At 54.0% G+C, this 45,417-nt stretch carries 36 protein-coding genes; 17 read left to right on the top strand and 19 right to left on the bottom strand.

Features of this window, described 5'->3' with window-relative positions; all coding sequences use genetic code 11:
- The coding region (locus KKO72_RS18430; protein ID WP_214942476.1) for an IS110 family transposase at positions 1-838 on the top strand (838 nt) is incomplete at its 5' end.
- Between the two features lie 558 nt (positions 839-1,396).
- On the opposite strand, the gene KKO72_RS18425 is transcribed toward KKO72_RS18430, so the two are convergent.
- From KKO72_RS18425 to KKO72_RS18415, 3 genes are all read right to left on the bottom strand, one after another.
- Positions 1,397-2,890 (bottom strand): VWA domain-containing protein, encoded by a 1,494-nt coding sequence (locus tag KKO72_RS18425; protein WP_214942472.1) that lies wholly within the window; start codon positions 2,888-2,890, stop codon positions 1,397-1,399.
- Positions 2,890-4,488, bottom strand: coding sequence for an AAA family ATPase (locus KKO72_RS18420; RefSeq protein WP_214942469.1), 1,599 nt, complete (start codon positions 4,486-4,488; stop codon positions 2,890-2,892). The genes KKO72_RS18425 and KKO72_RS18420 overlap by 1 nt, the downstream gene beginning before the upstream one ends.
- A 327-nt stretch (positions 4,489-4,815) precedes the next feature.
- Complete coding sequence (locus KKO72_RS18415; protein WP_214942466.1) at positions 4,816-5,202, bottom strand: HEPN domain-containing protein; 387 nt, start codon at positions 5,200-5,202, stop codon at positions 4,816-4,818.
- Between KKO72_RS18415 and istA the strand changes: the two genes are divergently transcribed.
- Both istA and istB read left to right on the top strand, forming a co-directional pair.
- Positions 5,195-6,718 (top strand): IS21 family transposase, encoded by a 1,524-nt coding sequence (gene istA / locus KKO72_RS18410; RefSeq protein ID WP_214942464.1) that lies wholly within the window; start codon positions 5,195-5,197, stop codon positions 6,716-6,718. The two genes, KKO72_RS18415 and istA, sit on opposite strands and share 8 nt — an antisense overlap.
- Positions 6,711-7,526, top strand: coding sequence for an IS21-like element helper ATPase IstB (istB, locus tag KKO72_RS18405; RefSeq protein WP_214942460.1), 816 nt, complete (start codon positions 6,711-6,713; stop codon positions 7,524-7,526). The genes istA and istB overlap by 8 nt, the downstream gene beginning before the upstream one ends.
- Before the next feature lie 534 nt (positions 7,527-8,060).
- Here istB and KKO72_RS18400 read toward each other — a convergent pair.
- The 6 genes from KKO72_RS18400 to KKO72_RS18375 form a co-directional block, all read right to left on the bottom strand.
- Positions 8,061-9,161: an ATP-binding protein gene (locus KKO72_RS18400; protein ID WP_251140772.1), complete on the bottom strand. Its 1,101-nt coding sequence runs from the start codon at positions 9,159-9,161 to the stop codon at positions 8,061-8,063.
- Complete coding sequence (nosP, locus tag KKO72_RS18395; protein ID WP_305849459.1) at positions 9,145-10,302, bottom strand: nitric oxide-sensing protein NosP; 1,158 nt, start codon at positions 10,300-10,302, stop codon at positions 9,145-9,147. Before nosP ends, KKO72_RS18400 begins: the two co-directional genes overlap by 17 nt.
- Before the next feature lie 99 nt (positions 10,303-10,401).
- Entirely contained in the window at positions 10,402-11,748 is a 1,347-nt protein-coding gene (locus KKO72_RS18390) for an HD domain-containing phosphohydrolase (RefSeq protein ID WP_214942457.1), read from the bottom strand.
- Positions 11,749-12,139: 391 nt separating this feature from the next.
- A complete protein-coding gene (locus KKO72_RS18385) occupies positions 12,140-12,340 on the bottom strand; it encodes a diguanylate cyclase domain-containing protein (RefSeq protein ID WP_214942454.1) in 201 nt (66 codons plus the stop codon).
- 122 nt (positions 12,341-12,462) lie between these two features.
- Positions 12,463-15,015 (bottom strand): EAL domain-containing protein, encoded by a 2,553-nt coding sequence (locus KKO72_RS18380; RefSeq protein WP_214942451.1) that lies wholly within the window; start codon positions 15,013-15,015, stop codon positions 12,463-12,465.
- A 671-nt stretch (positions 15,016-15,686) separates the two neighbouring features.
- Entirely contained in the window at positions 15,687-16,544 is an 858-nt protein-coding gene (locus tag KKO72_RS18375; RefSeq protein ID WP_214942448.1) for a GGDEF domain-containing protein, read from the bottom strand.
- Positions 16,545-16,670: 126 nt separating this feature from the next.
- Between KKO72_RS18375 and KKO72_RS18370 the strand changes: the two genes are divergently transcribed.
- Positions 16,671-17,408: a Crp/Fnr family transcriptional regulator gene (locus tag KKO72_RS18370; protein WP_214942445.1), complete on the top strand. Its 738-nt coding sequence runs from the start codon at positions 16,671-16,673 to the stop codon at positions 17,406-17,408.
- A 13-nt stretch (positions 17,409-17,421) separates the two neighbouring features.
- Here KKO72_RS18370 and KKO72_RS18365 read toward each other — a convergent pair whose 3' ends face one another.
- Positions 17,422-18,444, bottom strand: coding sequence for a PHB depolymerase family esterase (locus KKO72_RS18365; RefSeq protein WP_256445118.1), 1,023 nt, complete (start codon positions 18,442-18,444; stop codon positions 17,422-17,424).
- A 497-nt stretch (positions 18,445-18,941) separates the two neighbouring features.
- On the opposite strand from KKO72_RS18365, the gene KKO72_RS18360 reads away from it, so the two are divergent.
- From KKO72_RS18360 to KKO72_RS18330, 8 genes are all read left to right on the top strand, one after another.
- Entirely contained in the window at positions 18,942-19,469 is a 528-nt protein-coding gene (locus tag KKO72_RS18360) for a pyridoxamine 5'-phosphate oxidase family protein (protein ID WP_214942443.1), read from the top strand.
- Between the two features lie 48 nt (positions 19,470-19,517).
- Complete coding sequence (locus tag KKO72_RS18355) at positions 19,518-19,823, top strand: DUF2177 family protein (protein WP_251140770.1); 306 nt, start codon at positions 19,518-19,520, stop codon at positions 19,821-19,823.
- Entirely contained in the window at positions 19,745-19,918 is a 174-nt protein-coding gene (locus KKO72_RS21120) for a DUF2177 family protein (protein WP_251140769.1), read from the top strand. The genes KKO72_RS18355 and KKO72_RS21120 overlap by 79 nt, the downstream gene beginning before the upstream one ends.
- Before the next feature lie 1,967 nt (positions 19,919-21,885).
- The gene (locus tag KKO72_RS18350; protein WP_214942440.1) at positions 21,886-22,305 is read left to right on the top strand and encodes a hypothetical protein; all 420 of its coding nucleotides are present in this window, start codon (positions 21,886-21,888) and stop codon (positions 22,303-22,305) included.
- Between the two features lie 95 nt (positions 22,306-22,400).
- Positions 22,401-22,838, top strand: a complete 438-nt coding sequence (locus tag KKO72_RS18345) for a hypothetical protein (protein ID WP_214942437.1) — start codon at positions 22,401-22,403, stop codon at positions 22,836-22,838.
- 511 nt (positions 22,839-23,349) lie between these two features.
- Positions 23,350-23,745 carry a hypothetical protein gene (locus tag KKO72_RS18340; protein WP_214942434.1) on the top strand — a complete coding sequence of 132 codons (396 nt, stop codon included), beginning with the start codon at positions 23,350-23,352 and terminating at the stop codon, positions 23,743-23,745.
- Positions 23,746-23,986: 241 nt separating this feature from the next.
- Complete coding sequence (locus KKO72_RS18335) at positions 23,987-24,610, top strand: hypothetical protein (protein WP_214942431.1); 624 nt, start codon at positions 23,987-23,989, stop codon at positions 24,608-24,610.
- Positions 24,611-24,917: 307 nt separating this feature from the next.
- Positions 24,918-25,541, top strand: a complete 624-nt coding sequence (locus KKO72_RS18330) for a tyrosine-type recombinase/integrase (protein ID WP_214942428.1) — start codon at positions 24,918-24,920, stop codon at positions 25,539-25,541.
- 823 nt (positions 25,542-26,364) lie between these two features.
- On the opposite strand, the gene KKO72_RS18325 is transcribed toward KKO72_RS18330, so the two are convergent.
- From KKO72_RS18325 to KKO72_RS18315, 3 genes are all read right to left on the bottom strand, one after another.
- Positions 26,365-26,916: a hypothetical protein gene (locus KKO72_RS18325; RefSeq protein WP_214942425.1), complete on the bottom strand. Its 552-nt coding sequence runs from the start codon at positions 26,914-26,916 to the stop codon at positions 26,365-26,367.
- A gap of 537 nt (positions 26,917-27,453) precedes the next feature.
- Positions 27,454-28,293: a hypothetical protein gene (locus KKO72_RS18320; protein ID WP_214942422.1), complete on the bottom strand. Its 840-nt coding sequence runs from the start codon at positions 28,291-28,293 to the stop codon at positions 27,454-27,456.
- 35 nt (positions 28,294-28,328) lie between these two features.
- Positions 28,329-28,919, bottom strand: a complete 591-nt coding sequence (locus KKO72_RS18315; protein ID WP_214942419.1) for a hypothetical protein — start codon at positions 28,917-28,919, stop codon at positions 28,329-28,331.
- Positions 28,920-29,180: 261 nt separating this feature from the next.
- On the opposite strand from KKO72_RS18315, the gene KKO72_RS18310 reads away from it, so the two are divergent.
- From KKO72_RS18310 to KKO72_RS18295, 4 genes are all read left to right on the top strand, one after another.
- Positions 29,181-30,341 (top strand): IS30 family transposase, encoded by a 1,161-nt coding sequence (locus KKO72_RS18310; protein ID WP_214942416.1) that lies wholly within the window; start codon positions 29,181-29,183, stop codon positions 30,339-30,341.
- A gap of 248 nt (positions 30,342-30,589) precedes the next feature.
- The gene (locus KKO72_RS18305; RefSeq protein WP_214942413.1) at positions 30,590-31,003 is read left to right on the top strand and encodes a surface-adhesin E family protein; all 414 of its coding nucleotides are present in this window, start codon (positions 30,590-30,592) and stop codon (positions 31,001-31,003) included.
- Positions 31,004-32,205: 1,202 nt separating this feature from the next.
- The gene (locus tag KKO72_RS18300; RefSeq protein ID WP_214942410.1) at positions 32,206-33,369 is read left to right on the top strand and encodes an ankyrin repeat domain-containing protein; all 1,164 of its coding nucleotides are present in this window, start codon (positions 32,206-32,208) and stop codon (positions 33,367-33,369) included.
- Positions 33,370-33,786: 417 nt separating this feature from the next.
- Positions 33,787-36,741 (top strand): autotransporter domain-containing protein, encoded by a 2,955-nt coding sequence (locus KKO72_RS18295; RefSeq protein ID WP_251140768.1) that lies wholly within the window; start codon positions 33,787-33,789, stop codon positions 36,739-36,741.
- 142 nt (positions 36,742-36,883) lie between these two features.
- Here KKO72_RS18295 and cysC read toward each other — a convergent pair whose 3' ends face one another.
- The 6 genes from cysC to KKO72_RS18265 all read right to left on the bottom strand — a co-directional run bounded on the left by cysC (position 36,884) and on the right by KKO72_RS18265 (position 44,288).
- Positions 36,884-37,489 carry an adenylyl-sulfate kinase gene (gene cysC / locus KKO72_RS18290; protein ID WP_214942407.1) on the bottom strand — a complete coding sequence of 202 codons (606 nt, stop codon included), beginning with the start codon at positions 37,487-37,489 and terminating at the stop codon, positions 36,884-36,886.
- Positions 37,479-38,360, bottom strand: coding sequence for an FkbM family methyltransferase (locus KKO72_RS18285; protein WP_214942404.1), 882 nt, complete (start codon positions 38,358-38,360; stop codon positions 37,479-37,481). Before KKO72_RS18285 ends, cysC begins: the two co-directional genes overlap by 11 nt.
- A gap of 10 nt (positions 38,361-38,370) precedes the next feature.
- Positions 38,371-39,201 (bottom strand): alpha/beta hydrolase, encoded by an 831-nt coding sequence (locus KKO72_RS18280; RefSeq protein WP_214942401.1) that lies wholly within the window; start codon positions 39,199-39,201, stop codon positions 38,371-38,373.
- Positions 39,198-40,376: a glycosyl transferase family 8 gene (locus KKO72_RS18275; protein WP_214942398.1), complete on the bottom strand. Its 1,179-nt coding sequence runs from the start codon at positions 40,374-40,376 to the stop codon at positions 39,198-39,200. The genes KKO72_RS18280 and KKO72_RS18275 overlap by 4 nt, the downstream gene beginning before the upstream one ends.
- A complete protein-coding gene (locus KKO72_RS18270) occupies positions 40,373-42,481 on the bottom strand; it encodes a tetratricopeptide repeat-containing sulfotransferase family protein (protein ID WP_214942395.1) in 2,109 nt (702 codons plus the stop codon). The genes KKO72_RS18275 and KKO72_RS18270 overlap by 4 nt, the downstream gene beginning before the upstream one ends.
- Before the next feature lie 259 nt (positions 42,482-42,740).
- Entirely contained in the window at positions 42,741-44,288 is a 1,548-nt protein-coding gene (locus KKO72_RS18265) for an IS1182 family transposase (protein WP_214942392.1), read from the bottom strand.
- On the opposite strand from KKO72_RS18265, the gene KKO72_RS18260 reads away from it, so the two are divergent.
- Entirely contained in the window at positions 44,287-44,730 is a 444-nt protein-coding gene (locus KKO72_RS18260) for a hypothetical protein (RefSeq protein WP_214942390.1), read from the top strand. The genes KKO72_RS18265 and KKO72_RS18260 overlap by 2 nt on opposite strands.
- Positions 44,731-45,417 lie beyond the last annotated feature (687 nt).

The following is a 45,417-nucleotide window of genomic DNA, read 5'->3' as shown; positions in this document are numbered from 1 at the left end:
CATGGGTCACACCGTTAAGTTGATGGCCCCACAGTTCGTCAAGCCTTACGTGAAGACCAACAAGAACGATGTGGCCGACGCTGAGGCGATCTGCGAAGCGGTCACGCGCCCGAATATGCGGTTTGTTCCACTCAAGAATGTTGAGCAACAAAGTGTGCTCGCGCTTCATCGTGTGCGCCAGGGCTTTGTAAAGGCACGCACTGCCCAAGCTAACCAGATCCGCGGTTTACTAAGCGAATTCGGGCTAATCGTCGCGCAGGGGATGTCTCATGTTACCCAGCGCGTGCCCGAACTTATAGAAGATGCATCCAATGAACTGCCAGGGCAATTTCGCTTGCTCATCGAGCGTCTGCTGGAGCATCTCAAAGAGCTAGACCGCCAAGCGACTGCGATCGAAGCTCAGATTCAAGCCTGGCATCGGCAGAGCGATCTGAGCACCAGACTGGAGAAGATCCCGGGAATCGGGCCCATTACCGCCAGTGCCATGATTGCCACTATCGGTAATGCGAAGAACTTCGATAACGGCCGGCAAGTCGCTGCGTGGCTGGGGTTGGTACCACGGCAACACTCCAGCGGAGGAAAATCCAATCTGCTTGGCATGAGCAAGCGAGGCGATTGCTATTTGCGAACCTTGTTAATTCACGGGGCCAGATCCGTCATTCTTGCCTCCAACCGCAAGGCTGATAAAAATGGATGGCTGCATGAGTTATTGCAGCGGCGCAATCACAACGTGGCCGCTGTCGCTCTAGCCAACAAGAATGCGAGAACTATTTGGGCTTTGTTGGCCCACGATAGGGAGTTCCGGCCTGGTTACACACGCGATCTGGCCTTGTCGTAGTCAAGGCTGGCCAACAGGACCGAACACCAGCAACAGGGAGAACAGAACCACCGATTGCTCAGGCGATCATGAAGTGATGGCAAGACAGGTTAGACCGTGGTCGGCAAAACCCGCGAATTCCGCAGCACATTGAAGTGCGGCAAAGCGATTGAGGCGTCGGCCAGCGAACTCCATCAGGGACCGTGACCAAAAGTCACATCAAGAGTCCGAATGTACGGGTGCAATCTTTACCTTCTGATCATTATGAATTGAGAGCTTGGCATACCGGGGGCGTCCATGTACGGACTTCTGTCATATCAGATTCATGGCCTAGTAGCGGACATTCGAATAAGACTCAATAGGCGGGGGCGTTGAATAGCCGGAGTTCAACGGGAGCAGCCAATTGACTCAGCAACATGGGTAACGACTCTACGCCACCCAGCCGTCGTTCAGTGAAGGTGATTAAGTAGTATTGCGAATTCGGAAGCATGTCTTGGATAGGTTGGTCGATTCACAGCTCCTGCAGTATCCCGAACCGCCGATTCTCCGGCTCGCCTGCCTTGTCAATCGGAAGCATATTCACTGAAAGGAACTTCTTGCCACTCTTTTTTGAAAACCCACCAACTCTGTAACCTGGCTGCTGAGCGGGTCATAAATCCATTCATGATCGAACAACGAGCGCACATCCTGCGCATGGAAGCCCTCATCGATCACCAACGAGTGGAACCGATTTCCATTTAAGCGCTGTGCTTCAATGACATTCTGGATTTTGTCGGGCAGATGGCCCATGACAAAATCAGAAATCACGAGCAGATCGGCCTTTGCATACTGATCGCGCTGCATGGTGTCCAAGGCATGTTTCAGGGCAGGTGTGACGTCCGTGCCGCCATGGAATGACATTTGCAAAAAGCGCATCAACGACTTCATGTCGTTTTCCAAGCCGAGGTCCAGCGACTCGATGTTGGTCGAAAAATTGATCAGGTAGCAGTCTCGCTTTTGCTCACGTGCTTTGGTCGCCATGTACAGTGCCACCGCCTTGGCTATGGTCTCCGGCATTCCATGCATAGACCCACTGGTATCTAGGCAGATAACCATGGGACCCATCTTGTCCGTTTCGCTGGTGCGTTGCTCTGTCACGTATTCGTGCTGTTCACCGACCAATTGCAAGCCGCGCATGTCAAAGCACATTAAGCGGGACTCGAGGTACTTCATGTCAAAAAGAACGGACGTGTCCGAGTCGGCTAGCAGCGCCAGTTCGCTCGGCAAAGCGTGCTCCAGATCCCGACCCAGCCGTACCCCGATGATCTCTTCCCGTGAGTTTGGATCAGGCTGCCATACATCTTGTATGTGCACCGTGTTCACTTGCTCGATCCGCTCGGATAGTTCAATCTGACGGAGTTTTCCCAGCACATCACACAAGGCCTTCACGCCAGCATCGTTGGCAAGGTACTGCACCCAACGTTTGAACTGATCAATGTCTTGAGGTGAAAGCTGCCCTTGGGACAGGTCAATCAGGATGCCTGGCTCGAGTCCCAACGATTCGAGCTGGCGAGACAGCGTGTTTATTAACTCGAGGAGGGCTTCCAACTCATTTCGCAGGGTATCGCGTCGCCTAGCGATTTCTTGAAGCTCCCATTCACTAATGGCTCTATCTAGGACTTCTCTCCACCGGATACTAAGTAACCCGGCTGCAGTTTGAAGATGCTCGCGCGACTTGCCCTTGAGCTCCCTTTTGTCTTGACTCTCTGACGCTTCATCGCTTACCTGCTTGTGCCAGAAGGCCTGATCGAAAGGCTTGCCCGTCGCCTGGCATAACTCACCGAAGCATTGGGTGGCGGAACGCCATTCCTCTTCCTGAATCACTACCATGTCAACCTTGGCGACAAAGTCTTCCCAGTCCTGCTCATGCGATGCAAACGGGTTGTCAGCGGCCAATTCGAGCTGTGTACGTCTAGTCCACTCTTCAGCGCGGAATTTCACATGCTCTTCAGCGACCTGGGGCCACAAGGGAAACTTGGCTTGCAAGTCATCCATTAAGGTAATTGCCGCAGCTTTGGCTGCGTTCGCAGGCATCACTGACACAAGCTCAGAAGTCGCTCGCAGTCCAGCACCCGGAGATTGAGGCGCTCGACGTGCCCCAGGACGCCCTGGTATGCCAACTCTGTCTTGACTTCGGGAACGAAGGTGGATGCCATTGAGAGGCGGTAGGCTTCGACCCGGGCTTGAGCTTGATCCCGGACCGTTTCCAGCTCATTCTTGAGTTCGAGCACTTGCTGGGTCAGCGCCTTAACCAGTCGCTTGTTGACTCCTGTAATTTTGTCCCCTTTATGGAACAGAACACTTGGCGTGGCTTTAACGACACGGCGGCTGGCATACCCTTGATCCAATGTGATTTCGCACACACCTTGACCGTCGAATTTGCACGAAACATCTTGCAAGACGGCACCTTGAGGAGCAAGTGGATTGAATGCCTCTGAAGACTTCAGTTTTTCACACGGAATCAAGATTGATCTGATCTGACCACTCCGCAGTGAGTTGAAAGCTGGCACTTCAGCTTGAAAGTAAGGCTTTCCAGCATGCTCAACCGTGTCGTACAGGTCCTCTGAATGATATAGCTCTTGATGAATTTCCTTGTCGCAGGCATCTTTGGTACGATCAAGCGCTGCCAGGTCAGCATCGCCTTCAAACCCCGATTGCTGAACGGCAGTGGCCACGATCTTCGCAACAGCTTCACGGTTTTCGTTCGTCGTCCACAGGCAATGCTGCAACAGCAGCGCGTCGCTGTGATTCGTTTCCTTGCGGTCATTAAAGAATGCTGCCGCCTTCATCAGCATGGCAGCCCGTTGCCAGCGCCGGTCAGACACGTACACATTCAGTGTTTCGTGCTGATCCTGTAGTGCGTCTCGGATCATGTGGATGATGCTCAATGTTTCGTCGGACAGTCGAACGGACGACTGAATATCTCGACGCCAAGAATCCCACTCAGCCTGTTTGACAACCAACTCAACTGGCACTTTTACTCGGGCTTCTGTCGGAGGGCTGTTAAGCAAGTTGTTGAAGTGGTCTGATTGCGCAATCGGAGGCACCATCAACCGAACGATAAAGCGGTCATACAAGGCGTCAAGGCCCTGGTTGTCGTCTGGCGTTTCGTTAGACGCGGCGATCAGTGCTTTGAGCGGGGCGTCCTCGATCTGATCGCCATTGCGAAAGCGTCGCTCGTTGATGAGCGTGAGCAGTGCGTTCAGAATCGCTGGACTGGACTTCCAAATTTCATCTAGAAATGCAAACTCAGCCCTGGGTAAGTAACCTTCGGTTTTACGAACGTACCGGTCTTCTCTTAGCTCTTTGATAGACACCGGTCCAAACACCTCTTCGGGTGTACTGAACCGGTTCATCAGGCATTCGAAATAGGAGGGTTCTTCGAATCCGCAGGCAATGCGTCTCGAAATTAGGCTCTTTGCCGTGCCCGGAGGTCCGTAAAGAAAGGTGTTCTGCCCACTCAGTGCCCCCAGAAAGGACACCGCAACGATCTCCTCGCGCTCATACATCCCGACCGACAGGTGCCGAAGCAACTCCTGAATTCGTTTCTTTAGTATCACTTCACATCCCTGAAAAATTATCGATTCATTCGCCCTGAAGTCCTTCCCCAACAACTCAAATACTTGATGCAAAAGCTTACTGAAGGGAGAGACTGCAAGATAGACGCGCCGAATTTACAGTAAGTCTAGATGAGTCCGCTTTTGCACTTTCCACTACTACAAAAGTCATATGCCTGATATTGACTTGTAGCTATCGGTAGAACCGAATCTACTCAATGACTCCAGCCAGTCTTATGCTGATTTTTCGACTTAGCTGAGTGCACCAGATGGAAGTGACAAAGTCACTTCGTCAAAGCCGTCCTCGGCTAATGGCAGGACTGGGCCTCGAGAGGCCACATCAACTATTAACCGCTTTCGAGTGGGCTTGTATTGGCGCTCTGATTAAGCGAGCAGCGACAGTCACTCAGTGTCGAGAGCGCGTTCTGTTGCCTCGACAAGGCCTTTAATGAACCGAATGGCTTTGTCCAAATCTTCCCTCCTAACCAAGTGAGGTGCTGGAGCACCTGCAGCCAAGGGTTTAGATCGATGAACTGCATCGCCGCGGCGACCAATGAAATCGTCTAGTGTCTTCTTTGCTGTCGCCGGATCGTAATTCAGCCATTTCCATCCCGCTGTCACATCAACTTGCAGGTAATCGAGGAAAAGTTTCCTCGTCTTGTCTGATTGTTGTCGCCGACCGAAAATTGACAGTCTGAGATCGAGAGTGCCGATCCAAAATTGACAGGGGTGTTCCACTGCTCTGCTGAAACTTTCAGCGCGGGTTTTACAGGTGATCACCATGGACATGATTGGCAAGGTAAGGCGCATGAAGTTGCGCGACCAACTCTCAGATGGAGAGATTTGCAGACGAACGGGACTGGCCAGAAACACGGTCAAGAAGTGGCTCAAGGCCCCCGGCGACATAACCCCGAAGTACGAGCGCAAGAAAGCCGAGGGCAAGCTCACGCCGTTTGTGGCGGTGCTGGAGCAAGCACTGCGCACGGATGCACACAGAGCCAAGAGCGCACGACGCAGCGGCAAGGCGCTGTTTGCCCAAATCCAGGCCCAGGGGTACCGGGGCGGCTACAGCGCAGTTACTGACTTCATTCGCGCCTGGCGTGCCGAAAGCGTCAAGGACCCCACCAAGGCTTTTGTGCCGCTGAGCTTCGAGCTCGGCGAGGCCTTCCAGTTCGACTGGAGTGAAGAAGGCTTGCTGGTTGGCGGGGTGTTTTACAAGATGCAGGTGGCCCATCTGAAGCTGTGCGCCAGTCGAGCCTTCTGGCTGGTGGCCTACCCTGGTCAGGGCCACGAGATGCTGTTTGATGCGCACACCCGATCATTCCATGCGTTGGGTGGCGTTGCCAGGCGCGGTATCTACGACAACATGAAGACGGCAGTGGACAAGGTCAAGAAGGGCAAGGGGCGCATCGTCAACGCACGTTTCTCGGCCATGTGCAGCCACTACCTGTTTGACCCGGATTTTTGCAACGTGGCATCGGGCTGGGAGAAAGGCGTGGTGGAGAAGAATGTGCAAGACAGCCGTCGTCGCATCTGGATTGAGGCCGGCACCCGACGCTTTGGATCGTTCGCTGAACTCAACGCCTGGCTGGGTGAGCGTTGCCGCTCGGTGTGGGCGGACACGGTGCATCCGATCCACAAGCAGTTCACAGTGGCGGAAATGCTGGAGCTGGAGCGACCCCATCTCATGTCGATGCCCGTTCTGTTTGACGGCTACGTGGAAAAACCTGCACGAGTGAGCAGCACCTGCTTGGTTGCAGTGGCACGCAACCGTTACTCTGTTCCCTGTGAATGGGCAGGGCACCTGGTGAGCACACGGCTGTATCCCAACCGTGTGGATGTTGCATGTGCGCAAACCATCATCGCCAGTCATGCCCGAACACCAGGCGGCGGCCAAACGACATACGACTGGCAGCACTACATCGAACTGGTACAGCGCAAGCCCGGTGCACTGAGGAACGGGGCCCCGTTTCTGGATCTGCCTGCGCCATTGCAGCGCTTGCGCAAATCCTTGCTGCGACACCCTGGAGGGGACCGCACGATGGCACAGGTGCTGGCCAGCGTGCCACTGGCCGGATTGGACGCAGTCTTGGTGGCGGTTGATCTGGTGCTCGAAGCAGCCACACCCAACGGCAGCGTCAGTGCCGAGCATGTGCACAACGTACTTGCGCGGCTGAATGCACCACCAAGGCCTGAGCATGCACAGACCGCTCTGCAACTGACCCACCTTCCCATAGCTGATACCGCACGCTACGACCGCCTGCGTCCCACCCATAACGATGACCAGGGAGTCTTCCATGCATGATTCAGAACGCAATATTCAAAGCGAACTCAAAGCCTTGCGCTTGAATGGCATGGCCTGCGCCTGGGCCGAGCTCATGGAGCAGGATGGCGGCGCAACGATCCAGAGCTCACGCTGGCTGATCGAACACTTGCTCCAGGCCGAGGACGTTGACAGGCATATGCGCTCCATTGCTCACCAGATGAAGTCTGCACGCTTTCCTATCCATAGGGACCTTGCAGGCTTTGACTTCGACGTGTCGCAAGTCGACAAAGCGCTCATCAAGAAGTTGGCGGATCTAACCTTCACACAGGATGCGCAGAACGTCGTTCTGATTGGTGGGCCTGGCACCGGCAAGACCCATTTGGCCACTGCGCTGGGAATCTCTGGCTTGACCCATCACTCCAAGCGTGTGCGGTTCTACTCAACAGTGGATCTGGTCAACGCGTTGGAGCATGAAAAAGCCAAAGGCATTCCAGGACGCATAGCTCTGAGCTTGATGCGCATGGACTTGGTCATCCTGGACGAACTGGGCTACCTGCCATTCAGCCAAGCCGGAGGTGCTTTGCTGTTTCACTTGCTGTCCAAGCTCTACGAACACACCAGCGTTCTGATTACCACCAATCTGACGTTTGCTGAATGGTCCGCTGTGTTCGGGGATGCCAAGATGACTACGGCCTTGCTTGACCGACTCACCCATCACTGCCACATCGTCGAGACAGGTAATGAATCCTACCGATTCCGGCACAGCTCCAAAGAGGCCAAGAGCAAGATCAGATCCAGGGAAATGAATCGAAGAACCGACACCGCTCAGGAGGTGATAAACCTGTAAAGGGCTATAGTTATTCACAGTCAGCAGCCTAACTGTTGACTACAAGCCCCCTGTCAAAATTGGATTGGCACCCACTGTCAAGATTCAATCAGCCTCAACACAATGGGGATTGGGAGAGTTTCTGAAAGCACTAATACAACCAACGGTGGCATCGATAGCATGGTTCTGACTCCGACCCGCAAGAAGGTGAAGGCAGGGATTTTCAATTCTGCTATCCAACGATAGTTGCAAAGTGGAGAAGTTCAGAGGTGTGAGCAGCAGCGGAGTGACTACAGGGCTGTCTCCTCCGTATTGCGAATGCCTGGTTGCGATAGCGCCAATTGGTCCAGCACCCCCAGATGCTCAGTTTTCTGTCGGCGTCAACATAGGCGGACTAGCTTAAGCACACTTTACTCCAGGTGAGCCCGCAGTAGCCCCAGCTTTTCCTGTGGCGCAGTGCCTTCCAACTTAACGCGGGGTGGTCCGGGGCATTTTCATAATCGTTGTGCCATCCATCTTCACGGCGTCGAGATGGTGGACGTACTATTGCAGAAACTATTTCAACGACTGGTGGATAGGCAACCAGACAGTAAACGTGCTTCCCGCACCCAGCTGACTTTTCACATCGATTCGGCCACCGTGTTTGTCGATGATGCCGTAAGAGACGGACAGGCCAAGGCCGGTACCCTGACCAACCGGTTTGGTTGTAAAAAAGGGATCAAAGATCCGCGCCAACATGTCTTCGGGAATACCTTTGCCATCATCTGTCACCGAGACCCACACCTGCTCTTCGGAACAGCCACTTCGCAAGATGATGCGACCATGTTCGGACATCGCCTGTGAAGCATTGACCAGAAGATTCATGAACACCTGGTTGATCTGGGACGGATGGCACTCAACCTTGGGCAGCGTGCCCAACTCGCGGATGACTTCGGATTTGTATTTGATTTCATTCCACACCACATTGAGGGTGCTTTCCAGCCCGGCGTGAAGATCGGCCCACTCCCAGCTGTCGCTGCCGGTACGGGAAAAATCACGCAGATCCTGAACGATGCGCCGCACACGCGCCGTTCCTTCAATCGACTCCGAGATCAGCTCACCAATGTCTTGTCGCAAAAAATTCAGGTCAATGGAACGGGTGATTTCATCCATGTGTTTTTTGATGGATGGGTTGCCAGCCAGCAGTGGCTCGACCGATTGGGTCATTGCATCCAGCATACCCAGCAGATCCTTGACATAAATATTGAGTGTTCCCAGATTGGAGTTGACAAAGCCAATCGGATTGTTGATTTCGTGGGCAACACCGGCGGCCAGTTGCCCAATCGAAGCCAGCTTCTCGGACTGAACCACCTTGGTATGGGCGTCTGCAAGTTGTTGGATCAGGATGCGCTGCTCTTCTTTTTCACGCTGCAGATCCCGGGTGATTCGCTCGTTTTCATACAGCGCCACTTCCAACTCCTGGGTACGCTCGCGAATCTTTTTTTCGAGGATGACGGTCGTATGAAACAGGCCGAACTCCGACCCTTTTGCACTCATGTCACGCTCTGCGCGGTTCATGAGGGCGGTCACCATCTTGTTGAGGCGGACGACCTCCTTCTGCAAAGCAGCTGTTTCCGCGTGGGCGGCAACCGGCGCAGCGTCAATCGTCACAAACATCACGCAACCTGCCTATGGCAATGCCGGTGAAGGTCTGGTTCACATGGACACCGCCGAATTGCTCGCCATAGGTGCAGAACCCCACGGTGTTGTTGTGTTCCAGGATGGCCCCGGCAGCTTCCTTCTGATGCTTCTCGATCATTTCAATATTGCGCAGAATACAGTCGCACCCAATCGTCAAAGTGATCGGTCCGACCTCCTCCCGGATACGGTCAAAAGTCTGCGCCAAGTTGGCCAGCAAATCCACGCCGTGAGCGACGCGCAAAACCAGCCCTTCGTCGATGGCACAGAAAAATGTCAAAGGACCCGACGCGTCCACCTTTTGGATGGACCGCACATAGTCGGTGCCATCAATGACCACCACGACAGGCGAGGTGGCATAGTGTTTCGGCCCCAGTTCATTGACGTCGATGCCCACAATGCGGGCGTATTCCTCTGCTGCGGGCAGTCCATTGATTTCGGTGACGATGCGCCGGGCGATGTCAGCTTCAGTGACCACCAGCCGCTCATTGCCAGAGAGGAAATGTTGTGTCTTGAAAATCTTGAAAGGCACGGCTGTGTTGACAAGTGCCAGCACGGCGCTGTCGGCACGGAAGGAACCGTCGTGGTAGACCCAGGTGCGTTCGAATTTGAAGTCGTCGCCCGCCGAACCGCCGCACAAGGCGATGTCACCGAGCGCACTCTGAAACGTTCTGACCACCGGTTCCTCACGAATGGACAGGCCGTCAACCAGAAAAAAAGCAAAGGTGTTTGTGGACGAAACCACCTCCGTCTGGTTTTCCAACTGGCGTAAAAGGTCTTGGGTAAAGCCATGGCCCGCAGAAAACTCGAAGTTTTTGAGGTCCGGCATACAACCGACAGCCGACGTGAAGTCACGGGATGAAAAACTCATGCCAACAAGACTGTTGCTGCAATATCCCGACGGGCCGATTTCACCCGCGGTGGTACAGCCAATGACCTGGACACCCGCAAACAACTTGCCCATTTCATCTGCCAGAGCATCGAGATCGTAGGTGCTGGAGCAGAAAAAAATGACCAACCCCAAGTCCGCTTGCATCAGACCTGCGTGCAATTCTCTGACCGCCTGACGTGGTTCAGCGGCACACGAATGTGCACGTTTGATGGCTGAATTGGCACTCAAGGTTTTTCTCTCCTCGTTGTGTGGGCCGCTTGGCCAAGATCACTGGTCTGGCACGTCTCAAGCAATTATGCAACCGTGAACAGAACAGCGGGGGGTGAATCAAACACTGGGGCACACCTCCCCGAAACAGACCGTGATCGTCAGCTTGACGGCCGAAGATCGCTCAAAACTCACGATTTTTTCGATCACCGATTCATCCAAGACATGACCAGCGGTCAACAGCAGCAGCCCGGCTGGCGAGGTAAGGTCACGACAAAGCACCATGCCCGGCAACAGTTCGTGTGACTTCATGGATTTTGTGCAGGCCACGTTGCTGGGCAAATCATTGAGCGAAAAATCCCGATAGATGTCCAGAAACACCTCGACAACTTTTGGGTCGAAATGGCGACCACTGCGCTGATGAATCGCGGCCCTGGCTTCTTGTTGACTGAACTGACGTGGCTCCATCACACCAATCAGCCAGCTGTCATAGGCACTGGCGACAGCCAGAATGCGAGCCCCCATGGCAATCTGTCGGCCTTGTGTTCCCTGTGGATAGCCGGAACCGTCAAACCGCTCCAGCTGCGCACCAATGATCTCCACAGGCGATTTGAGCTCCACCAGTGGCATCAGCAACTGCTCTGCGCGAGCCGGGTGTTTGCGGTAGATCTCCAACTGGCGCGGCGTCATGTTGGCCACCGGGGTCTGCAGCAGCTCGTCGTCAAACCCCACCTTGCCAATGGCATGCAGCAGCCCGGCAACAAAGATCTCCTGGGTCTGCTTGTTGTCCAGTTCCAGGGCCACGGCCAGTTTTCGGGAAATATCCGCCACACGACGGGTGTGGCCCGCGAGTTTGTTGTCGCGCAACTCAATCAAGGCGGTGAACATCTTGATCGAGGTGAGGAAATTGTTCTTGAGCTTGTCGTTGGCGGTATTGAGAGCCAAATTGGACTGCTTGAGTTCGGCCGTACGCGCCTCCACCCGCAGTTCCAGGCTGGCGTTGATGGTGGTGAGTTCAGCGTTTTTGGCCAGCACCAGCGCTTCCAGGCGTTTTTTCTCTTTCACCAGCGCACTGCGTTCCAGCGCATCGCGTACCGTCAAGACAATGTCGTTGTCATCCCAGGGTTTGGCAATATAGCGGTAGATCTCCCCCCGGTTGATGGCGCCGACGATGGACGCCACATCTGCATAACCGGTCAACAGCAAACGCGGAACGTCTGGTTTGCGTTCACGCACGTGTTCCAGAAACACCACCCCGTCCATTTGCGGCATGCGCATATCGGAGATCACCAGATCCACCGACTCCGCTGCCAGAATGTCCAGGCCAGCCTGGCCGCTTTCCGCCGCCAACACCTGAAATCCGTGGGTTCTGAACAGGCGCCGCAGGGCCGACAAAATGCTGGGTTCGTCATCCACGCACAGGATAACGGGGCGCGTCGTTTCAAGTATTGCGGCTGTTTCGGTCATTTGTGACTAACCTGTATCCGGATACGTTGGCCCTATTGGTCTGAATTCCTCTACCAGTTGTCGGCTGTAATGCAACTTTCAGTGGCTCTAAGTAGGAACTCAGTGTACTGGCTGTCTAAGGATTGGTGTGAGGAATAAATTCCCTCAACCTTGCATAACAGGGATCTTTGAAGAATGGCTCCTATGCAAAGATTTCCATAAGCAGCGTTTCCTTAAAGCCACCAATACTTGCTTTTGGCTGAGCCAATTCCATGAATTTGAAGGCTGGTCTACCGCCCTACATAGGCTTTGGCAACGTTAGCACTGCGCCCGGCGGCACACTCGGTTTGCCGGAAAATCACATTGGTCCGTCTTTGTGCCCCCTTAGGCGACAACCGTCAGCCCGATGTGCTCACCCCGCCTCAGTATCCTCTGTGCTTGCAGTCGAGTTTCCACCCGCAAAGGCATAGCCAGACTGGGTATGCTTGGCGCGGTACATCGCCTCATCGGCATTCCTGATCAAAGCATCTACCGTGGTGCCATCTCTCGGATAGATCGAGATGCCAATACTGGTGTTGACCCTGAGTTCACCTCCGCAGTCAATCAATTGCACTGATTGACTGCTTCAGCACGGTCACCGGCTAACTCGGCAATTCGGCGTTATGTGACAACTAAAAAACCACCGTTTAAGAAACCGAAACCAGAAGTTCAGCCCATCGAATAGCTCGCGTCATTTCAAAGGGCCTGCGTCCATTGAGCAGGTGGTTCCCAAGTGGCGGACCATTCAGGAATGCGACTTCCCGACATTGGCCGGGCAATGGCATAGCCTTGTGCCAAATAGCACCCCAATTCGATGAGTTTTTTGCCATTGGCCACACTTTCAACACCCTCGGCTATCACATGCTTGTGAAACGCCGATGCGAGCCCGATGACGCCCTTGACGATGGCCAAGTCGTCGGAATCATCGAGCATGTCTCGCACGAAGCTCTGGTCAATTTTGAGCGTCTCGACCGGCAGTCGCCTAAGGTATGTCAGCGATGAGTAGCCCGTTCCAAAATCATCGATGGCAAATAGCACTCCCAACCGGTGGCAATCCTGCATGATTTTGGTTGCCGAGCCGATGTCTTCCAGCGCGCTGGTTTCCAAAATCTCCAGCTCCAGAGATTTAGCGTCAATTTCTGGATAGTTGGCCAGTGCCTCGGACAGGTGATTCACAAAATTCTGCTGCTGGAACTGCCTGGCTGATATGTTCACACTGACCGGCAGCGACAACCCGAGCAGCTTCCACTCCACCATTTGCTTCAGAGCCATGTCGATGACCCACGACCCCACAGTTTCACTCAAGGGATGCTCTTCGATGGCGGGCAAAAACACGCCCGGCGCGAGCAAGCCTCTTTCAGGATGGTCCCACCGAATCAAGGCCTCCGCCCCGACCACGGCCCCGGTGCGCATGTTGACCTTGGGTTGGTAGTGCAAGACAAACTCTTGGCGCAGTAGCGCGAGAGCGATGCGCTCCTGTTGCAGACTTCGGGTCTTGACTTCCGCATCCAATGCCGAATCGAACAGGTAAATCCTGTTTTTGCCGTTTTGCTTGGCCTCAAACATGGCTTGGTCAGCATGTCGCATGAGTTGGTCGGCCTCAGCGTCGTCTTGGGGATAAATCGTCACCCCAATGCTCGCTGTGACCTTCAACTCCCGACCCTGAATATGCACCGGTTCAGCGCAGGCACCGAGCACCCGTTCGACCAGTTGGATGCAGTCATGTGTGCTGTCAATATTGGCCAAAACAGCAACAAACTCATCACCGCCAATACGTGCTAACGTATCCACGTCCCGCAGCGCCAGTCTCATGCGATTGGATACAGAGATCAGAAGTGCGTCACCTACATCATGACCATAATTGTCATTGATGTATTTGAAGCCATCCAGGTCGAGGTAGAGCACGGCAAGGCTTTGATTTTGACGCTGGCACATTGCCATGGCCTGGTGTAACCGATCAGACAACAGCAACCGGTTGGGCAAATCAGTCAGCGAGTCAAATTGGGCACTGTGCTCCAGTTTTTCCTGCTGCAACTTGAGCGGCGTGATGTCGGAAAACAGTGCCACGTAATTTTGCACGTTACCGTAGGAATCGCGTACCGAACTGATGGTCAAGATGACCGAGTACGATTTGCCGTCCTTTCGACGGCTCCACACTTCACCTCGCCATTCCCCGAGTTCCCTCAAAGCCATTTTGATGAACCTGAAGACTTCGGGGCCCTGATTGGAGGAGCGAAACATGCGTGCATCCTGGCCGACAACTTCTTCCTTGCAATAGCCAGTGATTCTGGAAAAGGCATCATTGATGTCGACAATGGTGCCTTTTCGGTCGGTTATCAGAATGCCTTCGATGGTGCTTGTGAACACACTGGCGGTCAGTTTCAATTGCCGCTCCGCCATTTTTTGTGCAGTGATGTCACGGGCGATTTTTGAGGCACCTATCACATGACCCCGACGGTCTCGAATGGGTGAAGTGGTCACAGATACATCAACGCGGTGCCCGTCTTTGTGAATGCGGGTGGTTTCAAAGTGCTCAACCGTTTCTCCCGCCTGAATTCGCTCAAGAATGAAACGTTCTTCATCGCTTTTTTCCGGTGGAAGCAGAACCAACAATGACTTCCCCAGCATCTCGTCGCAAGAATAGCCAAAGATAGTTTGTGCCGCAGGATTCCAACTTGTGACCAGGCCCTCAGGGGTTTTGCTGATGATGGCATCGTCTGATGACTCAACAATGGCTCGGTAGTATTCCGCCGCTGCCTCGACAGACATGGCGTTGTTGGTATGAGGCTTTGGCAAGTCACTCCGGTCAACCAAAGATTCCAGGACTCGGACCTTTTCACGCAAGTCGGTCACCTCCGTCACATCCTGTGCCACAGCGAGAACTGACATGACTCGGCCATCCAAACCAAATTCTGGTGTCAATCGGGAAATGAAATGGCGCAAACCAGTCGGGCATGGAAACGCAAATTGAGTTTCGCTTGAGCGACCTGAGTTGAAAACTGCAGTTAACTGACTATCCCATTGTTTGACAAGTTTCGCCGGCATGCCCAGGTCACGGTTCGTTTTACCAATGAAGTCACTGACTCGCCGACCAGTGGCGCTCTCGACTGAATTATTCACGTAGGTGTGTCGAAGCTGAGGGTCAAACCGTGCAACGATGTCTTTGAGGAATTCTGCGAATTGTGGGGCGTCGACAGAATCCGTGACCGCTTGGGTGCAGTCGGCCTTGGAATCGTTTGATTTTTTCATTGCGCCATTACCCTTAGTTGAAATCCAGGTTCGACACATCCGAACGAAAGGTTCGGCAGGCTGCAGCCCGTTCAGTTATACATCGCGGGGCATGAGATTCAGTTTGACTGTGAACAGTAGCTGCTTCATCGCAAGGGTCATGAGTCCAGAACCCCGCAATTGCTTTGGGAATAACTTTGGCCTGCTTGAATCAGGGTCGGTACATTCCCCGCCACTAAGGGTGGCTGACTTCAACAGCGTCTGAAGGGCGCCAAAACGAAGGCCAGCCGCGAAGCGTCCGAGTCCGAAGTGCAGTGATACCCCGCGCTAGGGTCGGGGAAGTTCATTGGGCAGCAATAGCGCCATCAACACAGCCGTGGTCTTTACCAAACGGTCATCTATCACCTATTGACGCCACCATGGCGTGCACGATAAGCGAAATTTGAGACAGGGATTCATTGCAGCTCAGAAACGACTGTTTGCGACAGCAACGTGGTGGCCTTCACCTTGACCGTGCAAAGGTGCCGCTTTGGCGGTTGTCCACCTCATACGGCCACTACCCGCGCTGAGAGCCGCACAGGCCAGTGAGGTCAGGCGCATTCTTGATATCTGCTTGCTTTCTGATTCCCCAATTCAATTTCGACCTTGACGTGAGTTGTACATCTTAGGCATCAATTGAACGTCAAATTTGGTTAAGTGGACTTGGGTGAAGGTTTTTCACCCGCAAATGCATAGCCTGACTGGTTTTGCTTGGCGCGGTACATCGCCTCATCGGCATTCCTGATCAAGACATCTACCGTGGTGCCATCTCTCGGATAGATCGAGATACCAATGCTGGTGTTGACCGTGAGCTCACCGCCGCTGACAGCATATGGCACCTGAACGGCTTGGATGATTTTTTTCGCCACGATGGCTGCATCCTGCTCATCACTTATTTCCATGAGCAGATACAAGAATTCGTCGCCCCCATGGCGGCTGATCGTGTCGTCGGTACGTGTGGTTTCTGTCAGTCGATTGGCAATCGTCAGCAAAACTGCGTCGCCGGCCTCGTGGCCATAAGAGTCATTGATGGTTTTGAATTTGTCGAGGTCCAGGAACATCACTGCCAGCGACCATCCATGGCGCTTGGCTTGTTCTATGCCATGCTCCAGTCGGTCATTGAAGAGTACACGATTGGGCAAGCCCGTCAAAGCATCATGGAGTGAGGCATGAAGAGCTTCTTGCTGCTGCTCAATGACCTTGCTCAGCTCCTGCTCCAAGTTGTGCCGTTCCTGAACCTCTTTTTCCAAACCTCGGTTCACGCGTGACAGCTTTTCCGACGCCTCTTGCACCTTGACTTCAACGGCCTCGCTTTTTTCAAGGGCCATGTCCACTTCAGGCAGGCGGCTGTCATCGGACAACTCTTCATTGAGAACCAGGTTGACCGACGCCAGTTCATCCGCAGACTCTTTAACCATGCCCCTGACGAGTTCATTGTCTTTCAACACCTGAGGTAATGATTGGGCAGGTTGGCTGTCTACCGGTAAATTGAGTTTCTGTCTGTGTGTCATGACGAGGGGCTTATTGGCTTTTCAGCATGTCGCGTGGAGCGACCTGATTTCTCATACTGGATCAAGCCGAGGAAAGAGTCTGTGCGGTGGCTTACATTTGGCCATCCAGAATTTCATGAAGTTGTCATGTCCAAACCTCTCAAGCCAACCATCCCCGACCCCCGCCAGAACCATATCCTGGCGGCCTTGCCCAAAGCTGAATACGAGCGCATCCTGCCCGAGCTGGAACTGGTGGCCATGCCACTGGGATGGACCATGTCGGAGTCGGGTGACCATGTGCGCTACTTGCACTTTCCGGTCTCGGGCATCGTCTCGCTGATTTATGCGCTCGAAGACGGCTCTTCCAGCGAAATTGCGCTGGTCGGCAACGAAGGGCTGGTCGGTATTTCGATCTACATGGGGGGTGACAGCCTGCCCAGCAGCACCGAGGTGCAAAGCGCTGGCCAGGCCTACCGGCTCAGCCGCAAAGTCATGAAACACGAGTTCGAGCAGGGTGGTCAGCTGCAACACCTGGCCCTGCTCTACACCCAGGCATTGATCTGCCAGACCTCGCAGATGGCTGTATGTAACCAGCACCACTCGGTGGAGCAGCAGTTCAGCCGCTGGTTGCTGATGAGTTTTGACCGCTTACACAGCGACAAGATGATGATCACCCAGGAGCAGATTTCGCACCTGCTGGGCGTGCGCCGCGAAAGTGTGACCCAGACCGCAGGCAAGCTGCACAAGGAAGGGCTGATCACCAAGGCGCGTGGCAGCATCAGCGTGGTGGACCGCGACCAACTGGAGGCGCGGGCCTGCGAGTGTTACGCCGCCATCAAAGAGGAGTGTGAGCGACTTCTGCCGCCCCCCAAACTGCCACATTGAGCAATGTTTAACCTCAACCAGTACCACCTGCTTGAGTGGCAAATTGCCTTTGCATGAATGACCACGCCATGCGCGAGGCATCCGGCCCTTTGGGGTCGCTGTAAGCCAAACCCGGCGCACCGCCACTCCAGGCGTGTCCTAACCCCTGGATCAAACACAGGGTGGCAACCAGTCGGCCCTGGCAGCGAAAATCCGTGATCATGGTGGGGTAACGTTTGCCACGTTGCACGCTGCGTGGCTTGCCCGCCCGCGCACCTTCGCGATCAGCCCACAGGTGTGCAGCCTGCGCGCCATTGCTGGGAGCAACGATGGGGTCAATACTGCCTTGAATGACCAAAATGGCGGGCAGGTGCAAGCCACCGGCAAGTGGTGCAAGCGGTATCGCCACCCGGCGCCCGCGCATCGCCGCGAGAGCGGTTGCAGAGGAACTCGCCAGGCCCGGCGCGATGCCAGAATGCATCACCACAGCCTGGAAACGCTGGGGTTGGTGAACGGCAAGCAAACCCGCCAAACCAGCCCCTGCCGATAGACCCACCACCGCCATGCGCTGTGGATCCACCGGTTGCGTCAGGCAGAGATGGTCAACGGCGGACACTATCGTGTCTGCTTCGCGCTGGGCACGGCCAGCCCGCGTGTCGTACCAATTCCAGCAGTTTTGCAGATTGGCAAGCCGGTCTTGCTCCGGATACAGCACCATGAAACGCTCGACCTGCGCCAGTCGGTTCATCTTGGTACTGGCTGCCAGTGCATGGGCATCCTGGGCGCACCCATGCAGCATCACCACCAGCGGGAGGCTCTCCCCGCGGTGCATGCCCGATGGTTTGAAAAGCCGGTAGCGGCGCACCCCGCTGGCACCAGATGCGATGCCCGTGGTCCACTGGGACGGTGTCGTGCGCTCCTGCGCCCTGGCAGATCTTGCCGTGGATATTGGCGCAGGTCCCGCCAAAACACGTTTCGCTGTGCTGGGTCGAATTGACTTCTGTTGGGCAACGCTTGGTTTGCGGGGCTTTTTGACCGGTTTCAGGGCGAGTTTCATGGCCTTGGCGCCGGTGCGAAGTGCCAACCGCGCTATGGCTTTGAATGAGCGCTGAAGAGATCGACTCAAAATGGCAACTTAAGGGAGCCTTGCAAGCGAAGTCCGCAAGCAAACGCGTCGATAGGAAGAAAAAGTTGCAAAAAAGTCTCCATCAGGTTGAAGCAACAAGTATCTGCCTTGGTCGAACTTGCATCTGTTGGATGGCACACGCACGGACCAAGCCAGTTAATACCGGGTGATGTCCGGTCGCCAGCATCGGTGCCCAGCGACGCCTTAATTTTGGTGTGTGCCAAAGCACAGACGGCGTGTCTGACAACCTCAAAAATCGAGGCATGAACCCAATCCCCCTGGAAATCGAACTGCCTGAGCCATCACTTGCGCCGCTGCCAATGAAAGTTCATGCAAAGCAATGAGATTCCAACCCAGCCATCCTGCGCTGGCAAGAACCCATCCACACTCGCGACAAAACAGCAATTTCAAACACACCTAGGGCACCGATGAAAACAGAAACTCAGGCCAGCGCCGATCTATCCCACATTGCCCAGATGATCGAGGACATTCATATTGCGATGCTGACCACGATTGAGCCAGATGGCGCACTGGCGAGTCGTCCCATGGCACCACTGGAGATGGACGCCCATGGTGCCATCTGGTTTTTCACCGACTTGCGATCCTCAAAGGTTGAACACCTCAAAGTCGCCAACCTGGCGTTCACCGACATGACGCACGGGACTTATGTTTCCCTGTCTGGTTGCGGTGAGATCGATACCGACCGGGACCACATCGAGCGTTTGTGGACGCCCATGGCCAAGCCGTGGTTTCCGGATGGCCCTGCTTCCGAGGCGTTGGCCTTGCTAAAGTTTGTGCCAAATGTCGCCGACTATTGGGATGCATCTAGCAGCAGGATGGTCAGGGCGTTCAGCCTGAATGCATCGGCAGTGACGGGCAAACCTATCGCAATGGGTGAACACGGCTCGCACACCGGGCTGTCATCGTCTGTCACGATCCGGGAAGGCGCTTCATGACGAAACTCTCCAGTCAGCCACTGTGGTCTGACCAAGGTTGGGAGTGACATGATTAACAAGTATCTTGCCGGATTCGCTGCAGCAGCAGTGGTGATGGTGGCGCTGGACATGTTCTGGCTGGGTGTGATGTATCAAGAAGCCATCGGCCGCCTGATCGCCGGCAAGCCCAACATAGGCGCTGCTTTGGCGTTCTATCTCGTCTATCCGATGGGTTTGATGGTCTTTGTGTTGGCGCCCCCTCTGTCGATGAGCCATTTTGGGGTCACACGCTGCTCATGGGGGCGTTGTTCGGTTTCTGCGCTTACGCAACCTATGACCTCCGCAACCTCGCCACGCTCAATAACTGGCCGGTAAAACTGACATTGATCGATTTGTGTTGGGGCTCGGTACTCAGCTCGGCGGCGGCCGGCGCAGGCAAAGCAGCAATGAACTGGATAGCGCGGACTTGAGGGGACGATCAGCGCACTTCGTTGGAAGTCCAGCAACATATCAACCGGTATGGCAGATTCACTTCACTCGATATCCTCAAACTGAGCACGTAAAGCCTGGGAATGATGATTCGCTCGGCCAGTATGAGGTCACTGGTCAAAATCACTTGGAACGTCTCTGCTGCAAATTGCTTGTCGGCTATGTGCGATTATTTCGCATCTGGTTGAAGAGACGATGGTCAATGGCAACGACTGCTGCATTTGGGGTATTGATCGTACCTGCCTGGTGTGCCAGTCCTGGATGTCCGCTATCAGGTCATGAGATCGGGTTGATCGAAGACCGCTTTGGGTCGGGTCCTGACCATGGGGGAATCCTGAAAGACAGTAGTCAGTCTGATGGAGACGACTACAGACATGGCCAGCGCCAGTCAGCGTGTTACCTCGAACTGGTCAGTTAATACCGGAACGTGTGGTCACACTGTACCGGTATATGCAGTCAACAGCCCTTAATGTGTATGTAGTGGTCCTTTTCACGAATCACTGCTACTCCCGCGAAGTGAAACCCGGGGAAGCCGTGAATGAGCGGCACATCGTTCTGGATGGCAATACGCGCCGGCTGATGGACTCGATACGCTACGAATTGTCTTAAAACATCTTCCCCAGTTGTTACATAGCCTTGGTACGCGACGTATTAAGCCCTCAAGAGAAAACTTCGTCACCCTTGAAATCGAGCCGTCAGTGCCAGGCGAAGAGCCCAGGAATTACCCGATGTTTTTAGACGTTATGAAAGACCGTAAGCGAAAAAGCGCCTGCTTTTGCGAGTCAAAAGTGCCTATGTTTTAGAGCGCCCACTGACCAAGCGAGAGCTCGACGAGAAGCCGATAGGATTCCATGCCCTGTTGAAACGAGCACTCAACAGCCAAACGATAAGCAGAAAGACAAACGGCCACCCTGAGGTAGCCGTTCACATGCAAGTTTCTCTCACCTCTTACGAGGCTTCCCACTCCAGGTGGGACCAGGTAAACCTGGCGGCGCTTCCTTTTGCACTTGCTCAGGAAAGTCTTGTTGATCAAATTCAATCTGGTGTGCGCAACGTGTGTCACATTTATCGCATTAGATCTGATCCCAACAAGGGGGTCTTTAGCCTTGATGGGGGCGAATACGCCAGACACTCAACCTCAGAATTTTTTGCTGTCGGCGGCTGCCCGCGCAAGCTAGCTCTCAATGACTGCAATCTAGCGGGAATTTTGACTAGCTAGCTGACAGCAATCAGCCTCAAACTGACTTCGGCTGTGCAGCGGAAGCGGTCATCCGGCGGCATGGCTCAGTTGGTAAGATTCAGATAACTTTTCCATACATTATTCGTTAGGCATCGCAATTCGCGTCTCCAACTCTTATGCGCCCCATTCTTAAGCGATTTAGACACCCCCAAAAACGAACTTATCTGCGCGGGGTTGTAGCCGGTCTCATCACTCACTATGCTGTAGTCGCTGTATTTCTGGTTGCAATATTCCTCTTTCGTCCATTTTTCTGGGCAGCCGTCTATGGTGTCCCCTATACACCGTCGCCTGGTCCTGTTGACCCAAACTCGACGGAAGGTGCGTTTCTTCATACTGTAAGCTTTCTATCCTGGGTCCCTGCTGGCGCTGCGGCAATGCACTGGTCAACGCAGAAAAGTCGTCCGTGGAGTGCATTAACGCTTTTCTGCTACTTGGCGTCTCTATCGCTTCTCGCTTTCTCAATAGATATTCAGGCACCGATAGCCGTCGGTCGTGCCCTGTGGTATTGGCTCTCTGCGCCACTCGGACTTGGGGTTGGAGTAATCACTTATTTGTCCCGCGCCAACAGCGTCGCAAACATTGCTACCGTTGGCAGACAAGGTGATGCCTAACAAACGCTTGGAGCCGACCGCCCAAAAGCTACGCTTTGGGGTTCCCTCCGCGCTGCGCGCTCCGGCGTCGGCTCAAGCTGCACGTTAGGTCTCTTCTATGGCTGCTGATCCAAAGGTCATCGAGTTTAGGTGTGTGTATGGCGGGAAACGTCCCATCGTCGGTGATGTCTGGTATCGAATGCCGGAAGTCCATGGCAACAGCGCTGAGAGATACAACCACTATATGTGTGCCGCGCTCTTCATGTTGATGCACACACCATCTGACTGCAGTGAAATTCTAGAACTTATCGATGCCGTGACATCGGGAAAGTCGCAGGAGGAAGGCTATGGCTTGAATGACACTTGTGTCACATTTCGGCAAAATGAAGCGCAAGTGGATATTTTGATCGAAGACGAAATAGGAACTGCGGAAGGTCGCTTCAGCTTGGCAGAATTCCAGAGGGTTGTCATTGCTTGGAAAGAGTTTTTGCTTATGCCTGATTCAGAAGCATCGAGACTGCAATTGGAGTTGCCATGAGACCTAACCCGGCGCTCAACCCCGTTCGCTTCGCTCTCTGGACGCTGCGCGAAAAAACCGCACAGCGCCGGTTAGCTCTACGTTGGGCCTAACAGATGGGCGAGCAAACTTATTACCGCCTTGATCTGGCGAAAGAACAACTCGATATCGCACTCGATCTATTTCTTGATCAAAAGAAATTCTCCGCAGCCATCACCCTGGCCGGAGCATCCGAAGAGATTTTTGGTCGAGCGTTAAAACTGAAAGGCATCACACCAGCCGTCGAAAAATCCTATGAGGCTATGGCGCGATTTCACGACGAGCTGATGGGCGAGAAACTGGACAGAACCCAATACATCGACAAAGAAAATTTCGCCCGGAACGCACTCAAACACCTTCAGAATGACAGAGGGCCCACGATAGAAATTGACCTTGAGGAAGCTGCGTGCTGGATGCTCGTCCGGGCTTTACAGAATGGCAAGCTACTTGAGATTGTCTTCGAGAGAGATAGAGATTTTGACAACTGGTTTTACGAGAATATTATCGGTGTCTAGGCCCAACCAATCCGTCGAGAGGGAACCCGCAAACTGCGCCGCTACGGCGGCCCCTCACATCAAACTTTGAACGTCCGCAGTCTGGCGTTTTGGAAGTCAGCTTCCAGCCTATGGCGGGTGCTCGCTTTGAAGAAGTGTTCACCATAAACCTGCACGTCGGTCCCCGGTAGCCAATGGCCGGTCTGGAGCAGGCAGATGCCAAACCACAGCACCCGCTATCAGCCTTCAACAGTCGGCCGCCCGGAAAACTGGTCAACCTTCAGGCCTGTGACTCTTCAAGGCTGGAAGCGGGTGATTCATCTTCAAAATTGCCTGCCCAATTGAGGACTTTGGTGTGTAATGGAAAGCCTGTCAGGCGATGCCCTTTCACAATTTCCCACCCAAAGTGGAATAGAAGTTCGCCCTGGCGAACCCTTCCACGGTGCTTCATCTACTGTACCAATACTAGAGGGTTACCCATTTGATAGCACATGACGAATCAGTCAAAAGAGTCCGAATAACCGAACGAGTTGTGGCACAAGCTGCAATAGGCATCGTTGGCATTGCATCGGCGGCATTTGCTCCATTTGATGCATTCTTCGTGCCAAATTTCGCCTTTTTCTTCGGTTCACAGTTGGCGATACTCGGCCTGCTCGTCTTTTACAGGCCACGTCCTGCGGTTTATGCTGGGGTCGCCTTAACATTGTCTCTGTGCTTTGTCCTGTTCGCAAACTGGAATAAGGATGCCCTCGGCTGGGTCCTCTATGTGCTGTGCCTGCCCGGTCCGGCAATCGGCACAGTTTTCATTGGGTTGAAACGCGGAATGTGGCAATCAAAGGACTCATTCTTTGCAGGAGTGTTTGCCGCAGTAGTGACCCTGGTTTGCATCGTTGCTAACGCAGGCTTTTTGTACCTTTCACTTTGGTAGAGGTTTTCGGACTGCGTAAGGAAGTCCGTACACACAGAAAGCCAACGCGCCCCCAAGTTGAGCAACTGAACCGCCAGAAAGCTGTCGTTGGCGAATACCCGCAACCGCTGCAAAACGATAGTCAGCCACAGGCTGATTGCAGTCTCTCAGGCGATAATTTCAAAAAGTCAACTGTGCCGCGATAGCAGTCTTACTGGCGCCACTGCCCGCACACCAATAACGGTGTCAAAATCTTTACCAATTGCTGATGGACACCAAGATAATATTTGCGATTTTCTTTACCGTGCTCACGTTCAGCGCTTGCTCCAGGTCCAATTTCAAGTGGACGGAAGACGTTTTGTTGCAAGACGGGCAGCAAGTCACCATCACCCGAGCCCTTGAGGGCCTGGAAGCCTTCGGTGGCGTAGGCGATGCAGGCGGCACTGAGCACAAGGCCACCACCATCACATTTCCGCCAGGACTTGCAGGTGCACCCACCGCACCTTTGTCCACCCACTTCAACCCCATGGTGCTGAACAAGACACCACAGGGGCAGTGGTATGTGCTGGCAATCATTCAGATATGCGAAGACTGGAAGCAAATAGGTTATCCCAAACTGCCCTACACCCAATACAACTGGACCAATGGCGCATGGCAGCAAGTGCCGCTAGACCCGGTACACATTGGCGAAGAGGCCAATCTGCTGGTAGCGGTGCACCGCAAAAGTGGTGAGCCACCTCATCACACCCTGGAAAGCAAACGTGCACAGGATGATGCTGCCACCATGTTTTCCGAAGACAGAGAGATTGTGAACAGGTGGAATACCAGTTGTGTCAATAGCAAAGGCACAAGCGGTCACCTCAAGACAGAAGACAAACCCAAGTAACACTCGATTGACTATTTGGATGACTGCTATCAGCCCGTCTGGAGCCAGCCACGGTCATAAAGGCTATGACTGGTAACGCTGCACTGCCGACCGCCAATCGGAAAATTTGATCCTGAAGTTTGAATGACTGCTTTGGCTTGTCCGGCCGAACCCGCGAACGTCCGGTCCTCACTTTGCCCACTGACTCCTATGGGCACCGACACGCCGATGACCAATGTCAGTTGTCCGGCATTCCACGGCCGGATTGAATTGACTATTCGCACAACCGGTCCACAGTTGTTCTCCCCTCAATTTTTAGGAGCTCATTGTGGACACTGCAACCGCTTCGCCTGCCAAGATTCCATGGAACAAGGGAAAAATTATTGGTCAAAAGTCACCTCTCAAGCTGAAGGACATCTGGGCCATCAGGATTCGACTACAACTCAATAACCGGACGCGAGAGCTTGCGTTGTTTGATCTGGGGCTTGATAGCAAACTCAGGGCCTGCGATTTGGTGAAATTGCGCGTCAAGGACATCTGTCATGGTGATCGCGTTTCAACGCGCGCCATCGTCTTGCAGCAAAAAACATCATTGCCGGTTCAGTTTGAAATCACACAGCCTACTCGTGAAGCGGTTGAGACCTGGATCAAAGAGTCATCACTGAAGGCGGACGACTACCTGTTTCCGAGCCGTGTTCATGAGTCACCACACCTGGGCACGCGACAGTACGCCCGAATTTTGGACGGTTGGATTAAGGAGATCGGCTTAGATCCTGCCCAATATGGAACCCATTCCATGCGCAGAACCAAAGCGACCCTCATTTATCGCCGAACCAAAAACCTTCGGGCAGTGCAACTGCTGCTGGGCCACACCAAAATTGAGAGCACGGTGCGTTATCTGGGCATCGAAGTCGAAGATGCACTTGAGCTGGCCGAGCAGACAGACATCTGACTGACCAGTTTTCTCTTTGATTTGTTGCACCAGGAATGGCGAAAAACCAGCAGTGCTCCGTTGGCACTCCAGATGGCCCGTGCTGAAAGGGGCTTACTGATGCGGCAAATTGACAGAGCAATCTGGCTGCCGGACAGCGGTCATTCGCGACCGGCAGCAACTGGCCCGCAGCACACACTCCATCGTCCCGCTGAACAAGACAAAATGTTGATGTCTATACGAATTTTGGAAATCGTCTCCAATTTCCAAAACTCATCAAACCCGCATCTGTTGGGCTCTGGTTTAGGACTTCATTTGTGCAGACAAATGGTCATTATTCGACGGACTTTAATCCACATCGAATACTTGGAACACACCAGCTTTAATTGCACCGGCTATGGCTTCGGCTAGCTCAGTTTCCGCGCCACTGGACGTGTTTACCGTAGGGTTACCCAGGTGCTGACCAACATCCCAATCTACTGGTCGCAGACTCTCCCACCACTTTCGAGACATGGCCAGCAATCGAATGCTGGCTTGACGACATTCTTCGGCAGAATTTGGCATTAATTTCTTTCAGTTCAATTTGACACCCGTGGCCAATAGTTCAGCTCGCTTCAGGTGGTTTGCGTCACGCATGTGATTTGCGATCTTGTCCAACGACATCGACAAGAACGCGAGCCCCTATGCACACGGAATTGTTCTCTCATGCACATGTGTCAATTGTCGTTTTAACGCAATGACGTTCCGCTTGTTTCGTTGCTGCGCAATCCAGTGCAGCTGATCAAGTCAGTGTTCGTCTCCTTAAGGCTGCAAGCCGACAGCCGAATTTCCAGACTGCAGACGTTCAACGCCACGCTTCTGGCGCGTGCGTTTCGCAAGTCGCCTGCACGCGTTTGTTAGCAGCTCTCCATTCCGAAAATGCTTGCATCAGAATTTTGCCGTTGGGATCGAAGACGTTGGATTCATGAACAACGGAAGTGTCTGGCGCCAATGAAGCGATCTCCTCCATGAGCGACAGCAAACCCTCGATTGCGGCAAGAGACCATTCCGGACCCATTCTGTAGTCGAGTGCCACGAAGTCCTCACCAAGAACAAAGAAACCTAGATCGGGAATCTTGTGACCGGTTTTAGAAACTAGACCACCAAACACGACATGGAATGGTTCAGCTACACCGCTCACAACTAGCTCTGCGGGATTTTCTCCGAACGAGATTGGACATTCCTTCTCCTTCGTCTTGGACCAATAGTAAGAACCGATGGACGTGAGGGAGGTGGCGTGGCGTTGTACGAGCGCGTATGCGTCCGCGACAACCCGCGTACCACCAAAATTGAAATTGATGTCCGGCAATGAACCATCATTGTTCGACAACACCGCTTTGAGTGATTCCAGATCCATAACTGCTAACGTGATTTCCAGAGCATATAAAAGTGCTTACATTGCACCTGAAAGGCAGCTCCCGCTGCACAACCGATTTCAGTTTAAGGCTGAAGCCGGTCGTCCAACTGTGCTGATGTAAATTCAAAAATGAGTCCAAAGCGGGCGTCAATAGCCCAAAATTCACTACCGGAAAGCGGGCATCTGGTATCGACCAGCTGCAATCGTTCAACCTGATCCCACCCCTGCAGGGGGCATATTTGGCACGCATTGCAATTGGCGCTCCAGTGTTAGGCCCTTCGGTTTTGCATTTGGGTTTCTCCAAAGCCCTCCGCCAGAAAGCCAGTTGGCTCTGAATGTGATGAGACTAGACAGGATGTAGTCTTCATATCCGAATTCAACGCCGCAACAATCACAAATATCAAAGGTTGGACTTAACTCGTCTTTTCCCCAAGGAGCAAAATTTCCCATGGGTGCCCCACAGACATGACAAAAATAATTTTTGGTAGACATTTCAGTCATTGGCAAGTCAATCCCCTGCGAGGGTTGTATTGCTACCTACTGTTGTATTTGGCTTGGCAAAACTGCGACATACCCAACGCTGGGCGAAAGCTTCAATTCTTCTATACGAGTCGGGTCAATGCTCCAATGACCGGCGATTGCCATTGCGTCACCCTCCGATGGCAAAGGTCCGCGTTGAAGTTTTGATGTCTTTCTTTTTGCGTCCTTGAACGTCAAACCCAAAGCTACTAAGCGCTGCTCCTCTGCCTCGCGTTTACTCGCCATAGAAAAAATCGCTGATGTTGCCTCTTGTGGCGTCATGCCCGATAGATTTGGAAATTTCAACAGTTTCTCTACCGACGTTTGTGGCCCCACGTTTGCGTAAACTTCACCGTCTGCGTAGCAAAATTCCCTCTCAATCCGTCCACCATTTGCACGGCCCCAGGCTTCAAAGCCAACTACTCGGTAACTGCCAAAAAACTGCACTTCATCAAAGTTTGCAACCAATGCACCAAACATTGCATTGAAACGACTGTCGATGTTTGCATTGCGCCCTTGCGAACGCCTGTCAGGATATGGGAGCGCTAAGCCGACAACTAAAACCCACCCTGTTACCGGCGGGGAAATGAAAACATACTTATTCCCATTCGGCTTACTGTTGAATGAGTACGCTGCGGCAATACCGCTTGCCCAGTTCGCTCGCTGTAAATCCACTAGTCCGAGTATCTCTGCCACGCGTTTTGGTTCCTGGGTTTTCACAGCAAACCAACTGGACTTGAAGCCAAAGCCCTCGGGTGAGTCAGGCGTCTGGTCGAAAAGCGCATCTGCGATCGCGGGCTGCACCATTGAAGCAATGGTGGTAAATACCGCAGCCTTCAAAATCGTCTTCAACCACATATGAACCTCTCTGCGAACCTTCTATTCGGGTAGCTTTATAGTCCGCCTTCCCAGGGTGCTAATAGTTCCGTTCCACTTGCACCGAAACATGCAGCCCAAAGGGGATATGTTGTGTCTCGAAATGGGGTGCTGAAATGCGCGCAGTATGCGTCCCACCCACTGTGATTATTACTATTCGACATGACGACGGCGTCTATAGGAGTCGGAGCATCTTTAAAGGCGCCAAGCAAGCCAATCAGTCTTTCGGATTCTGCAACTGAGTCATCATCAATGACTTCAGAGATACCAATAGGGTCAATATGTACCCAGCTGAACTTGGAATCCGAAACAAAACGGCGAAATGAATCAAACCAAGCAGTTTGCAGCCCGGGCACTGCCGATTTCAGCCAGATAAGCCGTTCATCCAATCGCGCAATGGCCGTTGTGCACTCCACTGCAAAGTAAGGCTTTTCGTTGTCACGGCTAGCGCTTGAGTCAATATTCAAGTCACGTGGGGCCAGCATTGCCAGCCAACCAATGGGCAAATGCCAATCGGCCAAGAGATATGGCGAATCAATTTCTTCTAGTTCTTTGCGTCGAGGCCGCTCGCGACGGTCTAGAAAGTAGAGCTGACTTGAATCAGACACGAAAACACTCCATTGCTAAGAGGAACGCCTGCAAACGGACATCCGCCGGTGACTGCTGTTGACCGAAAAGGGAATTATCCACGTCAGCGACCAATGACCGCTCCCGCTGCTCAGGAGTCGGATAGCGGACCACCACAGCTTTGTTGGAGCGAGCGACCGCTTTTCAATTTCCTTGGCGTCGGCGAATGACCGCTTGGCAGCTTGGATTCAACCGGTCGATGCAACACACTAGAGACTGCGTAAGCAGAAGGAGTGTTGCAGATGAAGCAAAGACGAAGGATTTACTACACAGACCGCCAGAAGGCTCTGATGTGGGATCGCTGGAAAAAGGGTGAGTCCCTTCAACAGATTGCCCAATTATTTGATCGCAATCACTCGTCCGTCAGTCGCATCCTGGCTGAGACTGGTGGCATCCGCCCGGCTCAACGCTGTCGTTCCAAATTGGCGTTGAGCTTGGCCGAGCGCGAAGAGATATCACGCGCATTGGCGACGGGAAGATCGATCCGGTCAATCGCTTGCCAGCTTGGGCGTGCCCCATCAACCGTCAGCCGTGAGATCCAGCGCAATGGTGGCCAAGGCTGCTACCGCGCAGCCCAGGCCGACCAAGCGGCTTGGGATCGGGCGCGTCGCCCCAAGACGTGCAAACTGGTGGCCAAGCGAAAGCTGGCCAACATCGTGGCCGGTAAGCTCCAATGTCAATGGGCACCCCAGCAAATTGCTGGGTGGCTCAAGCATACTTACCCGTGCGACGAGGACTATCACGTGTCACACGAAACAATCTACCGCAGTCTGTTCATTCAAGCCCGCGGCGCATTGAAGAAGGACCTCCTGCAGCATTTGAGGCGCACCAGAGCCATGCGCCGTTCACGTCACCACACACAAAAGACGGACAACCACGGCAAGATCACCAACGCCGTATCCATCAGTGAGCGCCCAGCCTGCGTGGAGGATCGGGCCGTACCAGGCCACTGGGAAGGCGACTTGCTGTTTGGGAGTCTCAACAACCAGATCGCGACACTGGTTGAGCGTCAGACACGTTACGTGATGCTGGTGAAGGTTGCCAGCAAAGATACCCAGACGGTGGTCAATGCACTGATCAAAAACGCACGCAAGTTGCCCCAGGAACTCTACAAATCGCTGACTTGGGACCGGGGTCATGAAATGGCGGACCACAAGCGTTTCACATTGGCCACCGACATCAGTGTTTACTTCTGTGAGCCCCACAGCCCTTGGCAGCGAGGGACCAACGAAAACACGAATGGACTGTTGCGCCAGTATTTCCCCAAGGGCGTCGATATCTCGCATTACTCGCAGGCACAGCTGAATGCGATTGCGAGAAAACTCAACGAGCGCCCAAGGAAAACTCTAGACTACGAAACGCCCGCTGAACGATTCAGCCAACTTGTTGCAGCGACCGGTTGAATCCAAGAGCGGGAGCTGCCGGTCACGAGCGGCAGGTTACGGGAAGTCCACCTCAGTGCCTGTCAGACGGCGGTCGTAAACTTCACCTCTGCCGCTAAGCTGCCGTTCGAGAAATCACCCAAGCGGGAAATATTTAGGTTCGGCGACTGAACTGATAATCTCTGAAAGCAGCGTCTGTTGCCGTCTCAGCTACTCGGCGATAAAGCTTCAAAGTGCCTACTGAATTATTCAAAAACCAACAAACGTCCATGAAGTACCAATATTTCGCCGCTTCAGCACTACTCATGTTGACACTTGGTCTATTGCACTCGCCAGTCTGGGCGACGAATTGGAAGCTTCTCCATGAGACTCAAAACGGAAGTGTAAGTTTCGATGTGGACTCAGTTTCTCGTTCAAAGCAACTGGTAAAGATTAGAAAGCGCGTTGTATTCAATACTCCGCATAAATCCCTCATTGCCTCCCCTAACTACGAGTACATCGCCACAGTCTCTTTGGAAGAGTACGACTGTGAAAACCAGACTGTAAGAACAATTGAAGCGTTAAATGTTCTGAAGAATGGGGCCAAAAATCCAGCTGAGCTCCGGATGTCCGACGCGATGCCACTCATTGGTCCATACATGGAGGAGGAGCTTTTTTTTGCATGCACCACAAAATCTGATTAAAGCCCAATCAGTCGCACGCGGCGCAATCAGAATTCCGCTTTCAGCCCATGGCGGGTGCTCGCTTTGAAGAAGTGTTCACCATATACCTGCCTGTCGGTCCCTGGTAGCCAATAGCCGGTCTGGAGCAGGTAGATCCCAAACCACAGCACCCGTTATCAGCCTTAAACTGACGTCGGCTGTGCAGCGCTATGAGTCGTCCGCGACGGGCAGCTTTCGATTGGCTCAGTTTGTCTCGGTGTTTGCACCAATGTCAAATTGGCCAAGCCGGTACCCGCTGGAGCAACTGCGTAGTTGCGTTGCTGCTATCGCAAATCAACAAAGAGGCCATACTGCAAACTGGCGGCAAAAGGAGTACAAATGGAAAGACCGTAGGGCATGTTTTTGTCCCTGAAGTTCATGCAAATCGTTCGCCAAAGAAATAACGCATATGACAATACATTTGAATGAAATTCTGCGGGCTGCGTCTCAGGCCCAAATTATGTTGAATCCACTACCACAGGATAAGGAGTCACAGTTTTGGATTGAGCTTCAATCTCGGTTTGGGCTTGATCTAGATGTTCCTTTGTGGAACCAGATTCAATTTTCTACAAACGAGGTTGATCCCAATGGCTGGCAACGACTTCCTGGCTATTTCAACCGTTGGCCCAATTTATTTTTCTGTGACCACTACCGGGAAGTTCCGATATATCAATTTGAATGCCAAGAGGACTTGCTGTCATTACTTAGCGAGAGTTTTCATTTCGTTTTTTATATAGCTTCAACTGATCTTAAACAGCTAGGCGTTTTTGATGACCATGAGTGCTTGAGGTACATCGGCGATGTGGCCAGCTGTGGGTCTTCAGCGAGTACTCATCGCCTCTCGATTGAACGGCAGGTATGCGGCAGGCAGATCCGCCCGCCGCATAGCGACCGTTCAATCTAGCGACTCTGGGTACCCGCTGTAGACCCCATAGCGACACTTGAGCTATCGAGTCGCCGACGAAAAATCCGACATGAAAATTTGGGCGCTGGATAAGCTAGCCGCATTGATAACTCCCGCAGGAATACGCAATGTATTGAGTTTGGACTACAGTCATTGCACGCCCCCAAGTATGATGAACGATCTTTAAATACCACGGCTTCAAATGCAGTATTTGCTATCATTTTTCATTCTGCTATTCACGTCTTTAGTCGTGAGCGCACAAGGTCTTGGCGACGCAGTAATGCGTGGAGACAACACAAGAATTAGAGAGCTTCTGCAACGAGGTGAAAACCCCAATGAAAGGAATCTCTCAGGAGTCAGTCTGTTCGTTTCTGCTTGTTTCGTAGCTCCAAAGTCAGTTATTGAACTTTTACTAGAAAACGGCGGGGATCCTTCACTATCCAGTCCTATGAATGGCCAAACACCGTTGATGCTAGTCATAAGGCGTTTTGGCGATGCCCAGCTAGTGGATGCTTTTCTAAAGAAAAATGTAGATGTCAATGCTCAAAGTAAGGATGGATGGACCGCATTGATGGATGCTGTCAACCTAAAGGCAAATGCACTGCCGATTTCTAAAAAATTGATTGCTGCAGGAGCAAGTGTTCATACCAAGAATAAGGACGGTAGCACTGTTTTATTTTGGGCTGCAGACGCCGATGCCGTCAATTTTCTGGTGGACAGTGGCGTTTCGGTAAATGACTTGAATGCTAATGGTGATAGCGCACTACTTCTAGCAACAAAATATGATCGAACGGATGTGCTAAGTGTGCTTATTAAACGCGGTGCAAATGTCAATATCGGCAATAGACAGGGTGAAACCCCCTTGCTGGTTGCGCTGAAATCAGAGGGCGGGTCTTCTGTTGGTGACTTTGCCAATTCAAAAATACTTCTGGATGCGGGTTCAGATGCCAAAAGTGTTGATTCGAATGGATCAACAACTCTTATGTATGCTGTTGACGAGATCGATATTGGGAATGGTCGAAAGGAAGTACGTAGTCTCATAATAAATGAGCTTATAGACAAGGGGGTTAATGTCAATGCCCAGAGAGAAAATGGAGTGAGCGCTTTGATGCTGGCTGCTGGCAAAGGTAACGTGAACGCCGTAAAGTTGTTAATAAAGAATGGTGCCAATCCAGATCAAGTCGATAGTGATGGCGCCACGTCTTTAATGTGGGCGGCAAGCAGGTTCAACGTGCCAGTATTCCGTGAAATCTCAGCAGCACTGTTAGCTGCCGGTGCAGATGCTGGACACAAAAGAAAAGATGGGAAGACTGTTCTTGACCTTTTGGATGCCTCCTCAAAACTGGAACTCCGTGAGCTTATTGCGAAGAGCAACAAAAGCCGTAGCGAAACTGCCTGCGCGAAAGATATTGAAACAACGTGCCATATAGCTGCCGGTCACTAGCGACTGCTCCCGCTGCACTGCCGACCGCCAATCGGATAATTGGATCCTGAAATTTGAATTACTGCTTTGGCTTGTCCGGCCAAACCCGCGAACGGCCGGTCCTCACTTTGCCCACTGACTCCTATGGGCACGTAGGTGCCCACTGTGAATGTCAGGTACCAGGTTTGCTGATGGCACGGGAATTTGCCGCTCCAAAGCTGTCACTCACGAGTGGCAGCACCTGGCCCGTCCCAGACTGTCGGATTACCGTGCACATTCCCAAGGAGCCAACAACTCAGTGCCGCTTGCCCCGAAACATGCAAACCAGAGGTCATATGCAAACTTGCCGGAGCTCTTGCGGAGTTTTGGCAACTTCAAAATCGCGTGCGTACAATTGACATACATCAAGATTAAGTCAACTTTACAAAGAGCCCAATAATGACCAAAGCTGCTGCCATTGTCTCTAACTGCATCGTTGCCCCAGCCCGAGGTCGGATGCTAATGACGCATCAAACTCAGGCGCCTGCTCGCCTGGGTCAGCTGACTATCCTGAGTCTGGCACTGGCCGCCAGTTTTGTGCCGCTGACCGCGCAGGCGGACTGTACAACTGGCGGCGCGTTCACAATAACTGCTTCCGGCACCCAGAACTGGGGCGGGAGCAACTGCTCCATTTCCAGCGGTGTCAGTATCTCCGGCGGCTCACCTGCGTTGACGGCCATTGCCAGCGTTGGTACGCTGACAAATAATGGTGTTATTCGTGGGGGAGAAACCGGCTTTCGGGCCAACAGCAACTTCACGGTCGGGTCAGTCATCAACAACGGCACGATCTCGGCCAGTTCAACTTATGGGATCAGAAATCAGGGCACCATTGCTTCATTGGCTAACTCGGGTTTGATTTCTTCTACGTATGATGCTTTTTATAACACCGGATTGATCACGTCGCTGAACAACTCGGGATCGATTACGGGTAGCCATGCCGCTATCCATAACAACGGCAGTGCTACCATCAGTTCACTGCTCAACAGTAGCCGCATTTCTAGCAACGGCAATTCTGGCATCCTGAATGATAACGGCGGCGTTATCACTTCGCTGGACAACACCAGCACGGGTACCATTCAGAGCACTATAGCCATCAACAATTTTGGCACCATTAACACAATAACCAATAGCGGCGTTGTTTTTGGTAGCCTTACCGGAATCTATAACGGCAGTGCAGCTACCATTACCTCACTGGTCAATAGCGGCACCATTTCTGGTAATACTTATGGTATCCAGAGTGATAACGGCAGCAGCATCACCTCGCTGCAAAACACCGGCACGGGTGTCATTACGGGTGGGGCAGGTATCCTGCTTGGCAACCTGACGCCCTCCGGTACGATCAACGTCAACACACTGACAAATAACGGCTCCATCAACGGAACAACCAACGTTGGCGTCGGCACCAGTTCCAACGGTGCCATCGGCAGCCTGATCAATACCGGCATCATCAATGGTAATCAAGGCGCCATTGGCAATGCGGGACGTATCAGCACGCTCAACAACAGCGGGACCATTTCAAGTGCCGGTTTTGCTCTGTATAACGCATCAACCGGCACCATTGGTTCTGTCACTAACAGTGGCATGATCGCTGGTACGATCGCAAACCTCTCTTCCCGTGACCTGATTATCAACGGCGGTAGCGGTGCGACTTTCGGCACCCTGACCGGTGTCAGTGGCAATATTGGCAGTGCCGATATCGGCGCTATCTCAAATACCATTTCCAACCTGTCTTTCAATACCGGCAACCTGCTGCTCAACGACAATATCAACGTCGGCACCCATACCATCAGCAATGCGGGCGCAACGCTACAGGTCAACAACCATCTCAACATCACCGGCAATTACAACCAGAGCGCATCTGCGGCGCTGCTGATCGGCGTCAGCAATTCAGCAGTAACCAATGGCGTCGCCGCCGATACCGGCTATGGCCGTCTGATCGTCTCCGGTGCTGCGGTCATCGCCAGCGGTTCAAGCGTCACACTCAAACCGACCAATAACTATGGCTTTGCGGTCGGACAACGCTATGTAGTGGTGCAGGCCGCTACTAACGGCACTAACTACAACGCCTCCAGTCTGCTCTACTCAGCCACCGGCTACAACGGCGTCATCACCGGCTCGGAGGTGGCCGATGGCAGTTACAAAGATCTGTTGCTGACACTCGGCTCCTCTAACAACGGTGGCAATGGCAATAGTGGCGGTGGCAACAACACACCGAATATCTCAGCAACAACGGCCAATGCCGTGTCTGCGATCTCGGGACTGTTCAATTACAGCGGGGTCGATAGCAACTTGCTCAATGTGTTCAATGCCTCAGCTGCGCTGGGTTCTACCTCGGAATCCAACCGTGCAGGTGCGCAATTGAGCCCGACCTCAGTGGCTGCCGCAACCACCCAGGCCTCCTCGGCACAGACGCAATCGGTACTCAATGTCACAGCTGCACACGTGGATGGTTTGCGAATAGCACAGTCCGACGGTGCCAGCGGTATTGCTACTGGTGAACGTGCCAACGATGTAGCGCTGTGGGGGCAGGTCTTCGGGGGCAAGGCAACACAGGACCAACGCGATAACGTTTCCGGCTACAGCGCCAACTACAACGGTGTGTTGATTGGTGGCGACAAGTTGTTAAATGACGCCTGGCGTCTCGGTGGTCTGGTCAGCTACGCCAACACCTCCACCAGCAACCGTGACGATAACAGCGGCAGCTCGGCCGACCTGAAGTCCTATGGTCTGATCGCTTATGCTGGTTTTACCGCTGATAGCTGGTACCTGGATCTGTCGGGTGGTGTTGTGCGGCACAAGTACAACACCACACGCCTGATCGACTTCAGCGGCTTTACCGGTACCGCCTATGGCAACTACAACGGTACCCAATCAGTGCTGTCGGCTCAAGGTGGTTATCCGATCCGTCTGGATGCGACGACCGTGCTGACGCCGATAGCGGGCTTGAATTACAGCAAGCTGAGCCAGGATGGCTACACCGAAAGTGGCGGCAATGGCGCGGCGCTGACGATTGCTTCCAACAAGAGCACGTCGTTGAAGAGTGATCTGGGTGCCAAGCTGGAGCGTTCGTTTGCGACTAGCTACGGCAGCCTGGCGCCATCGGTGCAATTGACCTGGCGTCATGAGTATCACGACACCAGCCTGCGTTCAATCGCAAACTTTGCAGCGGATACCAGCGGCACCACCAGCTTCACGACCACCGGCGCCAAGCCGATTGCCAACACTGGTGTCATGACGCTGGCAGCAACGCTCACCCGCAGCGACAACATAACTCTGACGGCACGCTACACAGTGGAAGCAGGTGGTGGTTATAGCTCGCAAACGGCCGATGTGCGCCTGCGTTATCAGTTTTAACGGCAGGGCACTAGCTTGGGCCCTGTCAGCCCAATGACGATTGAGTAACGCTGGGCAACGGCCCAGCAGCAAGACAAAAAGTCCACCTAATTGGTGGCTTAAGAAGTCCGAATAACAGGGGCAAGATCAGCTACCACTCGCTTTATTTCTTACATGGCAATACAGCCAGCACATAGGCGATTAGCTTTTCCAGGCTCACTGTCAGAGCTTCCGACTCAGTGTCGATCACGCACTCAGCTTGTTCAGGTGATTCGTATGGTGCACTGATGCCGGTGAACTCTCTGATCTCTCCTGCACGCGCCTTCTTGTACAAGCCTTTGGGATCCCGCACTTCACACGTGGCGAGACCTGCCGCAATGTAAATCTCATGGAACGCCTGCTTGCAACGCAAACGCGCCTGGGCGCGGTCGGCGCGATACGGTGAGATAAACGCGGTGATGCAAATCAAGCCCGCATCGGCAAACAAGGCTGCGACTTCGCTGACGCGCCGAATATTCTCACTTCGGTCTTCTGGGCTGAAGCCGAGATTGGCATTCAGTCCGCTGCGCACATTGTCGCCATCAAGTACATAGCAAGAATAGCCCCGCTTCATGAGCGCTTGTTCCAAGCCCATTGCCAGACTAGATTTTCCGGAGGCTGACAGTCCTGTCAGCCACAACACTGCTCCGGCATGGCCGTAATGTGCCTGGCGATCAGACGCGGACAGCGCATGCGCGGTTTCGGTCAGGTTGCGAGCGTCAGGATGCATTCGGATCTTTCGTAAGGGCTTTATTTGTTTGAACATCCGACTGCGACGGTGTGGCCATCGTCGTCCACCAATCCTCCGGTCCGGTAACTTTGCGGAAGCCATTGAGGGTCAACGCAGATTCCTTTGGCACACACAGCAGACTAGTGGACACAATGGCTGGAAAGATGTTGCTTGGATTTCTCGCAAAGTTGTCCGGGTTGTAGAGGGGCGGCAAATGCCAGTACATGTCGTAGCCAAGTTCATCGATCAAGGCGATCAGCGACGCCGACTTTTCCTGCCGATCATTTTCCACATAGAGAAAAGGCCGATGCTGCTGAATAGTATGGCGCGCGCCACTCAGAACTTCGTGCTCCATGCCTTCGACATCAACCTTGAGCAGTTTCAGCGACGGCAATGTCAGTGTGTCGAGACAAACCACCGGCACCGGTTCGCCTCGTTTTTCATGGGACAAAGACAAGCCGCCAAAATTATTGACCGCGGCATAGTTCGGCTGCGGTACGTGCAGCTCGCCGGGGCTGCTACCGACTCCTGCGTGATGCGTGTAAACATTGAACAGGCTGTTGAGCGCGACATTGGCGCACAGTAGCTGAAAGATCACGCGTTGTGGTTCATAGGCGTGCACATGTCCGTGCGGGCCGACCAGCTGGGCCAGATGGACGGTATGCGCGCCGATATTGGCGCCGACTTCAAGCACGACGTCGCCCGCGTGCACGATTTGCGCAAACAACACAGCTTCGAGTTCACTGAATTCACCGTACAGGTCCAGCGAGCGACCAATGTACATATCTTCTCGCAAGAACAGCAGCAGGCCATGGCGGCATTGCTTGAGCGTGGTCGGCGAGGTATTCGCAACCGGCTGAGGTGTTGTCATGTTGCAGTCTTTAAGAACAAGATAGCGGGGTTGACAGCAAGGCGGGCCACTTGCCTGCCCAATCACTTTCATGTGCCATACCCTCGACCACGCGCAACTGCGCGCATGATCCGACAGCGGCGACAAAAGTGCGGGTGACGGATGTTGGTACAACCTTGTCGTCGTCGCCGCTGATATGCAGTTGGGGAATAGTAGCGACGCGTCCCGCGACGTCGATGGCGTTGAGCGAGACCGGCATCGGGCTGACCTGATGCAGGCGATTCACCGCGACATGATCCAGATTGCCAGCAACCGTGCGCAGGCTAGCAACATCATCACGTCTGGCCGCGATCAGCACGGCCAGTGCACCGCCGCCTGAATAGCCGACCAGATTGACGCGTTGTCCCGGCAGGCGTTGCAGATACTGCGTCACGGCGATGTTCATTGAGGTCACCACTTCTTCCGCATAGCGCTTGTCGGTCCAGTAAGTGACGGCGCAACGTGGATTAGCGGTCATAGGCGTGAACTGGCAGGGGCGCGCCAGATAGACCACATTAGAAGTCCCGTCGGCCACGGCCAGGCTCAGTCCCAACGCGCGATGCGGCGTGGGATCGTCGGACGCTTGATTGCGGCTGCGCCAAGCCAGGCCGTCGCCTTCGATATACACGGTCAACGGTTGATCAATGCGGGTGATACGGGAATAAGTGGTCAGTACGAATGCACCGGCCTGTACCTGATTGCGTTGCAAACCCGCCGGCTGCGCCATGGCATCGGCGTGCACGTTGGGGTCGCCTGCGCACGCCGTCAACAGGCATATCACCAACCATGTTGCCAACACCACTGGGTTTGATGGGCGCGTCATGCCGCGCCGCCGCGCAATTTGCCCAGAGCGGCAGAAATGGATTGCAATACCGGCCCCCACTTCCCCCATTCTTGCTGCCGGAACAGGCGTACGGAGGGGTACCAGGGCGAGTCTTCACGCTGAAGCAGCCAGCGCCAGTCAGGCACGAATGGAAGCATGACCCATGCCGGACAACCGAGAGCACCGGCAAGATGCACCGGTGACGAGTCGACCGACACCAGCACATCGAGCAGCGTCAGTATGGCGGCCGTATCCTCGAAATCCTTGATCTCTTCGCTAAGTGATACCAGCGACATTCCCGCAGGAGGTGTTGCGCTCTGTGCTGCGGCAGGCCCCTTTTGCAGCGCGACGAAGGTGACGCCTTCCTGCGCCAGCGGCGCCAGGTCGCTCAAGGACATGGAGCGGCGTGCGTCATTGGTGTGCGTGGGTCGTCCGGCCCAGACCAGACCCACCAGCGGACGTGGCAGCGACGCTAGGCGCTCGCGCCATTTTTCGATGCGCGCCTGATTTGCGCTCAGATAGTGGGTGCTGCCCGGCAGGTCGCTCAGTTCCAAGCCCATTGCCAGCGGCAGGCTCATCAGTTCGCAATGGAAATCGAATGCAGGTGGAATCGTGCCAGCGGGGATGATGTCGTCATATCCCGCGCAACGTTTGGCCAGCGTGTAGCTATCTGCATTGACTTCCAGGATGGTGCGTGCACCGCTGCGCTCGCGCGCCCAGGCCACCATGCGCAGAAACTGGAAGGTGTCGCCATAGCCCTGTTCGTCGTGGATAAGCAAGGTTTTGCCCGCGATCGGCTGGCCTTCCCAGCGCGGGCTCTGCACGTGCCGGCTGATCATGGCTGTGTGTTCCAACTTGTAACGGAACCGGTATTCGCGCCAGCCTCGCTTGAACTCCCCTTGCAACAGCAGGATTTCCGATAAGTCGAAGCGGGTGCTCATGTCGCCTGGAATCGTGCGCACGATCATTTCCAGAATCTGTCGTGCTTCCTCGATCTTGCCTTGCGGGCGAATCGCGTAAAACAATTGCCTCCACAGCGGAATCGGCCCCGTTCCGCAAGCCAGCGCCCCCCGTAGCAATGTCTCGGCTTCGCTGAAACGTTCTTCACAGAGTAAGGTGTACGCCTGCTGTTGAATGGCCGGATAGTCCATCACGGATGGCTGCTGCGCTGTCATTGCAAGTCTTTGGCCGGTTGGTCTACCCCCAGCGCTTTAAGCAATGGCCCCAGATACGCCGCATGGCGGCGCCAGCGTCCCTTCGAGGTGGCATAAATCGGCTGACGCACCTGACTTACGCTGGCGGTACGCACGATGCGGCGGGTCTTGTGGAAGCTCAGACAGGCGTCTTCCCACGGCATGTCGACAAAGGCAATCAGACGACGCGCTTCACCTTCCAGATCGTCCACCACGTTTTCGTAGTCGACCTCAAGAAAGCGATCCGGCGGCAACACCTTGCGCAAACTGTCCATCAAAGCCTGATATTCAAGATGAAATGCGCCAAGCTCATCGAGGCGATAGGCAAACAGCTGCTCGCCTGCGAAATTCTTGCTGTAACAGGACAGGCAGGTATCTACCGGGTCGCGACGGCAATGGATGATACGGGCGCCGGAGAGGATCAACGGGATCAGTCCGGCATGCAGAAAATTGGCCGGCATCTTGTCAACCAGCCGCAGTGCGTCTGGAGCAAGGCTCGCCACACGCGACAGGTAATCTTGGCCGATGCGTGCAAAATCGTCCTTGCTCCAGCTTGCGATGCCATCCGGAAAAACTCCGGCCCGGTCCACTGCATGGCGCAAGGCGCTCAACTCTCCCGCGCCATGGATGCCTGAATGCGATGCAAGGATCTGTTCCACCAACGTCGTACCGGAACGCGGCATGCCCATGACGAACACAGGGCGCTCCGATGCCGCGCCGGCGTCCTTGAATTTTTCCATCAACTCTGGCGTGAAGGCCGCGGCGATCTTCTTCATCCACTCGCCTGTCTTGACGACATCGAACTGAAACGTGGCGCGCTTGATCGCGTTGCCTTGGTCCAGATGAAAGAATGCGCGCTCCGAATTTCCGGTATCGAGATAGGCCTTGCCGAGCGCAAAATGCAAATCCATCTGTTCATTGATCGCCGGGTTCATCGCTTGCTCAAGCGCTGCTTCCATCATGGCGATATCCGGGTCGTCGCTGCGATAGGTCTTGCTGTCGCAGCGTGCCGTCATCACCATGCGCGATGCGGGAAAAAGCTCGAGCGCACGATCAAAGGCGGCAATCGCTTCTTCCTTGTTACCTGTTTCCATCAGCAGCGATGCGCGCGCGACCGAAGCCTCTTCGGCTACCGTTCCCGGCAATGCAACGGCGCGATCGAAGGCCTGCATCGCTTCCTCATGCTGCCCAAGCGCCTGCAGCGCTTTGCCCAGTACGTTGTGCGCATTGGCGCTGTCAGGCGCAATCGTCAGCACATCGCGCATGCAAGCAAGCGCCTCCTGGTGATGGTCGGCCTTGATGAGCAACTGCGCGCGTGCAGTCAATGCGCCGGCGTGCTGCGGCGCGAACGCTAAGAGTGCATTAATCCAGCGCTGAGCATCGGCGTAGCGCATGCGTGACATCTCGATCTGGGCCAGATTGAAATAGGCATCCGCCAATTGCGGGTTGATATCGATGGCTTTCTCGGCAGAAACAACGGCTTCATCGAAACGCCCGAGGTCGCTCAACAGAAAAGCCAAGTTGCTATGCACTTCTGCATAGTCCGGGCGCAAGGCCAGGGCACGCTGATAACTGGCCTGCGCTTGGTCGAGTCGACCCAGACGTTTGTATGTATTGGCCAGGTTGTTGTGGGCCTCGTGATTGTCGGGTTGCAAGGCAATGACGTGTTGCAGGCATTCCAGACTGGCGTCGAATTTGCCGCTTTCCTGCAAAATGATGCCAAGGTTATTCCAGGCCGCAACCAGTAGCGGCTCCTGCGCCACGGCGCGGCGAGCGGCTTGCTCCGCCTCTGCCAACAAGCCCTTCTGACGGCACATTTCCGCCAGATTGCTGCTGTAGATTGCCGGCACGGTGGGGTACAAACAAGCCTTGCGCAGATGCTCAATCGCCAGATCGAGTTTGCCGTAGGCGTGTGCGATCACCCCCAACAAATGTAAAACATCGGGTTGATGCGGCAAGACTTGCAGTACACGCAAGCAGAGTTGCTCGGCCTGAGACGCCTGTCCGGCATTCCAGTGCTCATAAGCCTGCCTGATCGCTTCCTGGATGGAAAGCTGTTGGGCGACAGGATGATTATTGTTGTTCAAAACTACTCCACGGCGGATAAAGCTGATAACGGCCACAGGCGGGCGTGTCCAAATTTTTGTGTAAATGGGGTTTCGTTCAGGCCATATAGGTACGTTGACCTAACGAGGCTGTAAAAAAACACGTTTCCCACGCGCCACCCGCTGGTACGGCCGCGTAGGCAGATTGAAAGCTGTGTTGTTGGAGTTCATGACCGCAGTGTGCCGCAATTTGCCCCTCCTTTGCGCCTCATGGCACCTTCGATGCCCTTGATGGCCCATCCTAGTGCCTCTTGGTCTGCCCCATCCCCGTTTTGGCCAGTTTCTCAATGTTGTGCACCATGCAGTAAAGGTTCCACTGCGTGTTGACCTTGGCACGCCCTCGGTGGTTCAAGCGGGTCATGCGCTTGTTGTGCCGGATATTGCCAAACACCGGCTCCACCGTGCCAAAGCGTTGACTGTAGAGTTGCCTGCCCCGAGGTGAGTCAATGGCCTGGCGCATGCGCTCACTGGGATGGGTGTTGTCTACTGCCTTGGCTTCGAAGCGTGTGACTTGGCGTCCACGTCCATCATTGGGTTTGATAGGCCCCCTCAGGCATTGGTCACTGAGTACGCAGGCATTGCAATCCACCGCTTTGGCGGTGTAGGTCTGGTACGGCAACCCCTTTGCTGATAAGTAGACGCTGCCTGGGCTGGTCATCAGTTTTCCAGCTGGACAGGCGGCGGTATTGTTGTCGTTGAAGCTGAAGTCTTTGGGTTGAAACTTCTGAATCGGCTTGGGTTGCCCAGTTGCTTTCTTCTGCGACAACGGGTCTGGCTTGCCTTTGTATTTGTCTTGCTTTGCAAAGCGCTCATCGCGGCTACGCATCTGGTTATCGGCTACCAATGCGGGGATGGTGTGCGCCATGAGGTGCTGCACATTGGCATCACTGTGGTAGCCCGCATCAGCTGTGACCAAGGTGTCAGGCGTGCGAAATGGGGTGGCCTGCTCAATCATGGGTAGCAGCATGGCTTGCTCGGAGCCTGAGCCAATGACATCAGCTGCGATGATGATCTGGTTTGCACTGTCAACTGCAGCTTGGGCCGCATAGCCTTGGATGACACCTTTGCTGGTGGCCATCTTGGCGCTCTCAGGGTCGGTGATGTTGGTCTTGAGTTCCTGGCCTTTGCGGTTCAGACGCTTGGGCGCCGTGGCAAGAAACTCCCGCGTGCGTGCAGCTTCCTTGCGCAGGGCGTCAATGCGGGCTTGGCGTTTTGGCTCCAGCGTCTGTTCACTGCCTTGCTTGTCCTGGGCTTGGTGCAGGGTCAATATCTTGGTGGCAGCTTGCTCCAGACGATCTGCGCGGTGGCGCAGTTCTTCATGGGTGCCGCTGCGTTCTTTGCTGGCGTTGGAGGCGAGCTTGACGCCATCAATGGCGAACATGTTGCGCCCGATCAGGCCTTGGGCGTCGCAGGTCAGTAGGACTTGGGCAAACAGGGGTTTGATTTGTTCACTCAGGCCACAGACGAATTTGGCGATGTGGGTGTGGCTGGGTTGGCTGTCGCCGCTGATGGCGATGAACTGGACGTTGCGTGCACAGGTTTGCTCAATGACTCGGCTGGAGATCAGGCCCTGGCTGTAGGCCAGCAAGACGATCTTGAGCATGACACGCGGGTCATAGGCACTGGCTCCGACTTCGTCGTTCTTGAAACGGGCATCCAGGGCGCTGAGGTCAAGTTCGTTGTCTACCAGGTAGTTCAGTGCGAAGGCAAAGCTGCCTGGGACAATTTGTTCAGACAAGACAACTGGCAGCAGCAGGCTGTTGTGGTCTTGGGATTTGTAGCGGGCCATGGTCGCGATCTCCTTCTCAGGATTCGTCGCAAACGTCATGCCAGAAACACTTTTTTTACAGCCTCAACAGGATAGTAAACCGACTACTATTCCAAGTTCATCCAAAAATGCGTATCAAAAAAAGCAAAGTAAATATATGCTGCAGCACAGCAAACAACAAGATCACATCAGCCAGGGACAATTAGCGGTACTGGCACTGAATATGGCCGGTACCTTTGCAGCCATGGTTTCGGCCCATGCACAACAAAGCATCAGCGGTGCTGGTCTTGGGCAAAACTGGAGTAGCGGCGATTTCCTCATCGATAGCACAGACATCATCTGCGGCACCTCAACCGGGGGCCAGACGTCCGGCGCCACACTCGGAACCCTGACCAAGCAAGGCATCAGCAGCACGGATAATATCGACATCAACAACTCTCCTGGACTCTCTACGCGCAACTGATCAGCCAGACTGGCCTTCCCCTGAAAAATGTACTCCATAGCTGAAGGAAGATTTCAGACATTGGGGGGGGAAGAAGAGCTAGAGCAAAGGCGGACAAACAAAGGGCAAATGCTCCCCGGAAATCAAGCTGGCAGCCGTTCGCCTGCACAAAGGTAGACAGGCGGCTCAGGTAACGGCCAAGATACTGGGAGTTCAGAGCCAGACACTGGGTCAGACTCTGCAACAAACGTCAACTCAAGAGTACCAGCGACAAGTTCATGTCACCTGGGCAAATGGAACTAACCCGATTGCGCGCAGAGAATGCACGCCTTCGCATGGAGCGGGACATTCTGGGAAAGGCGACAGCGTACTTTGCCAAGGGGCGCTGTGAAGTTCGCGTGGCTTAACAAACACAAAACCCGGTGGCCGGGCCGCCTGAGCTGTGTTGCATCAGGAATGGCGAAAACCAATCGGGATCCGTTGACATTCCAGGTGCCCCCTGCTGAAAGGGATTACTGATGCGTCAAATTGACAGAGTAACTTGGCTGTTGGAAAGCGGTCATTGGTGACTGACGGCAACTGGCCCGGAGCTGCAGTCGACCCAAAGCAATGGAATGGACGCCCCCACCCTAAACGGCATCGATGTGCCAAAGTGGAGTTGCGTAACAACCACCTCACAGATAGGAGCGTCCACCATGAAGGCTACAA

This window comes from Rhodoferax sp. U11-2br (assembly GCF_018619435.1).
GTDB lineage: Bacteria > Pseudomonadota > Gammaproteobacteria > Burkholderiales > Burkholderiaceae_C > Rhodoferax.
Note: the sequence above shows the minus strand (reverse complement) of the source record. Positions and strands in the feature narration are given on the sequence as shown.

Coding starts and splice junctions, on each gene's coding strand:
- KKO72_RS18285 (WP_214942404.1), bottom strand. CDS start 38,360: ATGACAACACCTCAGCCGGTTGCGAATACCTCGCCGACCACGCTCAAG.
- KKO72_RS18345 (WP_214942437.1), top strand. CDS start 22,401: ATGGGCGAGCAAACTTATTACCGCCTTGATCTGGCGAAAGAACAACTC.
- KKO72_RS18400 (WP_251140772.1), bottom strand. CDS start 9,161: ATGTTTGTGACGATTGACGCTGCGCCGGTTGCCGCCCACGCGGAAACA.
- KKO72_RS18300 (WP_214942410.1), top strand. CDS start 32,206: ATGCGTGGAGACAACACAAGAATTAGAGAGCTTCTGCAACGAGGTGAA.
- KKO72_RS18370 (WP_214942445.1), top strand. CDS start 16,671: ATGTCCAAACCTCTCAAGCCAACCATCCCCGACCCCCGCCAGAACCAT.
- KKO72_RS18365 (WP_256445118.1), bottom strand. CDS start 18,444: ATGAAACTCGCCCTGAAACCGGTCAAAAAGCCCCGCAAACCAAGCGTT.
- KKO72_RS18310 (WP_214942416.1), top strand. CDS start 29,181: ATGAAGCAAAGACGAAGGATTTACTACACAGACCGCCAGAAGGCTCTG.
- KKO72_RS18380 (WP_214942451.1), bottom strand. CDS start 15,015: ATGAAAAAATCAAACGATTCCAAGGCCGACTGCACCCAAGCGGTCACG.
- KKO72_RS18425 (WP_214942472.1), bottom strand. CDS start 2,890: ATGCCTGCGAACGCAGCCAAAGCTGCGGCAATTACCTTAATGGATGAC.
- KKO72_RS18325 (WP_214942425.1), bottom strand. CDS start 26,916: ATGGATCTGGAATCACTCAAAGCGGTGTTGTCGAACAATGATGGTTCA.
- KKO72_RS18375 (WP_214942448.1), bottom strand. CDS start 16,544: ATGACACACAGACAGAAACTCAATTTACCGGTAGACAGCCAACCTGCC.
- istA (WP_214942464.1), top strand. CDS start 5,195: ATGGACATGATTGGCAAGGTAAGGCGCATGAAGTTGCGCGACCAACTC.
- KKO72_RS21120 (WP_251140769.1), top strand. CDS start 19,745: ATGGGGGCGTTGTTCGGTTTCTGCGCTTACGCAACCTATGACCTCCGC.
- KKO72_RS18320 (WP_214942422.1), bottom strand. CDS start 28,293: ATGTGGTTGAAGACGATTTTGAAGGCTGCGGTATTTACCACCATTGCT.
- KKO72_RS18260 (WP_214942390.1), top strand. CDS start 44,287: ATGGTCGCGATCTCCTTCTCAGGATTCGTCGCAAACGTCATGCCAGAA.
- KKO72_RS18275 (WP_214942398.1), bottom strand. CDS start 40,376: ATGACAGCGCAGCAGCCATCCGTGATGGACTATCCGGCCATTCAACAG.
- KKO72_RS18295 (WP_251140768.1), top strand. CDS start 33,787: ATGACCAAAGCTGCTGCCATTGTCTCTAACTGCATCGTTGCCCCAGCC.
- KKO72_RS18265 (WP_214942392.1), bottom strand. CDS start 44,288: ATGGCCCGCTACAAATCCCAAGACCACAACAGCCTGCTGCTGCCAGTT.
- KKO72_RS18280 (WP_214942401.1), bottom strand. CDS start 39,201: ATGACGCGCCCATCAAACCCAGTGGTGTTGGCAACATGGTTGGTGATA.
- KKO72_RS18355 (WP_251140770.1), top strand. CDS start 19,518: ATGATTAACAAGTATCTTGCCGGATTCGCTGCAGCAGCAGTGGTGATG.
- cysC (WP_214942407.1), bottom strand. CDS start 37,489: ATGCATCCTGACGCTCGCAACCTGACCGAAACCGCGCATGCGCTGTCC.
- KKO72_RS18350 (WP_214942440.1), top strand. CDS start 21,886: ATGGCTGCTGATCCAAAGGTCATCGAGTTTAGGTGTGTGTATGGCGGG.
- istB (WP_214942460.1), top strand. CDS start 6,711: ATGCATGATTCAGAACGCAATATTCAAAGCGAACTCAAAGCCTTGCGC.
- KKO72_RS18305 (WP_214942413.1), top strand. CDS start 30,590: ATGAAGTACCAATATTTCGCCGCTTCAGCACTACTCATGTTGACACTT.
- KKO72_RS18360 (WP_214942443.1), top strand. CDS start 18,942: ATGAAAACAGAAACTCAGGCCAGCGCCGATCTATCCCACATTGCCCAG.
- KKO72_RS18390 (WP_214942457.1), bottom strand. CDS start 11,748: ATGACCGAAACAGCCGCAATACTTGAAACGACGCGCCCCGTTATCCTG.
- KKO72_RS18415 (WP_214942466.1), bottom strand. CDS start 5,202: ATGTCCATGGTGATCACCTGTAAAACCCGCGCTGAAAGTTTCAGCAGA.